The sequence below is a fragment of the Bowmanella yangjiangensis genome, assembly GCF_018531185.1.
Taxonomy (GTDB): domain Bacteria; phylum Pseudomonadota; class Gammaproteobacteria; order Enterobacterales; family Alteromonadaceae; genus Bowmanella; species Bowmanella yangjiangensis.
Genome location: NZ_JAHDJU010000001.1, coordinates 1553398 through 1611068, shown reverse-complemented (window position 1 = coordinate 1611068; position 57671 = coordinate 1553398). Strand labels below are relative to the sequence as shown.

Annotated in this window: 54 protein-coding genes (2 of these 54 only partly in view); 25 read left to right on the top strand and 29 right to left on the bottom strand. The window is 46.9% G+C overall.

What is annotated here, in order from left to right:
- The 4 genes in view from KJY73_RS07230 to KJY73_RS07215 are tightly spaced (at most 1 nt apart) and all read left to right on the top strand, a layout consistent with a single transcriptional unit that may run on beyond the window.
- On the top strand, positions 1-35 hold the 3' portion of the coding sequence (locus KJY73_RS07230) for a UDP-glucose--hexose-1-phosphate uridylyltransferase (protein ID WP_214342078.1). The gene continues 1009 nt to the left of window position 1, outside the view; only the last 35 of its 1044 coding nucleotides appear in the window; the start codon falls outside the window, past its left edge; the stop codon is at positions 33-35.
- Between the two features lies 1 nt (position 36).
- Positions 37-1191, top strand: coding sequence for a galactokinase (gene galK / locus KJY73_RS07225; RefSeq protein WP_214342075.1), 1155 nt, complete (start codon positions 37-39; stop codon positions 1189-1191).
- Positions 1188-2171, top strand: coding sequence for an aldose epimerase family protein (locus KJY73_RS07220; RefSeq protein WP_214342072.1), 984 nt, complete (start codon positions 1188-1190; stop codon positions 2169-2171). The genes galK and KJY73_RS07220 overlap by 4 nt, the downstream gene beginning before the upstream one ends.
- Positions 2083-4260, top strand: coding sequence for a tetratricopeptide repeat protein (locus KJY73_RS07215; protein ID WP_214342069.1), 2178 nt, complete (start codon positions 2083-2085; stop codon positions 4258-4260). The genes KJY73_RS07220 and KJY73_RS07215 overlap by 89 nt, the downstream gene beginning before the upstream one ends.
- A gap of 57 nt (positions 4261-4317) precedes the next feature.
- Here the strand turns inward: KJY73_RS07215 and KJY73_RS07210 are convergent, their stop codons facing one another.
- Positions 4318-6378: a tetratricopeptide repeat protein gene (locus KJY73_RS07210; RefSeq protein ID WP_214342065.1), complete on the bottom strand. Its 2061-nt coding sequence runs from the start codon at positions 6376-6378 to the stop codon at positions 4318-4320.
- 866 nt (positions 6379-7244) lie between these two features.
- Here KJY73_RS07210 and KJY73_RS07205 point away from each other — a divergent pair.
- Positions 7245-14555 (top strand): Ig-like domain-containing protein, encoded by a 7311-nt coding sequence (locus KJY73_RS07205; protein WP_214342063.1) that lies wholly within the window; start codon positions 7245-7247, stop codon positions 14553-14555.
- Positions 14556-14703: 148 nt separating this feature from the next.
- On the opposite strand, the gene KJY73_RS07200 is transcribed toward KJY73_RS07205, so the two are convergent.
- The 4 genes from KJY73_RS07200 to KJY73_RS07185 form a co-directional block, all read right to left on the bottom strand.
- Complete coding sequence (locus KJY73_RS07200) at positions 14704-16983, bottom strand: response regulator (protein WP_214342051.1); 2280 nt, start codon at positions 16981-16983, stop codon at positions 14704-14706.
- A 9-nt stretch (positions 16984-16992) separates the two neighbouring features.
- Positions 16993-18264: an ABC transporter substrate-binding protein gene (locus KJY73_RS07195; protein ID WP_214342048.1), complete on the bottom strand. Its 1272-nt coding sequence runs from the start codon at positions 18262-18264 to the stop codon at positions 16993-16995.
- Positions 18265-18449: 185 nt separating this feature from the next.
- The gene (locus tag KJY73_RS07190; RefSeq protein ID WP_214342045.1) at positions 18450-19337 is read right to left on the bottom strand and encodes a hypothetical protein; all 888 of its coding nucleotides are present in this window, start codon (positions 19335-19337) and stop codon (positions 18450-18452) included.
- Positions 19338-19453: 116 nt separating this feature from the next.
- The gene (locus KJY73_RS07185; RefSeq protein ID WP_214342042.1) at positions 19454-19945 is read right to left on the bottom strand and encodes a DoxX family protein; all 492 of its coding nucleotides are present in this window, start codon (positions 19943-19945) and stop codon (positions 19454-19456) included.
- 202 nt (positions 19946-20147) lie between these two features.
- Here KJY73_RS07185 and KJY73_RS07180 point away from each other — a divergent pair, with 202 nt between their 5' ends.
- A complete protein-coding gene (locus KJY73_RS07180) occupies positions 20148-20444 on the top strand; it encodes a cupin domain-containing protein (protein WP_214342039.1) in 297 nt (98 codons plus the stop codon).
- A 5-nt stretch (positions 20445-20449) separates the two neighbouring features.
- Positions 20450-20704, top strand: a complete 255-nt coding sequence (locus KJY73_RS07175) for a helix-turn-helix domain-containing protein (RefSeq protein WP_214342036.1) — start codon at positions 20450-20452, stop codon at positions 20702-20704.
- A gap of 66 nt (positions 20705-20770) precedes the next feature.
- Here KJY73_RS07175 and KJY73_RS07170 read toward each other — a convergent pair whose 3' ends face one another.
- Positions 20771-21361: a hypothetical protein gene (locus KJY73_RS07170; protein WP_214342033.1), complete on the bottom strand. Its 591-nt coding sequence runs from the start codon at positions 21359-21361 to the stop codon at positions 20771-20773.
- Between the two features lie 261 nt (positions 21362-21622).
- Here KJY73_RS07170 and KJY73_RS07165 point away from each other — a divergent pair, with 261 nt between their 5' ends.
- The 6 genes from KJY73_RS07165 (at position 21623) to KJY73_RS07140 (ending at position 25177) form a co-directional block, all read left to right on the top strand.
- Positions 21623-22120 (top strand): TlpA family protein disulfide reductase, encoded by a 498-nt coding sequence (locus tag KJY73_RS07165; RefSeq protein WP_232848418.1) that lies wholly within the window; start codon positions 21623-21625, stop codon positions 22118-22120.
- A gap of 251 nt (positions 22121-22371) precedes the next feature.
- The gene (locus KJY73_RS07160; RefSeq protein ID WP_206593652.1) at positions 22372-22851 is read left to right on the top strand and encodes a YHS domain-containing (seleno)protein; all 480 of its coding nucleotides are present in this window, start codon (positions 22372-22374) and stop codon (positions 22849-22851) included.
- A gap of 31 nt (positions 22852-22882) precedes the next feature.
- Complete coding sequence (locus tag KJY73_RS07155) at positions 22883-23206, top strand: thioredoxin family protein (RefSeq protein WP_214342030.1); 324 nt, start codon at positions 22883-22885, stop codon at positions 23204-23206.
- A gap of 24 nt (positions 23207-23230) precedes the next feature.
- Positions 23231-23515, top strand: coding sequence for a BufA1 family periplasmic bufferin-type metallophore (locus KJY73_RS07150; protein ID WP_206593654.1), 285 nt, complete (start codon positions 23231-23233; stop codon positions 23513-23515).
- Positions 23516-23541: 26 nt separating this feature from the next.
- Complete coding sequence (locus KJY73_RS07145) at positions 23542-24417, top strand: DUF692 domain-containing protein (protein ID WP_214342027.1); 876 nt, start codon at positions 23542-23544, stop codon at positions 24415-24417.
- Positions 24410-25177: an HvfC/BufC N-terminal domain-containing protein gene (locus KJY73_RS07140; protein WP_214342019.1), complete on the top strand. Its 768-nt coding sequence runs from the start codon at positions 24410-24412 to the stop codon at positions 25175-25177. The genes KJY73_RS07145 and KJY73_RS07140 overlap by 8 nt, the downstream gene beginning before the upstream one ends.
- 77 nt (positions 25178-25254) lie before the next feature.
- Here KJY73_RS07140 and KJY73_RS07135 read toward each other — a convergent pair whose 3' ends face one another.
- The 6 genes from KJY73_RS07135 to KJY73_RS07110 all read right to left on the bottom strand — a co-directional run bounded on the left by KJY73_RS07135 (position 25255) and on the right by KJY73_RS07110 (position 30372).
- Positions 25255-25737: a VOC family protein gene (locus tag KJY73_RS07135; protein ID WP_232848417.1), complete on the bottom strand. Its 483-nt coding sequence runs from the start codon at positions 25735-25737 to the stop codon at positions 25255-25257.
- A gap of 26 nt (positions 25738-25763) precedes the next feature.
- Positions 25764-26297: an acyloxyacyl hydrolase gene (locus tag KJY73_RS07130; RefSeq protein WP_214342016.1), complete on the bottom strand. Its 534-nt coding sequence runs from the start codon at positions 26295-26297 to the stop codon at positions 25764-25766.
- Positions 26298-26465: 168 nt separating this feature from the next.
- A complete protein-coding gene (locus tag KJY73_RS07125; protein ID WP_214342013.1) occupies positions 26466-27290 on the bottom strand; it encodes an AraC family transcriptional regulator in 825 nt (274 codons plus the stop codon).
- 71 nt (positions 27291-27361) lie between these two features.
- Positions 27362-27946 carry a TetR/AcrR family transcriptional regulator gene (locus KJY73_RS07120; protein ID WP_206593659.1) on the bottom strand — a complete coding sequence of 195 codons (585 nt, stop codon included), beginning with the start codon at positions 27944-27946 and terminating at the stop codon, positions 27362-27364.
- Positions 27947-28131: 185 nt separating this feature from the next.
- Entirely contained in the window at positions 28132-28941 is an 810-nt protein-coding gene (locus tag KJY73_RS07115; protein ID WP_214342011.1) for a helix-turn-helix domain-containing protein, read from the bottom strand.
- A gap of 888 nt (positions 28942-29829) precedes the next feature.
- Positions 29830-30372: a carboxymuconolactone decarboxylase family protein gene (locus KJY73_RS07110; protein ID WP_206593661.1), complete on the bottom strand. Its 543-nt coding sequence runs from the start codon at positions 30370-30372 to the stop codon at positions 29830-29832.
- A 111-nt stretch (positions 30373-30483) separates the two neighbouring features.
- Between KJY73_RS07110 and KJY73_RS07105 the strand changes: the two genes are divergently transcribed.
- The gene (locus KJY73_RS07105; protein ID WP_214342008.1) at positions 30484-31383 is read left to right on the top strand and encodes a LysR substrate-binding domain-containing protein; all 900 of its coding nucleotides are present in this window, start codon (positions 30484-30486) and stop codon (positions 31381-31383) included.
- A 28-nt stretch (positions 31384-31411) separates the two neighbouring features.
- Here KJY73_RS07105 and KJY73_RS07100 read toward each other — a convergent pair whose 3' ends face one another.
- The 3 genes from KJY73_RS07100 to KJY73_RS07090 all read right to left on the bottom strand — a co-directional run bounded on the left by KJY73_RS07100 (position 31412) and on the right by KJY73_RS07090 (position 33515).
- A complete protein-coding gene (locus tag KJY73_RS07100; protein ID WP_214342005.1) occupies positions 31412-32398 on the bottom strand; it encodes a pyridoxamine 5'-phosphate oxidase family protein in 987 nt (328 codons plus the stop codon).
- 379 nt (positions 32399-32777) lie between these two features.
- Positions 32778-32984: a helix-turn-helix domain-containing protein gene (locus KJY73_RS07095; RefSeq protein WP_214342002.1), complete on the bottom strand. Its 207-nt coding sequence runs from the start codon at positions 32982-32984 to the stop codon at positions 32778-32780.
- Between the two features lie 9 nt (positions 32985-32993).
- Positions 32994-33515: a DUF2975 domain-containing protein gene (locus KJY73_RS07090; RefSeq protein ID WP_214341999.1), complete on the bottom strand. Its 522-nt coding sequence runs from the start codon at positions 33513-33515 to the stop codon at positions 32994-32996.
- 81 nt (positions 33516-33596) lie between these two features.
- Here KJY73_RS07090 and KJY73_RS07085 point away from each other — a divergent pair, with 81 nt between their 5' ends.
- The 3 genes from KJY73_RS07085 to KJY73_RS07075 all read left to right on the top strand — a co-directional run bounded on the left by KJY73_RS07085 (position 33597) and on the right by KJY73_RS07075 (position 34749).
- Positions 33597-33953, top strand: a complete 357-nt coding sequence (locus KJY73_RS07085) for a hypothetical protein (RefSeq protein WP_214341996.1) — start codon at positions 33597-33599, stop codon at positions 33951-33953.
- Positions 33940-34167 (top strand): hypothetical protein, encoded by a 228-nt coding sequence (locus KJY73_RS07080; protein ID WP_214341993.1) that lies wholly within the window; start codon positions 33940-33942, stop codon positions 34165-34167. The genes KJY73_RS07085 and KJY73_RS07080 overlap by 14 nt, the downstream gene beginning before the upstream one ends.
- A gap of 162 nt (positions 34168-34329) precedes the next feature.
- The gene (locus KJY73_RS07075; RefSeq protein ID WP_214341991.1) at positions 34330-34749 is read left to right on the top strand and encodes a RidA family protein; all 420 of its coding nucleotides are present in this window, start codon (positions 34330-34332) and stop codon (positions 34747-34749) included.
- A gap of 64 nt (positions 34750-34813) precedes the next feature.
- Here the strand turns inward: KJY73_RS07075 and KJY73_RS07070 are convergent, their stop codons facing one another.
- The 4 genes from KJY73_RS07070 to KJY73_RS07055 all read right to left on the bottom strand — a co-directional run bounded on the left by KJY73_RS07070 (position 34814) and on the right by KJY73_RS07055 (position 40360).
- On the bottom strand, positions 34814-35710 hold the full coding sequence (locus tag KJY73_RS07070; RefSeq protein ID WP_214341989.1) for a hypothetical protein: 897 nt from the start codon (positions 35708-35710) through the stop codon (positions 34814-34816).
- A 60-nt stretch (positions 35711-35770) separates the two neighbouring features.
- Positions 35771-38650 (bottom strand): TonB-dependent receptor, encoded by a 2880-nt coding sequence (locus KJY73_RS07065; protein WP_332874164.1) that lies wholly within the window; start codon positions 38648-38650, stop codon positions 35771-35773.
- Positions 38651-38774: 124 nt separating this feature from the next.
- On the bottom strand, positions 38775-39800 hold the full coding sequence (locus tag KJY73_RS07060; RefSeq protein ID WP_214341987.1) for a FecR family protein: 1026 nt from the start codon (positions 39798-39800) through the stop codon (positions 38775-38777).
- Entirely contained in the window at positions 39800-40360 is a 561-nt protein-coding gene (locus KJY73_RS07055; protein ID WP_232848415.1) for a sigma-70 family RNA polymerase sigma factor, read from the bottom strand. The genes KJY73_RS07060 and KJY73_RS07055 overlap by 1 nt, the downstream gene beginning before the upstream one ends.
- Between KJY73_RS07055 and KJY73_RS07050 the strand changes: the two genes are divergently transcribed.
- A complete protein-coding gene (locus KJY73_RS07050; protein ID WP_214343348.1) occupies positions 40355-40507 on the top strand; it encodes a hypothetical protein in 153 nt (50 codons plus the stop codon). The genes KJY73_RS07055 and KJY73_RS07050 overlap by 6 nt on opposite strands.
- A 115-nt stretch (positions 40508-40622) precedes the next feature.
- Positions 40623-41033 carry a VOC family protein gene (locus tag KJY73_RS07045; RefSeq protein WP_214341981.1) on the top strand — a complete coding sequence of 137 codons (411 nt, stop codon included), beginning with the start codon at positions 40623-40625 and terminating at the stop codon, positions 41031-41033.
- A gap of 59 nt (positions 41034-41092) precedes the next feature.
- Here the strand turns inward: KJY73_RS07045 and KJY73_RS07040 are convergent, their stop codons facing one another.
- Together KJY73_RS07040 and KJY73_RS07035 are read right to left on the bottom strand one after the other, a co-directional pair.
- Positions 41093-41479: a DUF6746 family protein gene (locus tag KJY73_RS07040; RefSeq protein WP_214341978.1), complete on the bottom strand. Its 387-nt coding sequence runs from the start codon at positions 41477-41479 to the stop codon at positions 41093-41095.
- 121 nt (positions 41480-41600) lie between these two features.
- Positions 41601-43727 (bottom strand): TonB-dependent receptor, encoded by a 2127-nt coding sequence (locus tag KJY73_RS07035; RefSeq protein WP_214341975.1) that lies wholly within the window; start codon positions 43725-43727, stop codon positions 41601-41603.
- A gap of 207 nt (positions 43728-43934) precedes the next feature.
- On the opposite strand from KJY73_RS07035, the gene KJY73_RS07030 reads away from it, so the two are divergent.
- Positions 43935-44654, top strand: coding sequence for a substrate-binding periplasmic protein (locus KJY73_RS07030; protein ID WP_214341972.1), 720 nt, complete (start codon positions 43935-43937; stop codon positions 44652-44654).
- On the opposite strand, the gene KJY73_RS07025 is transcribed toward KJY73_RS07030, so the two are convergent.
- Positions 44651-46057: a heavy metal sensor histidine kinase gene (locus KJY73_RS07025; protein ID WP_214341970.1), complete on the bottom strand. Its 1407-nt coding sequence runs from the start codon at positions 46055-46057 to the stop codon at positions 44651-44653. The two genes, KJY73_RS07030 and KJY73_RS07025, sit on opposite strands and share 4 nt — an antisense overlap.
- Position 46058: 1 nt before the next feature.
- The gene (locus tag KJY73_RS07020) at positions 46059-46736 is read right to left on the bottom strand and encodes a heavy metal response regulator transcription factor (protein WP_214341961.1); all 678 of its coding nucleotides are present in this window, start codon (positions 46734-46736) and stop codon (positions 46059-46061) included.
- Positions 46737-46929: 193 nt separating this feature from the next.
- Between KJY73_RS07020 and KJY73_RS07015 the strand changes: the two genes are divergently transcribed.
- The 3 genes from KJY73_RS07015 (at position 46930) to KJY73_RS07005 (ending at position 48445) form a co-directional block, all read left to right on the top strand.
- Entirely contained in the window at positions 46930-47226 is a 297-nt protein-coding gene (locus tag KJY73_RS07015; protein WP_214341960.1) for a hypothetical protein, read from the top strand.
- A gap of 129 nt (positions 47227-47355) precedes the next feature.
- Positions 47356-47967, top strand: a complete 612-nt coding sequence (locus KJY73_RS07010) for a DUF1294 domain-containing protein (protein ID WP_214341959.1) — start codon at positions 47356-47358, stop codon at positions 47965-47967.
- A gap of 28 nt (positions 47968-47995) precedes the next feature.
- Positions 47996-48445, top strand: coding sequence for a GNAT family N-acetyltransferase (locus tag KJY73_RS07005; protein ID WP_214341958.1), 450 nt, complete (start codon positions 47996-47998; stop codon positions 48443-48445).
- Positions 48446-48473: 28 nt separating this feature from the next.
- Here the strand turns inward: KJY73_RS07005 and KJY73_RS07000 are convergent, their stop codons facing one another.
- Positions 48474-48842: a cation transporter gene (locus KJY73_RS07000; RefSeq protein ID WP_214341957.1), complete on the bottom strand. Its 369-nt coding sequence runs from the start codon at positions 48840-48842 to the stop codon at positions 48474-48476.
- 108 nt (positions 48843-48950) lie between these two features.
- Positions 48951-51629 carry a TonB-dependent receptor gene (locus KJY73_RS06995; RefSeq protein WP_214341956.1) on the bottom strand — a complete coding sequence of 893 codons (2679 nt, stop codon included), beginning with the start codon at positions 51627-51629 and terminating at the stop codon, positions 48951-48953.
- Between the two features lie 237 nt (positions 51630-51866).
- On the opposite strand from KJY73_RS06995, the gene KJY73_RS06990 reads away from it, so the two are divergent.
- On the top strand, positions 51867-52580 hold the full coding sequence (locus KJY73_RS06990; RefSeq protein ID WP_214341953.1) for a UTRA domain-containing protein: 714 nt from the start codon (positions 51867-51869) through the stop codon (positions 52578-52580).
- Here the strand turns inward: KJY73_RS06990 and KJY73_RS06985 are convergent.
- From KJY73_RS06985 to KJY73_RS06970, 4 genes are all read right to left on the bottom strand, one after another.
- A complete protein-coding gene (locus tag KJY73_RS06985; protein WP_214341952.1) occupies positions 52535-54370 on the bottom strand; it encodes a 2Fe-2S iron-sulfur cluster-binding protein in 1836 nt (611 codons plus the stop codon). The genes KJY73_RS06990 and KJY73_RS06985 overlap by 46 nt on opposite strands.
- Positions 54357-55166: a PepSY domain-containing protein gene (locus KJY73_RS06980; protein ID WP_214341939.1), complete on the bottom strand. Its 810-nt coding sequence runs from the start codon at positions 55164-55166 to the stop codon at positions 54357-54359. The genes KJY73_RS06985 and KJY73_RS06980 overlap by 14 nt, the downstream gene beginning before the upstream one ends.
- Before the next feature lie 61 nt (positions 55167-55227).
- Entirely contained in the window at positions 55228-55701 is a 474-nt protein-coding gene (locus KJY73_RS06975) for a DUF411 domain-containing protein (RefSeq protein WP_214341926.1), read from the bottom strand.
- 328 nt (positions 55702-56029) lie between these two features.
- Positions 56030-57100 carry a patatin-like phospholipase family protein gene (locus tag KJY73_RS06970; protein ID WP_214341923.1) on the bottom strand — a complete coding sequence of 357 codons (1071 nt, stop codon included), beginning with the start codon at positions 57098-57100 and terminating at the stop codon, positions 56030-56032.
- A gap of 323 nt (positions 57101-57423) precedes the next feature.
- Between KJY73_RS06970 and KJY73_RS06965 the strand changes: the two genes are divergently transcribed.
- Positions 57424-57671 carry the 5' portion of an ACT domain-containing protein gene (locus tag KJY73_RS06965; RefSeq protein WP_214341921.1) on the top strand. Its footprint extends 133 nt past the window's final position, so 248 of the gene's 381 nt are visible here — the first part of the coding sequence; its start codon is at positions 57424-57426; its stop codon lies beyond the right edge, outside the window.

Below are 57671 nucleotides of genomic sequence, written 5' to 3'. Positions count from 1 at the left end.
GTCAACAATCTGCTGTACACTACAAGAGCGCCTGACATGTCTGATAAAAAGCATTTAATTGAAGAATTTCAACGACATTTTGGTGCCTCGCCAACGGTTTATGCTAAAGCGCCAGGACGTATCAACCTGATAGGCGAGCATACCGATTACAATAATGGTTTTGTGCTGCCGGCAGGCATCGACTTTTCTACCCAAGTGGTGCTCAGCCAGCGCTCTGATAATAATGTCACAGTGGTTGCTCAGAGTATGGACAGCCATGACAGATTCACTCTGGACAACATCAGCAAACAAACACCAAGGGATCACTGGAGCAACTACGTCCGGGGAATATTTTGGGTGCTGCAGCAACACGGCTTCTCTATCAGCGGTTGTGATTTGCTAATAGTCGGCGATATTCCGATGGGAACAGGGCTTAGCTCGTCGGCCTCCTTGGAAGTCTGTTTGTTACAGGCACTGAGCCTTGCCAACCACCTCGATCTCCCCCCGACAACGATGGCAACACTCGGGCAGCAAGCAGAAAATCAATTTGTTGGTTGCAACTGCGGCATTATGGATCAATTTATCTGTGCCAACGCTCAGCAAGGCCACGCACTGTTAATTGATTGTCAGCATCTGAGTTCCGCATCCGCAGTAGTGCCGGAGCCGCTGGCCATTGTAATTGTCAATTCGCGGGTTAAACGCGGCCTGGTAGATAGCGAGTACAACCTGCGCCGTCAACAATGTGAGCAGGCTTGTCAGATACTGTGCGTTTCTTCTCTGCGCGAGGCCGACCTGGCTATGCTGGAAGCCGCTCAACACAAAATGCCAGAGCTGATTTATCGCCGGGCCCGCCACGTAATCAGCGAAAATGCGCGTACCCTGGCACTTAAAAACGCTCTGGAAACATCGGAGATCAGTCAAATCAGTACACTGATGGCTGAATCACACGCGTCTATGCGTGATGACTTTGAAATTACGCACCCAGCCATAGACACCCTGGTGGACATTATCGCATCCACAATTGGCCAGCACGGTGGCGCACGCATGACGGGAGGTGGATTTGGCGGTTGTGTGGTGGCCTTAGTGCCAACGCCTCTGCTACCCACAGTGAAAAACAAGCTGGCTGAACAGTACTTCCTGCAAACCGGCCTGCATGAAGAAGTCTACCTTTGTCAGCCGAGTCAGGGAGTCCAAGGCGAATTGTTAGCATGAACACTTTGCAATGCTTCAGTATCGGTCATAAACACCTAAAGGCAGAAATACTGGATTATGGTGCGCGCCTGCATCGACTAACCGTCCAACTTGCTCAAGGGCCGCGCGATATACTGCTCAGTTATGCCGATCCCCGCCGACACCTGACGGATCCTTTTTATTTGGGAGCGACAGTTGGGCGTTACGCAAACAGACTGAGCAATGGCCGCATCCACATAGCAGGGCAGGACTATAGGCTGGATAAAAACGATGGCACTCACTGCCTGCATGGCGGGCAGCATAGCTTTTCACAACGTTATTGGCAGTGCCTGGACAGAAGTGCCAGCCATTTGCTGCTTGAACTGGTCTCGGAACATCTTGATATGGGATTTCCTGGCCGCTTGCAGGTACAGCAACGTTTTGAAATTCAGGACAACCAGCTTGCCATCAGCTATCAGGCAACCACCGACAGTCCCACCGTTGTCAGCCTGACCAATCATGCGTACTTCAATTTGTCCGCTGCGAAACAGACATTGGCAGGACACAGATTACAAATTCACGGCCGCTATGTGGAAAACGTTGACCAGCACGGCATCCCTTGTGGCCAACTCATGGATGTGACAGGTAGCCTGTTGGATTTTCAGCAGGAGCAGGATTTGTTCGAACGCCTTCGTCAGCGGGAGAGTATGCCCAGTGTGGCCAGACGTGGTGGATTTGACCATTGTTACCGGTTGGCAACAACCACACCGGCCGATACAATCCGCCCAGTAGCGACCCTAAGTCTGCCACAAGAAACTATCAAGCTAAGTCTGCTTAGCGATCAACGCTGTTTACAACTCTATACGGGTAACTACCTGCACAGTGATTTCGCTCCTTTTAGTGGACTATGTCTTGAACTACAGAACGATCTCGATGGCCCCAATCAACAAGGTGCAAATCCTGGCTTATTATTACCCACAGAAATGTACCAAAAGCAGTTGGTTATTCGCCTGGGCGACTAACCTGTTAATGGTATACAGCTTTTGCTTCGCAACGTCGCTACCGGTCAATGCCAGTGAGGAACAGTGTCAAAACTGCCATCAGGCACAACATAAAGACTGGCAGGCCTCACATCATGCTAAAGCCATGCAAGTAGCCGATCGTACAACCGTTCTAGCGCCTTTCAATGGCGAGATAGCAAACCATCCTGATACCCGCAGCAAATACTTCCAGCAAAATGGTAAGTTTTTTGCGACGCTATATGAAGGCAGCGCCCCTGTAGCTGGTGAAACATACGAGGTTGTGTTTACCTTTGGTTTCACACCGCTCCAGCAATATCTGGTCAAAACTCAGCAAGGAAAACTGCAAGTCCTACCGTTCGCCTGGGATAGCCGAAGCGCATCGCAAGGCGGTCAGCGCTGGTTCCATATGTATCCTCAACAATCCGTCCCGATCGGTGACAGATTGCATTGGCAGTCGTCACTGCAAAACTGGAATGGAATGTGTGCAGACTGCCACTCTGATGGTCTGGTGCGAAACTACCAGGTGCAGACGGACAGCTTTAACAGCCAATATAACAATGTCACCCTGGGCTGTAATAGCTGCCATGACAATCTGGCAGATAACCACGCCTCAAGCCCGGCAAAATCTACCTCCCCCCATGGAAGCGACTACCAGAATTTCGTTCACAGTGAAGCTATAACGCCAGATTTTCCCGGTGCAAATTTCGCCGCCATGCAAAACTGTTTTGCCTGTCACAGCCTGCGCACGCCGCTCACCGATGGCTTTCGCTCTGATGTAGATTTCTACGACCAGTTTCAGCCTGAATTACCCAGCCCCGGCACCTACTACGCCGACGGACAAGTAAAAGAAGAGGTGTATGTATTCGGCTCATTCTTGCAAAGCAAGATGTATCAGGCTGGCGTGACCTGTTTTCACTGCCATGATGCCCATAGCTATCAAGTTAAGCAACAGGACAACGGCTTATGTCTTTCTTGTCACAGTGAAGAGCTGAACAGTCAGCGTCATCACGGTCACCAGGCAGACTCCTCAGGCGCCCAGTGTATTAACTGCCATATGCCGCAAACCCTTTATATGGGAGTGGATAACCGCCGGGATCATAGTTTCAGTATTCCCCGCCCTGAGCTGACAAAGGAATACAACATCCCCAACGCCTGTAATCGCTGCCATGAAGATAAATCCGCCCAATGGGCTTTGCAGCACATACCACAGGGAAATGCGTCAACACGCCCCCTAAGTGCAGATGAGCGCACCTATATCCGGCTAATGTCTGCACAACCTATCGATCAATCCATGTTTCATGCCCTGCTCAGCGCCACTGATTTTCCCGCTATAAAAAAAGCGGCCGTATTAGCGCAGTTACCTATGCTGGTTAATGAGCTACCAGACAGCTTCCTGCCGCTACTCAAACAAGCCGCTAGCAGCCAAGAGCCACTGATGCGTATCGGCGCTGCTAAAGCCTCTGCAGCCGTTCGCCCCAAGCAGCGTGTGGCACTGTTGATGCCCCTGCTTAATGACAGTAAAAAAGCCGTACGTACGGAAGCTGTATTACATCTTGCCGGCCTGCCCTTATCTGATGCACAAATTCCGCGTTTCACTGAGGTTATGGAAGAATTGTTGGCGGTTCGCGAACTATCAGCCTGGCGTGCCGAGGGACGCACTAACCTGGCAAACAGCTACGCCCAAATGGGACAATTTAGCAAAGCCGAAGAGCTTGCACAGCAAACAATATTTATCGATCCGCACTTTGCGCCAGCTTATCTGCAACTGGCGGAAATATATCGCGAGCTTGGTAAAAACGACGATGCCCAGCAACTATTCATCCAGGCGGTCAAAACACTTCCTGACCATGCACCGATGCGTTTTGCTTTTGGTATGCACTATATTCGTCAGCAAAAACCCTTGCTGGCACTGAGCGAATTTGAACAGGCGCTGCGTATTACGCCCCATGACGACTATTACATATACGTCTATTTACTGGCCCTAGAAAAAGCACAAGGCCGCCAGAAAGCCAAAACCAGACTTACCGAATTATTGAGAAACATGCCCAACTCAACCTTGCTTGGTCATTTACTTCAGCAGTGGCAGTAACAGCCTAAAGCATGGGTATTTTTCGCCAGATCCCTAAGAAGGCTCAGCAATATTGCATCAACCATTGAGGTTGGAAACGGTTGGCAAACTAATAACAAATGTTACACCCAGATCACTTGGAACATAGCGAATACGTCCATTTAACGAGTGGAAAACCGAGTTATAAATAACATTCAATCCCAGACCTAACTTTCCTTCGCCTAACCTGGTGGTATTAAAAGGGGTAAATATTTTCTTACTTTGCTCTTCCGAAATACCGCAGCCATTGTCTTTGCATTCAATTTCAACACATTTATCTTGCTGACTAATACTTATAGAAAAGACCGGCTTGGGTTGACTAGCAAATGCATGTTCAACAGCGTTATCCAGCAACATATACAGAACTTTAAGCAGCGTATCAGGATAAGTTTCAAGAGTCGCATCATCTCCGTGTAGTTCGATTGGAATCTTATAATACCCCTCCATTAGCGGCAGTTTACTCTCTAAAAAACTCCTTAAATTAATTGATACAGGTTCTGGATTTCCTACTGAAGAAGAGATCGACTTGAATCTTGTGACCATTTCTGCAACTTTGTCTGCCGATTTCTTAATAACAAAATATATATCGGTTGACTGACTGAGAAAACGCTGCATGTTTTTAACACTTAATTTTTTGTCATCAACGTCGGCTTTTAGCTTATTTAACTCTTCATCGAAGCAGGTAACTGATGTCAAAATATTCCCTATAGGGGTATTGAGCTGATGTGCCATACCAACCACTAAGGTTGAAAGTGCTGATATTTTTTCTGATTCAATAAGGTGATGCTGAGTCTCTCTCAATTCTCTCAAGGTCTGTTTCAACGCTTCTTTTTTACGACGAATACTACCTATAAAGAGCAAAGAGGCCATTAGCAGTACAATACCGGCGACAGCCACAATAGTCACTTGACGACGAAAAGCTGTACTCCGTTCCACCTCCCACTCCGCTTGCTCCCTGAGACGGGTAATCTTCTGCTCTTTCGCTTGCAAGTCTACCTCTGCGACCGCCTTAGCTAAGTTCACCGCGGTTTGTTTCTGCAACTGTTGCAAGCGAAGATCTGCCGCCAGATCAGCGGCACTAAGGGCCTTATTTATATCTCCTTGTTTTTGATAAAACCTGCGCTCAGCCTCATAGAGTTCTGTCAAAAGCTCAACAGGTGTGGAATCCTCAATTAAACTCTCCGCACGTATCCAGTGAGCTTCGGCCATCTCTGCGTTGCCATTCTCGCTTTCGACATTAGCAAGCAGCAGTAATACCTCAATCAAAACATCAACGTAATTCTGCTGCTCGCACAAATGCAGCGCCTCTTGCAGGACCTCATCAATCTTTTCAGTTTGCCCAAGCTGACTGTAAACTTTGGCCAAATTCACTAAGGTTTCCGCAGCGTAGTAGTCAAATCCAGCCTCTCTCAGCATAACAAGGACTTGCTGATAAACTTGTAACGCCTTTTCCCATTGGGAGAGACAAGCCAGTGCATCTCCCTTGGATGTTAAGGCAATAGCGTGGCTTAGTATCTGACGATCCGCTTTCGGGTTTTGCTTCAAATAACCGAGGTAGTCTTCAAAATACTCTAACGCCACATCGCAGCGTTTAAGGGTCAGATAGAGTTGCCCGATATTATTTTCGGTTTGGTGGACAAATCGCTCTCTATTCTCTCTTTTGGCAATTTCATGAGCCTGTTGGAAATACTCCAGTGACTCCTCATAGTTTTGCAGCCGCTTCAGTAAGATGCCCATCAGGTTATAGTAGCCGTACTCGAGAAACCGGCTTTGTGCGCTAGGTAACATTGATTTGAACAGTACCAGATTCTGCGCAGCTTCTTCGAAACGATCGAGCTCGATCAGAGACCAAATTTGATAGTTTTTCAGCACAATCAGTTGATCATGGCTGAATACGTAATTTTTGTTTAAATGGAGACTTTCGATATATTGCAAAGCTGTTTTTGGGGAGTGAGCATATTTACGGCGTATATCATCTTTCAGCGAAGCAAAGGCGTCTGAACTCAACTGTGTTTGAGCCATTCCGACTTCAGAAAACACACTGAAAAACAGAATGAATAACACCCAAACCTGAACACGCCACTTATCCAAACTAGGCATAGTGTACATTCCTACCCATGCAAAGACTCGCAATGCGAGCATGCACTTTTCTGATAAGCCAGCATATCAGCCGTGATTCAAACAACTTAGACAACCTTACAAAAACATGATCTAGATCAAAGAAGACCTAAAATAATCACTAATTTTATTATCACAGATTAAAATTTTAAGATTTTTCAAAAAAAACGTAAATACAATTTACTTAAATTCCGGAGAATCGAAAATTTATCTCATTGAATAATAAGAGCAAAAAAATCAAAACAAAAAACCACTAAAAAATTTCAGAAGAGAATACCACTCCAGCAAGAAACAAACGATAAAAACAGAAAAAACCCACAGAAAAAAATTAAACACATAAAAATCAAAAACATATTTCAATAGAACAAATCAAGCAATAGACAAATCTACCAATCCACTTTGAGATAACTTGACTCGAAAGTTTACATGCATTACCAATAACAAATAAAATTATGCTAGCTAATTCATTACAAAAAAGTCTGTAACACTTAAGTCTTTCATTGAATTTTAGCATTGTCTCAAAATGATTTTTAAAGAGTACTTTAATCCCCCATGACACTTAGGTTTCAGTCGTTTGTGTTATGTGATTGTTGCGAGGTCATTGCGTTTGCGTATAAGCACATAACCACTGGAGGTTTTATGCTTGCTATTGGCTATATCTTTTTCTCAGTTTGGGTTGCTATTACCCCTTATTAACTCCTCAGATGTTTTGTGAGTTAGAAAATGGCAATCTAGAAAATGTTCATCTGCCAGGCTTTACTGAACCTGCGTTCAGATACATCGGGAAACGGCTTCCTCAGCTCTTCCTGTAAATCTGTACCTCTGACTCGAATCAGGGGTAACCAAACATGAACAAGACGTTCAATGGGTTGCCGTTTATTGCAGTGCTGATTCTCCAATTAGTCTTAAATTCAAACCGCCTTTTTGCCTCAACTATTGAGACCGCTCACAGACCGTTTACCTCTGGGGCATTTGCAAGTTCCAGCTTTGGCTCTTCACTAAACGAGCGCGATCACCTCATTAAGCCACTTACTCTTGTGCCTCAACGCCTGCTTACCGAATTGGAGCATAAGCACGCAGAATATTACACCAGCAGCGAGATTATCATTCTGGATCGAGGCGTTCCTGAATTCGAGAAGTTACTAGAGCATGCTTTTCCTTCGGCTCAGGTCCATATGATTTCACCTCACGAAGACGGGGTGTTGCAGCTAAAATCGATACTGTCTAATTATCACAGTCTCAGTGCAGTACATATTCTCTCTCACGGCAGTGAGGGGAAATTATCCCTAGGAAACAGCTACCTTGATGTATCACGGGTTGAGAAGGACCCAGAACTGACAACTCGACTCAACCAGGCACTGGTGCCGGGTGGCGACTTGATGTTGTACGGATGTGATCTGGCGGCAACAGATAATGGTAAGCAACTTTTGCATGTCCTCAAGGCCAAAACCCATGCAGATATCGCTGCATCGGATGATAAAACGGGCCAGCCCCAAAATGGCGGTGATTGGGAATTGGAAGTTCAACTCGGCTTAATCACCACAGATCTACCCTTTGTGGATCTTGCCAGTGCAGATTTTTCAGGCGTATTGGCCGAAACAACCTATGTTTATTATGACTTTTGTGATGCCACCGCCAACCCTGCGGAATGTTCAAGTCCAACATTACAAATGATATCCGATGACGGCAGAATTAGTTTTAGCAGTGCCAGCGGGGTTCGCACGCTGTCCCCCAGAGTACAAGATGATCCTGGTTTTTACATTAATGAGTTTGGTACAGGTGACAGCAGCGGCACCATGTACTTCAATGCCATCAGCGATATTACCTCTTTCGAACTAAAAGCTTTTCGTATTGAGCCACAAACCAGTGGTTACTGCACGAGTGCATCGCTAACGGCCTTCAAGCGCGGCGGAGGCTCAGTTTCGATGACGTTCGGCTTGGGCTCAGGTATTCCTATTACATTGCCGGAAGATGTGAATAGTACCCTGCTAAGCGGCGTGCAAATATCCTCTTTTGAAATTAACGTTAGCGGCTGTAGCGAACCTGCTGGCTTTATTCTGGCTGGCACACGGCTAACCATAGATAAACCTTTGCCCCCCAATAACCCTCCGACCAATATCTATCTGAGTAAGACCACCTTTAACCAAAGCCATGGCAATAATGCCTGGGTAGGGGACTTGTCTTCCCAAGATCCGGATACTGTAGACAACCATGTGTACACCTTGGTTTCAGGCTTTGGTTCTGATGACAACGCGAGTTTTATTATCGACGGCAACAAACTCCAAGCCATTGATGCAGCGGCTATGACACGAGAAAGCTATTCGGTGCGGATTAAGACCGATGACGGCTCGGGTGGACAATATCAGAAGTCTTTTACTATCTATCTCATTGATGATGTGGCGCCCCGCATTAATCAGGTGGCAGTTCCTGGAGCTGGTCTGTATACGCAGGGGCAGCTACTTGAGTTTATTGTGCAAACCAGCGAGACAGTAAACGTACTGACGGGTAGCGGAACCCCATTTTTGCAGCTCAACATCGGCGGAATGTCCAGACAAGCACTCTATATTCAGGCTAATGGCAGTAATCTCACCTTCAGATACAACATTAGCGCCGGTGATTTGGATACAGACGGTATCAGTATTGTAGATTTGCAACTTGGCGGCGGCGCTATTCGTGATATACAGGGCAATTCCCTAGTTCTGACACTGCAAAATGTTGGCGATACCACTTCGGTACGAGTTGATACTGTAGCCCCACCAACACCTCAACAACCCGATCTGACAGATGCATCTGATTCTGGCACCAGCCAGTCAGACAATATCACTCAGGACAATACCCCGACCATCATCGGACAAGCTGAAGCTGGCGCTTTGATTAAACTCGCATCCAGCCAATCTGGTTTGTTGGGTAGTACCACGGCAGATGTATCGGGAGATTGGAGTTTCACCCCCACATCTTCACTTTCGGATGGCGCTTACGACCTGACAGTTACCGCGACAGATGTGGCTGGTAACAACAGTGCGGCAAGCCCTGCCCTGCATATTGTCATTGACACCCTGGGACCTCCCGTTTCAGCGCCCGATCTGGCTGAAGTCTCAGACACCGGCATCAGTCAAACCGACGACATCACCAATGTGCAAGCTCCACAGTTTAACGGCACCAGTGAAAACAGCGCCTTTATTGATCTCAGCTCAGATCTGCAGGGCAGTCTGGGTAGCACATTGACCGATAACTCAGGGACTTGGAGCCTTATACCAGTCAACACCTTATCTGAGGGCCAGCATGCGATTATTGCCACTGCCAGTGATATTGCCGGAAATTCATCCACAAGCTCAGTATTGTTGGTTACCATCGACAGCCAACCACCAGCGTTGTCCGCCCCGGATTTGATACCAGCGGCGGATTCCGGCACTAGTGATAGTGACAATATTACCCAACAGCTGCGACCGACCTTTACTGGTAGCGCAGAAAAACAGGCCAACATTAGTTTGAGCTCAGACCAAGATGGACTCGTTGGCAGTAGTACTGCTGATGCTTCTGGAGTCTGGGTATTGATTCCTGACAACGACCTTTCGCAGGGTTTTCATAATTTGATAGCCCAGGCGATGGACTCAGCAGGCAACACAAGTGCAAACAGTCTGCCACTTGGGGTGACCATAGATAACACGGCGCCAGCTTCGCCATCAACACCAGATCTCGATAGCAGCTCTGATTCTGGTAGCAGCCAAAGCGACAACATAACTAATAATCCGCGCCCGCTACTAACCGGCAGCGCGGAAATCGGCGCCATGGTTACTGTCACTTCAAATCAGAACGGCCTGATTGAAACGGTAAATGTTAGTGCCTCCGGGCTATGGAGCGTGCAGCCCGGTAGCGATCTTTCTGAAGGTCAGCATGAGATTATCGCGCAGGCAACGGATGTTGCAGGCAACCAAAGTGCTGATTCTATGGCGCTTCCCCTGACTATTGACGTTACCGTCCCCACCATCAACGGAGTCAGCTTTGATCAGGGACAAGTCGACAGTAGCAACGCGGAAAATATTAGCTTTACATTAAGCGGTGCAGAAATTTCCACAGAAGCGGAATACCGGATATCCAGCTCAACCGGTGCCGCCGAAGTCACTGGCAACGCGAGCGTCAACATAGCAACGCAACAAATAAGCGGACTGGATGTCAGTAGCCTTAATGACGGCACATTGACACTCAACTTGCAATTGATTGATGTCGCAGGTAATAAATCGCTATCCCAGACCGCCACCATAAGTAAAGATGCTCAGCAGCCTGCCATTACAGGTATCAATATTGCCGCAGGTCACTACCGTCCAGGTACAACCCTACAGATAGCCATACAGCTGAACGAAGACATTAACATTAGCGGCACCAGCTCTACACTTGATTTAGTCATTGGTGAGCAAGGCATATTGGCACACTTCGACTTTGAAGATAACGGTATCCTCTACTATCAACATACTGTTCAAAACGGTCAACAGGACGACGACGGCATTGTCTTACTTGCCAACGGTATTCATTTAAATGGCGACACCGTAACCGATGCGGGTGGTAATCATGGGATATTAAGTTTTGCTCAAATACACTTTCCTGACGTATTAGTTGATAGCCAGTCCCCACAGCATCCCGACAGTATTTCCCTGACAACAGAGCAACTAACCAACCAAGCCATATTTTCCGTAACGGGTAGTCATCAGGAAAATCAAGTTTGGGTGAGATTCTTTGCAGACAACAACAATGATGGACAACCAGACAGTGACCAGGTTGTAGCAAGCTCCTTCGTTTCACAAAACCAATGGAGTGTTCAACTCCCACTTCAGTTAAATTCTATCAACAGATTTGTGTTAAACGTCGCCGATATGGCAGGAAATGTATCGCAAACCTTAGTATTACCTGTTGTTACTCAGGATAATATTGCCCCTGCTCCACCAGTTATTACCTCTCCAATTAGTGCAACTTCAGTAACAAGTGGCACCATTAGCTTTACCGGCAGTCATACTGAAAACGGCGTAACAGTGAGCCTGTTCGTTGATATTGACAATGATGGTGAAGCTGACAAGCCACAGGCAGAATCATTTGTCACGGTAACCAATCAACAATGGGTGCTTAACGCCCCTCTTTACGACGGTGCCAATAACTTTGTCATTGCAGCAAAAGACCCAGCTGGCAATCAATCGACACTGGTGGACACTGTCACTATTACCAGAAACTCGCCGCCCCCAGGCAACAATAAACCATTTATTTTTGGCACTCCGCCGGCCACCGCACAAGTTGGCCAAAGCTACCATTTTCAACCTGTTGCGTATGACCCGGATGACGATGCCCTAACCTTCAGCATCAGTGGCATCCCTCACTGGGCAACCTTTGATAAAACACTGGGTATTCTTACCGGCTCTCCGAGTGAAGAGGATCTCGGTGTCTATGCTGGCATCAGGATATCCGTCAGCGACGGCTTTACCCAGAGCGCCTTACCCGATTTTTTAATCGAAGTTCAAGCCTCGGCAATACCACCAACAGGGCAGGATATAGCCCTAACAACCAATGAGGACAACGCTGTCGAGGTTATGCCAATAATTCAGGGCGATGTTGGAAAGGAATTGTCACTTAACGTTGTCGCACCGCCTTTGCACGGCACACTCAATCCAGCGGGGCTCGGCTGGCATTATCAGCCAAATTCAGACTATTTTGGATTAGACACCTTTAGCTATCAGGTTACTGATGGCACGCTACTATCGAAAGTGTATTTTGTTGTACTGCAAATTAATCCCATCAACGATCCACCTGTGGGTCGCCCGGATAACTTACTGGAACTGTTTAATCCCAGCAACCAATACATCTTAGATGTGCTGCACAATGACATTGACGCAGATAACGATCCGCTGTCTGTCCTTGATGCCAGGATTTCTGTAGGGGAAATCTCCATCCTCAATGGAAACTTACTGCAATGGCGAGCTCCTCAGGGGTTTATCGGCCCAGCCGAATTCGATTATCTGCTTGCCGATCCCAGCGGGGCATTCAGCCAGGCATCAGGCCAAATACAAATACAGAAAGGTACGCATCAAGGGCCGATCTTTGCTGATACACCTGCCCTAAATGTAAATGCCAGAGGTCTGTTTACCCGAATCTCACTTTCTCAACCCAAGGCCTTCGATGCACGAGGCACTGAACTGCCGGTGACCTTGTTGGAAAGCGCAGCCCCTTATTCTCCCGGCCATCATCAGTTGCTTTGGCAAGCCATTGACCAGCAAGGTCTTACAACGACCATTAGCCAGGAATTAAAGGTTTATCCTTTGATCGCCTTAGAGCAGGACAGGCACGTTACAGAAGGCAGCGAAGTCACCTTATATTTCCACTTAAACGGCCCAAGCCCTGAATACCCGTTAGCCATTAGCTATGCGCTGGGCGGCAGTGCGGATGCTAGCGACCACAGCCTACAAGCTGGCACCTTGCAACTCCAATCGGGTACTGAAGTATCCCTGACTTTTCAGATAGTTGAGGACGCTCTGGATGAAGGCGAAGAGACCCTGATTATCAGCCTGACCGGGGAGCAAAACTCTGGTTACCCTTCGTCCACAACCCTATACATTCAGGAGGCACAGCCGCAGGCAACGGCCAGTATCAAGGTGTATCAAAATGGCCATAAGCGGCGCCAGCTTAGTATGTCGGATGGGCCAGTCAAGGCTCTTGCCTTGCTAAGCCGGACAGATAACGTCAGCATTGAATGGCTGGCACCCGACTTGGAAAATCTCAGCAACATCGACAGTGAATTTGTTTTTAATCCCCAACAAATGACAGCGGGAAACTACCAACTCGGATTGCGTGTTATTGACCATAGTTTCTCACCAGCCCAGACAACGGAAGTCAATGTCCCTCTGCAACTGTTTCCCTCTTTACCAGAATTGGGGGATGGCGATACAGATGATGACTTACTGCCGGATAAGGTTGAAGGTTATGTGGATGAAGATAACGACGGTATTCCTGACTATCTCGATAATCTGGCTAGATGCAATGTTATGCCAGCATTGGCAGGCGTACGAGACCAGTTTTTACTCGAATCTTCTCCCGGCGTATGTTTAATGAGAAACACATTGTCCATGCAAAGTAGCGGCGGAGGTTTGCTCCTGGACAATACTTTAATCAAGGCAGATCCCGGCTGGATAAACATTGGCGGTTGGTTTGACTTTACCTTGTATGCATTGGCCAATGTGGGGCAAAGCCACCAAATCGTCATTCCCCTGCTATTGCCGGTTCCTGAGAGGGCACATTTTCGCAAGTGGCATCACAATAGATGGCAGGATTTTGTCGAAGACAGCAGAAACAGCCTGCAAAGTGCTAAAGGTGAGCCAGGTTTTTGTCCGCCTCCCGGCAGTCCTCAATACCAGTCTGGCTTGGCTGCAGGTCACCATTGCTTGCTGCTAACCCTGCAAGACGGCGGCCCCAATGATAATGATGGATTGATTAACGGTATGATTTCAGACCCCGGTGGCATTGCCATTGTCAAAACGGACAATCAGGCGCCTGTTGCCAACGATGACCATGTTGAGTTGAAAATCAATACAACAAAAGACATCCGAGTACTGGATAATGACTCAGACCCGGACGGCGACACATTGCTTATCACCGACGTTCTGGCACAAAACGGTCAGGCGGAGATTATTGGTGATGCACTTCGCTATTCGCCCCCTATTAACTACGTCGGACCAACCCGCATTCATTACTTCATCAGTGATCAAAAAGGGGGCATCGCTGAAGCTTGGGTGAGTATTCAGGTAATCGCCAATCAGCCACCTCTGGCCACGGATGATGAAGTCAGTACCGACAACCAAAGTAAAATTCTTATCCCGGTTTTAAGCAACGATCATGATCCGGACGGCGACACACTCAACATAGTGTCGGCTATGGCAGCCAATGGTGATGCTGAGGTTACGCAAGACAACATGATTAGTTATCGGGCAAAGGCACGCTTTGTTGGAAAAGATATCATCTTTTATAGTATCAAAGACGAAAGCGGCGCCCATGCCCAAGCCATTGTCAGCGTTACAGTTGTGGCGAAACCGGATGAGAAACCCAGTACAGGAGCTGTGATCTTTTACTTACTTGCAATATTAAGTGCAGCATTATGGTTTAAAGATCCGAAACTAACAGACTAAGCATGTCAGCCCACTTTATAGACTCCAAAGTTTCATCAAAGATACATCATATGAAAAGAGAAGATGGGATAGTACGAGGTTACTTCGGCGCACTATTCCTTATCAGATACTTACCCAAGGTTCTGTTATCACACTAGCGCAAGGCGCCTTATCCAGGCATAACAACTAACGATGGTTGAGCACTCAAATGCTTGGTAATAGCAGATTTCAGTAGCTCAATATTGATGGGCTTGGCGACAAAATCGTCCATGCCAGCCTCAAAACAGCTTTGCTGCTCTTCCTTAAGTACGTTGGCCGTCATGGCAATAATAGGCACCGAGCTATAGCGCTCCATCTGCCTCAATTTACTGGTCGCCTGAATACCATCCATCTCGGGCATTTGCACATCCATAAGTATTAAGTCATAACGATTGTCGCTGGCCATATTCAAGGCTACTTGCCCATTTTCCGCGACATCAACCCGTTTAAAGCCAAGCTCTTTAAGCATGGCCTGAGCTATCATCTGGTTAATATCATTGTCTTCCACCAGCAAAATGCGGGTATTACTGTCTTCCTCGGTCACCACGTTTTCTTCAACGGCGTGATCACAACGCTCGCTAACAGCAAGTAAGAGGTCAAAGTAAAAGCAGGACCCAACACCGGGCTGGCTATCTACCTGAATCTCAGAGCCCATCATTAGCACTAGCTTGCTGGAAATAGTCAGCCCAAGGCCGGTACCACCGAAACGCCGGGTAATAGAGGTGTCAGCTTGAGAGAAAGCCTGAAACAGGGTATCCAGACTCTCTTTTGAAATACCGATCCCGGTATCTTTAACAGAGATACGGACTTTTGCATTGCCATTGACAAGTTCAAGCAGTTTTACCTGTAATTCCACCTCACCGGATTCAGTGAACTTAATGGCGTTAGAGATAAGGTTGTTAAGTACCTGTTTTAACCGGGTAACATCGCCAACCAGCCACCTTGGCACGTCAGTCAATGTCTGTGGATAGCGAAAATCAATGCCTTTTTGCTTAGCAACAGAAGCAAAAGAGAATCCCACCTCTTGCAGTACCTGGTTGAAGTCAAAGGGGGCTGCCTCTAATTCCACCTTGTCTGAATCAATCTTACTTAGGTCGAGAATATCGTTGAGAATGGTTAGCAAACTGTCCCCGGCCGAGCTGATGATCTTCAACATATCCCGCTGCTTAGGATCCAGTTCAGTTCTCTCCAATAGGGCTATCATGCCTAAAATGCCGTTCATTGGCGTACGGATTTCATGGCTCATATTAGCCAGGAACTCTGACTTAATGCGAGTCACGTGCTCCGCCTGCTCCTTAGCGGATTTCAGGTCTTTACTCAGTTCTTTAAACTGATTCGCGGCTTTAGCCAAAAAGCCTATTTCATCGCGCCTTTCCATACCCGGCACGGCTGGGGTGAAATCATCCGCAAGAAAACGCTGGAAAGCGCGGGTCAGACGTCGAATGGCAATTGAGAAATGCAAGTGATAGAAAACCGCCAGTGTGAAAAATAACAACAGAGAGACCCAAATGGCCGCTTTGAGGATGGTTTCCGCGTCTTCCACTCGGCCTCGGCCCTGGTCTTTAATGTCTGCCAGTAAAGACAAAGATTCGGCTTTAAGCTGATTAGACAATGTAGTGAACTCCACCGCATCTCCCGCCATCACCACATTCACCAAGGACAAATAGATTCGGTTGGCTTGCACCCCTTGCTCAAATACTTCCAGATACTCGTCACTAAACAGGCTGATGCGCTGTATTTTTTGCTTTTGCGAGGCCAAAAACTCAGCGCTATACGCTAGTTCGAGCTTCTTTATTTCGGCCAGCTCTCTTTTAACCTCTTCTCGCAGTGAATATTTGCGTGTCTCCAGAAAGGCTTTCGAATTCAGATGGGCTTCTAACCAGCGGGATAGTTGCTGCGCTGCCACAAACCGGTCGGCATCATTTCCCGCACTTTTGATTAGTTCTTCAGATATGGCTTTACCTTGGGTAAAAATGGCGGGAAGTTGCCGTTGAGTCAGGTCATTTTTGTACTGCAAACGGCTTTTTAAAGCCGATATGTTCTCGCCATAGCGTTTGACTACTGACTGCATATTGGCAATCAAGGTGAGCAATGCTGCTCGCTGGGTGTTTAGCCTGACTTCCTCCAAACGATTTTCGATACTGTGATAGGTATCGATCATTTTAGTGAAAACACTTTCACTGGTAGTTAAACTATATATCGAAGCATTTCGCTGCAGTTCAACAATATCTTTATTAATTTCCAGCACGGATGTGGAGTTACTGGAGATCCTCAGCAGGCTGTCGACAGAGCTCTCTATTTCCCATACCTTAGAAAGTAAGAACAAGTAAATACCTGAAAACAGCGCCAATGCCAGGAAGAATCCGAGGCCAATCTTCAGCCCAATAGAGTATTTGGAGAACTGTTCCATCTATGCTGCTCAGGAGTTTAAGAACTCATACCATTTATCGAGACTATAGTCATAGTTTTTCATCACCGTATTCCAAACCGCAATGTTGGAAAAACGCGTTTGATAGCTCCCCCCGTCACGACGCTCTCCGGCTTTAACCGAATCTCGTCCATCGGTTCCTTTTAACGCGCTAGTGGCTTCCTTACCCTCATACCAATAATCCCACTCTTGATTGGTCATCAATGGCCGTGAACGTTCCGGATTGGAAATGTAGTATCCCTGACGGGCAATAAAAGCACCGGGATAACCAGACAACCACCAATTCATATAGTCATAGGCGGCATCTTGCACATAGCCTGTTGTTTTGGATGAAAGACACATAACCCCGTGCCAGGCTCGATAGCCCTCCTTAGGAGACGCATAAATTACCGGCACACCCTGCCCCTTGCATGAGCTGACACCAGGTGAAAACATACTTTGAATCGAGACGCGCTTGCTGACCATAAATTCAACCGATTGCGGCACGGAAGTCCAGTAACCTGCAAAATGCCCTTGACGCTTTTTCTCCATCAGAATGTCAAACAAGGTATCCAGCTCTTGTACGCTCATATCGCCAATATCATTGAACGTCATTAAGCTTTTAGCCTGCGCGGCAAGCGCGGCATCAAAAATACCAATAGTCGGGGCATTTACCAACGCCACACGCCCTCGGTTACTATCATCCAGTAACCAACCCCAAGACTCAGTATCATAAGGCACGCCGGCGGGGATCAGATTGCTGTTGTAACCGAAGGAGTCCACATTGTGCACATAAGGCATAAAACTGATTCGGTTGCTCGGCTGACTGCCCAAATGGTTATTGGGTTGCACAAACAAGATCTTGTTCGGGGCATCCCCGGCCCCCTCTCTTGCTTGCGAGGTTAGCTTGCCGGTTTTGGTCAGGGCGTTTATTTCAGACCAATAGTTAAGTCGCTCAATCTCAATAGGTTGAATGGCACGGGCATGCCACAACACATTAATTGAATCAGACCATTGTTCGTAAAGGTCAAAAGAGCCAGGATTGGAAGCAGCCTTTTGCAGCACTGCTGCACTGCCATTGGGCTCATAGGTGATATTAAAACCGAGCTCTTTCATGGCTCGCTGGCGTAACTCTTCCTGCAAAGTGACATGCGTGCCCATTACCCGAAGGGTGATATTTTTCTTGGCAAAGACAAAGGGTGCTTTAGTCACTGCCGCACCCACGGCCCCAACCGAAGCCAATTGTTTGATAAATTGCCGTCTTGAAGTTAACTTGCTGTCCACTGCCAAAAATCCGAAATATCTTTTTGTTCAGTATAGTTAAGCTTGTTTTTGCGACAACCGGAACAAAAAACCATTGTTGAGACTGCGTTTAACTCAATGCGAGAGCCGGTCAACGAATACCTTCACAGTGTTGCGCCCGTGAGCACCAAGAACTCAATGAATTTGGCAGTGTCAACTCAATGCAGTTAAAAGTCTAACTGCGGCAAGATGCCTTCTAGTTCACCGAAGCTGGATAGATGTTGGACAACATACTTGGCATAATCACTATTCCCCAGACAGGGTATTCTAGTTTTGTCATTTGCATAATTTGCAGCGTTAAGCACATGTAAAAACTGCGCATCTTTAATATGGCTTTTATCCCTTGTATCTAAAGAGAGCTCCGCAACGGCATGTATACAAGTATCACGACTAAAACGTCGGTATCCTTTATACGCAAACAGTTCCTCTACGTAGCGATCACTTCTTTGTATAAATTTGTTCATAAGCTCGTGAAATAAAATGTTGATATCTGCCTGTTCTAACACCAGTAAAAAGGAAGTCTCCGTATTTTCAGGTAACTGGCTTACCCCGCGACAAACTAACCTACCATCGATAAGAACCTGACCGGATGAACGTTTTTCAATACACACAAAGCGAATGTCATGACCGTCAAAACAGAGTCTATCCGACAGCGCCGTGGCAGATTTTGAAAAGACTGAGATACTTTGTTGTTGATATTTTCTCTGCAACCTTTCAGCATGCCTGGACATTAATGGTAAGTCCTGGTGGCTACTTAACGGTGTTGCGGTTTTTCCGTTAACGCTCAGTTTAAATAACTCACGAACTTCATGTTCGCGTGCCTTTTTTATGGCCAAAAATACTGTTTGAACTAATTCCGAGGTTGGAATATTTCTTTCAATTCGCCACTTTCTTCCGTAAACAATTTTCCTTTTACTTTGTATTGAAACCGTCCCGTAATTATCATATCCCACTATCCCAACCTGTACGTATAATTCACCATTTTCTTCACCGATAAATATTGGGAAACGAGGATCAAAGGTACAATCTGCTGCAACTTTTTGAATAGTTTCCAAACTATGTTCATAGTGAAGGTAATGTTGAGGAATGCAGCAATCCCCTGTTTTAAGTTGTACAACCGGGGCTTACTGCATTGGCTTTTCCCCATCATTAAGAACGTACAGCATTGGAATTAATGAGTCTCACAGGCAAGAACATTCACCTGACAGCTATTTTTAGCTATTCGTGCCATCAACAGTCTGTCAATAGAGAGCTTACCTGCTCCCCATACAACAACTTGAAGTAACAGCAGCCCCCAGATGATATGGCCATTCAATGCTGCCGGGGCAATTTCTTCCAAACTAATGACAGCAACGACATTAACTATGCTCAATCCTATTGCACTAAAACGAGTAGCTAAGCCCACAAATAGCAGTACAGGTAAAATGATTTCGCCCACGGTTGCCAGATACGCGGCAATAACAAAGTTTAAAACTGGAACCTGATATTCGTATTCAAATAAAAAAAGAGTCGATTCCCAATCGTCCAGCTTAGTTAAACCAGAAGAAAAAAAGACCCACCCAACATACAACCTAGAAAATGCTAAAAACACACTTTGCAGCACATTTAAATGTTTTGATATTGAGCCGTAGCCAATTAAAAACCTGCTTAAATAACTGTTCATTTATACCCCCTATGGTTTACCAAAATTACTAGCATTCAGTGAAATACATCACCAGACATACCTTACCAACGACGGGTAAACCCAGGCCTGCCAATCGTACATATATTGCAACAAAGCGTCTAAATGGTGAGAATTTAAGGTGGTAACCTAAGGTGCCTATATTCATATAGGCTCAGAATTTTTTTACGACTTTGTAGTTAAGATGGATAAGAGTTTGACCTTCTCCCCAAATTTTATCCACCTTGGTCGTCCTAACAATGCGATCGAGAAGAGGCTCAGCAGCTCCATTGACATGATCAGGTACGAAGCTCAACAACTTTATGCAGGAAGTGAATCTATCATCATCCGTTTGGCTGAAATAATGTTGATTCAAAGCATCAGGCATTGGTTAGCTTGTGCCGATGAAGCTAACGAAGGATGGTTTGCCGCAATGCGAAGTAAAAGAATTGGAGCAGCACTGCAAGCCATTCACCAGCATCCTGAAAAAAATGGTCGGTAGCATCTTTGGCAAATGTTGCTTTGATGCCCCGTTCCGCGTTCTCTTCAAAGTTCACGGAACTGCTTGGCGTCAGTGTCAAAAACTATCTTAAGGAATGGCGCATTACTCGTGCCTGCCATCAGCTTAAAAAGGGAAAAATTCCACTTTATGAATTAGCCGTTAATTCGGGTTATGACTCAGAAGAAGCCTTTTCCCGAGCATTTAAGTGCGTAACCGGCTTATCACCCAGACAGATAGTCAGTGTTGCCAAAGACAATTAATACATAAAGCAACCAGCGCAGTGGTTGCTTTACAATCAGGTTAACGTCTCCTTAAACTACCTAGGCTTATTGCAGAGGTGCGAATTCATGTCCACCCTTGTCACTATCCCAGGTTACTGAGATCACACACCAACGGTAACCATCATTGACGAGCTGAAATGAGTTTATACCTTTCGAATAGGGTGCCGACTCTGGCGACGTCCTAGATTCATATGCACTAATAACGGTCGCTGAATGCCCTACTCTATAAACCTTCGACTCGGTTTCAGTTTCAAAGAAACCAACATCAGAGAACAGCGTCATGTTTAGCTCAATGAACTTGTCTACCGTCAAATCAACAACTTGATGGCCGTTTTGGTTGTGGAAAACAGGTTTTATCATGGCTCCGGGTGCGAAAAGCTCTCGCATTAATTGCCAATTTCTAGTGTCATCAGGATAGCCAGACACAATTTGATAAAGCACTTGGGCAAACTGCTCTGGTTCATAATGCACATCGGTTCGGGCACAATAAGGTTCGGATGAAATAGCCATTGGCTCTGCGATTATCTTCCCTGGCAGCACGAAAACTATCAGGCAGCTTATACGCCCCATAACAGTCCCCACTCGACACATTTTGTCATACATAAAAAAACAATCTAATACGCTTGAATTTCTCATAAATCAGCCTTTAAAAAACACAAGGAATTAAGACAGCATTTCAAAAAATAAAACTATTTAAAAAACCAAAAATCCATATTTTTTACCCACACGTCCAAAAACACATCTAATTCATTCGTACAAAACAATTTAAAAGTAATGCATTGACAAAACAGAATGAGAGAAATTAGATTTAATTAATGAAAGATGCTCAGATGATTAAAAGGAACATTTTTCTAAAACCTAACCGTTAGACAAACGCTCCTATTTGGAACATAAATTATGAAGAAAAAACTTCTCTTTCTACTTTACGCCATGATGGGATTTCAGGTCTTGGCACAGCAACCTTCGTTACCAAAGACAATGCCAAAGTGGGAACTCTACACACAAGATGGAAAGCTTGTGTCTTCAGAGCAATTTGCAGGCAAGCCCCTCATACTGCATTTCTGGGCAACATGGTGTCCTTACTGCAAGCGGTTGCAGCCTGGGCTTGATAGGTTAGCAGAGTTATATGCAGATAAAGGATTGCAAATTGTTGCGGTAAGCTTGTCTGAAAAAACCGGGGCCATGCCCCAAACCGTTCTTATAGAGAGAGGTCTGAAACTAGAAACCCTAGTTAATGGCGATGAACTGGGATTAAACAAACTCTCCATAACAGGAACACCAACTACGGTTTTTATTTCCCCAGATGGAAAGATACTCGGCGCAACAATGCAATCTGATCCTGAAGATCCCCAATGGAATACAGTAGCAGAATACTTAACCCATCTCCCTCGGTAATATATCCCAAAGGTGAGTCAACCATTCCATTAAAACTCACCATTTCCTAATCATTAGCATACCAATCTACTCTTCTTTATTTCTTTTACTAAACACAAAAAACGCAAAGCCATTATTTAATAATGGACGATAGGTTTTAATAAAAAGACTATTGAGTAATTTCATTCATAAAAAGCAAAGTAAATTAACACTCAATGCTGCAACACTCGTTGGTCAGCAGAATAAATGGTTAAAATACTGAGGAACGAAAAATGAAACTGACGAATATCACAAAAGCTCTTTTCCTGGCCGCTGGCATGGCTACATCAACATTATCCTTCGCTGCGGACATTGGTATGAATGCTGACGCTAATGACATTGCCATCAAGGGGTATGACACCGTTGCATATTTCACAAAGGGTAAGGCAGTACAAGGCTCCAACAAATTTACCGCAACACATAAAGGCGCTATCTATCACTTTTCATCGGCAGAAAACCGTGATCTATTCCGCAGTGCGCCAGAACGTTACGCTCCGCAGTTTGGTGGTTATTGTGCAATGGGTGTTGCCCTGGAGAAAAAGCTGGATACCGATCCGACCGCATTCAAGGTTGTTGATGGAAAACTGTACTTGAATCTCAACAAAACAGTTCAGCAGAAGTGGATGACTGACATTCCTGGATACATTAATTCAGCAGAAAACATTTGGGTCGACATAAAGCGCAAAGATGCTGAAGTGTTAAACGCAGATTAATCTTGTCAACCAACGACTTAGGAGCAAAAGAATGCGAGAGATCACAAGTTACGAAGAGTTTAAGACTCTATCTGCTGAGCGCAATCAGCTACTGGTCTATTTAACAGCAAGCTGGTGCGGCCCATGCAAGAGCTTTTCCCCCGTGATGGAAAAAGTATCGGATGCATTTGCCAGTATTTTAACGGCGGTCAAAGTAGACGTAGATAAGATACCGGAAGTGTCCGCGGACTTTAAAGTGCGTTCTGTTCCAACCTTACTTATGGTGGAAAAAGGTAACGCCGTTGAAGGTATGGTTGGAAATCAATCCTATGAAACAGTCAGTCGTTGGTTGATGGGCAACGTTCTTGTTTACTAACCATAGTTATTTGGAGTGAATCGTATGAATAACAAACTATTAGTCGGGGCGGCGTTAACAGCAGTTTTAGCTGCTGGATTTACTGCCCCAGCTCAGGCATCAGGTAAAGAAAAATGCTACGGCATTTCCAAAGCCGGTCAAAATGACTGTGGCAACTTGGCAGGTACGCATTCTTGTGCCGGTCAGTCAACCATCGACAATGATCCGGGGGAATGGAAATTGGTCGCCAAAGGCACCTGTAAAGATCTGGGTGGCATGTTAAAGGATGAAGCGAAGCAAAAGTATAAGGCCTCGCAAAAAAACTCGTAGCTGTTGGGATATAAAGGAGTGTCCAAATGAATTCGCATAAATTACCCGCACAGCAACCGCTGATTGGTGTTGGTTTGCGACATCCTCACTTAAAGGAGGCACTGGACACTCCTTCTCAATTGGATTTTGTCGAGGTTCACTCTGAAAATTACTTTGCTCAGGGTGGCCCTCTACACGCTCAACTTGAACACATTGCTCATCATTATCCACTGAGTTTGCACAGCACAGCAATGGGTGTTGGTTCAGCAACACCGATGCACGACGATTACCTGAATAAACTCAGTCGTTTGATTGAGTTAACAAATCCTATCTTAGTATCTGATCATGCCGCTTTCAGTTGGGGAAGTATTAATGGTGCCCCTGTACATAGTGGTGACTTATTACCCTTGGTATACAACCAGGAAAATTTGCAAATAATGGTTCGCAATCTGGATCGTATACAGCAACAGCTGGGACGGGCCGTACACATCGAAAACCTGTCTGCATACCTGGCCTTGCCAGGTTCAACGATGAAAGAACTTGAGTTTCTATTGTGTTTACATGAGCGTACTCAATGTGGTTTGCTCGTGGATCTTAATAACATATTGGTTAACGCATTCAATGCAAAAGACGAGTCCCCTCTCGAAACAGGCATACGTTGGATAAAGTCCATTCCCCATAATGTCATCAAAGAAATTCATCTTGCAGGATTCAGCTCGCCTATCCTGGGAAACATGGCCGTTGATGACCATGCTTGCGCCGTATCTGAAACCTGTTGGTCGCTGTATGCTGCCACCATTGCTCATCACGGTGCCATTCCCACACTTATAGAATGGGACAACTCACTGCCTGAATGGCAGGTTCTGGTAAACCAAGCAATGCAAGCAAGAACCATTGCTTATGAGGTTTTAAACCATGGATAACCTGAATCAACTGCAACATCAATTACTTACTGATATTTTCAAGCCTCAATCAAACAGCATCTTTGATGCGAACGGATTGGCCATATACCAGGCAAACTTACGTGCCACAGCAAAACGCGCTCTTAGTATTACTTTTCCCACGGTCAATCAGCTAATTGGCTCAGAGTTACTGGACCATTTTGCTGATAGGCTGCTGGCTTCAGAGTTACCTTATCATGGTGACTGGGCACTTTGGGGGAAAACACTACCTACAATAATGAACGGCCATCCCGCTCTTGCAAATTACCCATTCGTTGTGGATTGCGCCGAACTTGATTACCAATGTCATCAATTGTTAAGACAGCAAGACGTTAGCTTTATGCATAGCACGCTATCGCTACTGCACGAATACTCACCTGAGACATTGTTTTTACGCCTTAACCCGACTCTTTACTTAATGACGTCAAAGTACCCTATTGTCGACATTCGCAGCGCACATATGCTGTCTTCCAGTAAACAGCGACAAACTGCACTCCGTCAGATTGTCGAAAATACACAACATTCTATGCAGTACCATGTCATGGCTTATAAGAATGGCAGAAATTTACAAGTTTCTTCTATTTCAAAGCTCCATTTTGACTGGCTCACACTGATCCGAGAACATTCAATCGATACGGCTTTGAATAAAATATCCAATACTGAATTTTCTTTTCAAAATTGGTTACTGACCGCCCTGCAAGAAAACATAATACTTGAAGTTAATCATTCAGCATCAAAATAATAATAAAAAGGATAAATTAAAAAAAATCGCCTCACCTTGAAACGCCAAAATCAATAGTAAACATTTAAAAAATAAAACTAGGGAGTAAACTTAAATTCAATTCGATTACCACTTGGCTCTCTCACCATCATATGTTTAGCCGGACCACCATATGCAATCTCAGGTGAAAATTCAATCACAACACCAGGCACTAATTTCAATTTCTGATAAAGATTATCTAAAGCTTCAAAACTTGTAACTGATATGGCCAAATGGTGTAAACCGACATTGTTTTTTCTATCAAAGCGTTGTGCAGTTAAAGGGTTATTCACTTGCCATAGTGAGATCATAATATGACCATCACTAACGAAAGTTGATGGATACGTGGTATTTTCCCCCACAAACGACCAACCTAAGGCCTCAGTAAAAAAACGTGTTGAAGCGCCAAGATCTGTCACTGACAAACCTAGATGATCTAACCCTTGAGTTTGCACCCTGGAATTACTATCTTTCGCAATTAAATCAACTGAAGATAACATAGTCGCAGAGATAAAAAACACAATAAAAAATTTATTCCTCATAGTATTAACCTTATAATTTGCAATTATTAAAATTTCTTAGCGATAGATACTGCGATAAAATCCAGACCAGGGTTTGGTTTTTTAAATCCAGCATTGGAATAGTGGAAATACCTGACAGAAAAGGTATATTCATGTTGAGAGCCATACTTGTATACAATACCTACCCGATCCTCAAACTGATAATGCGTGCTCACGTTTTTGCCTGCGAATTGCGTATCATTGAGCAAAGAAACCCCGACTCCAACTTCAAATAGAACAGGGCTATTATTAATCACGCCCATTTCGTAACGAAAAACAGGAGATAAAGATAGGACAAAATTTTTGTCATGTTTATTTTGTTCACCATACTCCCAAAAGTTAACGCTAGACTCAAAATACACATCGAATAAAGATGTATACTCATCAAGGAAATCCCCGTGAATTTGATAGGCAACCTTTATTCCTTCAACATTTCCCTCACCGCGAATATAGTCAATGGAAAAATATTTACCCGAAAGCTGATTTGCGGGCAAATAAGAAGAAATAAAAAGCAGAGAGATTAAAAAAGCATTTTTGAACATTAAACTCAACCAAAAAATTTATTAAGTTGAGTTTACCATCTAGAGAAAAAACAAATTATCCAGCCGTATTACTTTTCTAACCATTAATCCAAAACGGATGATATGAATGAAAATTTATTCAAAAGGAAGTTTAAATTATTAATCAAAAGAATTGAGGGGAAAATTAAGCTAGGAGCCTCGGATATTTTTAAGCCACTCTTTGGGAGATAAACCTAATTTCTTTCTAAATATTCTTGCCAGAGCCGAGCCATGTTCATAGCCGACTTCATTGGCCACAATACTAATTGGTTTGTCATTCTTCAGAAGATTTTGCGCCAAAGCCAGACGAACATCAGTGATATAGTCCAATGGTGTCTGACCAACTGTTAACTTAAAGCTCTCAGCAAACTTAGATCGCGACATTGCTGCAATATCGGCCAATGACTCTAGCGTCCAGTTTTCGGTTGGATGCGCATGAATGGCATCAATTACCTTAGACAGTTTTGGATGAACATGCGCAGATAAAATGCCCTGGTACAATACGCCACTTTCCATGACGCTTCTTAATACCTGCAGTAGAAACACGTCACTTAACTTGTCCAGCAAAGCCTGTCGTCCAATTTTATTATTAAATGCCTCCTCAAAGAGCCATTCAGCAGTGCCACCAATTTTTTCAAACTTCTTCAATGGGAAATAAATAAATTGTGGAAGTGAACTAACAATGGATTGATAATTCGCCGAATCAAATCTTACCGTTGCGCACACCAATTGGGCACTATGGGATTCATCTGATATGACTCTATGCACTGTTGGGCCTGGCAGAAAAATAACAGAGGGCTTGTCCATCACTACCTTATGTCCTTCATTTGTCATGATGGTCAGGGTACCAGCCTGCAACAAATGGAGATGACCACTGTCTTTGCCACCTAAGGTTTGAATACCACACATATTACCACTGAAAAAAACCTCAGTTTTGAAAGATACCCTACTTAAAATCTCACTTAGATTATCCACTGACAATTCAAACCTTTAAACACATCTAACAATAATGAGTAAGCTCTGGACAAACCCTCATTGGTTCACCTTCAAGTTCGATAAGCATTCAAAACTAGCATGGCGGTTGTTTTTGCAATTTCTGCCGCATTAAGCATATTAGTGGTATGCGCACAGACAATGGCACCATCAGATAACAAGCTAAGCTGCAATGCCACTTCATCAGGTTCACGAAGTTTAATTTCAGAAATCAACTCTGATATATATTGAAGAACCAAGCGTTTATGATTTTCACAAACAACATGAATTGGATCTGTTTTTCTCGGATATTCAGCGGAGGCATTAATGAACATACAACCGTTAAACTTGTCCGAGTTAAACCACTCAGACAGCGCATCAAAATACGCTAATATTCTTGCGTACTTCGGATCACCCTCTTGCTGTTTTTCAAATTTGGCGACATATTTCTTAATCATCGCCATAAACTCAAGGTCTCGTTTATTCAATGCAGCGACGACCAATTCGTCTTTTGATTTAAAATGATTATACAAGGTTCGCTTCGCGACACCGGAATGTTCCAAGATGGTGTCAATACCAGTAATTCTGAAGCCATGCTGATAAAATAACTTTTGCGCAACTTCAACCAACTCATCCCGTTTACTTTTCTTTACTGCCATCTCCTTTTCCTTATCACTTGAAAGTACACTGAACAGTATACACAAGAATAACCTTGACGAATGAGGTTAAGCAAATATCCAGGCTTTTATTTGCTAACTAGAGTTGCAGATCCAGTTATTTCCACAGGAACATTAAGCACAAACCTGTCTATTGTTATCTGAGCAGCCTAAGGGCTTTTCTCTCCTCAACGTAACGTTTGAAGCCACTCCCTGGGAGACATCCCCAGTTTCTTGCGAAAAACCCTCGCCAACGCAGAACCATGTTCATAACCGACTTCGCCAGCTACAAATCCAATTGGTTTGTTCTTCTTCAACAACTTTTGCGCCAACCCCAGCCGAATATCGGTTATATAGTCATTCGGGGTTTGCCCAATTACACGCCGAAAACTTGCTGCGAATTTAGACCGGGACATGGCTGCAATACTTGCAAGGGACTCCACTGTCCAGTTTTCGGCTGGCTTGCCATGTATGACTTCGATTACTTTTGACAACTGCGGATGGGTCGCCGCTGACAGCACGCCTTGCAAAATAACACCGTTTTGTGTGGCCTCGCGCAACACCTGCAGAATGAAAATATCGCTAAGTCTCTCGATCATCGTTTGACGACCAAATCGCTCTTCGAATACCTCATTAAATAGCCATTGAATTGTGTTGGTGACAGTGTTGTTTTGACATAACTCGAAATAAACAAAACTCGGCATAGTATTGACCAATGCAGCCCCCATTGAATCAAGCTTAATTGCAGCACTAACCAACTTAGCCGGGCCTGCGTCCTGACTGACCAATGTGTGAATACAACTAGAAGGAAAGAACAACACACAAGGCTTACAGACTTTTAATTCCCGGCGCCCATGACATATCAAACTAAGCGAGCCAGACTCGATTAAATGGACAAATCCACTTCCATCAAAATGTTTAGCCCCATGCAACTCTCCAGCAAAAACCACATCAGCTTGCAGAGAAATCTGGCTCAAGATTTCATTTAATGTATCCATATCCGCAACCTCAATTAACTCCAACGATAAGCAACATGACGCCTCTCATCATGTTCCCTTTCCGGGGGTTATTAAAAAAGTCTGCCTGGCAACTTCAAATGTTTGATATGTCAATAAACACTTATATCAAGCTCATAAACCAACATTGAAAGTATACCAACTTGTCTACATAAATAAAGATCAGAGATAAATATTTAAACACCTATATATCAACATCTTATTTATCCACCTGATAGAAAATCAAGATCACATGCCATATTTGTAAACAGATTTGTCTACAAACACTATTGAAAAGAAAATGATGAGCGAACGATTAGTGGTGAGCCAGTTAACCTATTGGTTACCAGCACAGTCGCAACATGGAGTACAACAGTATCTCCACTACCTATTCATTGTGTTGGTGGTTGGCCCAGAGGGATATGGCCTTGAAAAATGGCAAGAACATCCGCGCCTATCTGTTTTGAACGGAGTATTCGACTACCTTTACGGTTCGAACTGCAATAAAGCCCTGCATTTGAGGTAAGCATTATTTAATTGATCATGCCTTGGTTGTTTATGCGATTCATAACCTTGACCACTGTGACGGTCCGCACCGTATGAATTGGCATGAACTTGTTTCGACATGCCACCATTATTTGTTTTACAGGTAAAAAAGCAGGCCAAGACAATCCATTCTCAACCAGCCAACAGGAGTTAAATAACAAATACAAATCTGTATACCAAAATCAATAAGACAAATGAAAACCCAAGAAAGATAAACCCTATCTCATTGTTTTAATTGTTATTAATTTAACCGCAACATCTCAAAAAACAAACAAGCATTGAATACAATTTGGTACAGAATACGCCAAACAAAGTGAAATCCCCCGCCAAAGACGGGGGTAAGTATTAGTTTGGATTAACAACTGGGAAGTCTATATCCGTTTTCATTACTTCATTGATGTAGTTTGTCCAGGTATTGAGAGCAACATGTTGAACAATTTCAATGAGTTGATCTTCGCTATAACCAGCGGAGCGTACAGCTTCAAGATCATCCGCACTCACTTGTCCTCGGTTTCGAGCGACTTTAGCAGCGAAATTAACTGCAGCATCGGCAATGGTGTCTTGTGAACCTCCTTTGCGGTTTAACAATATTTCAGCATCAGACAACTTGGCCAAATTTTTGGCTAAGTAAGTATGTGCAGACAGGCAATAGGAACAACCGTTAATTTCCGCAACAACAAGGGCAATCCTCTCACGGGTTGCAGCCGATAGATTGCCTTTAGACAATGCACCGGACATAGCAAGATACCCCTCCAACGCCACAGGGCTTTTAGATACCAGGCGGAACAAATTAGGTACGACGCCTAACTGTTGGTTGACAGCTTCAAGCATGGCTTGGGATTGTTCGGGTGCTTCGGCAATAGATTTAGGAATAGTAATACGTGACATGATTGGCTCCTCTTTGGTTAAACATTCGTGTCGACCTTATAGTAGTAGTGCTTATAATGATTAAATAGAGGGCTTTTATAGCTAGCACTTAGCCAATTTATGGGGAAATAAATGGACCGTATCAATGCAATGATGGTGTTCAACGCTGTGGTAGAAGCCGGGAGCTTTTCTGCAGCCGGCCGCAAACTGGGTAAACCTCAAACCACTATTAGTCGGCAAGTTAAAGAGTTAGAAGACCATCTGGGTACACAACTTATCATTCGTTCAACTCGCAGTCTGAGTCTTACCGAATCAGGTCAGGACTATTTGGAGTCTAGTCGGCAAGTTCTTGCACTGGTGGGCGAAATGGAACGCGCAGCGTCAGGTGAATACGTTCAACCCAAAGGCAATCTAACTATCACCGCGCCTGTTGTATTTGGTCAACGACATGTACTGCCATTGGTTACCGAATTCTTGAAGCATTATCCAGAAGTAAACTTGAGATTGATGCTGGCCGATCAACATATGCATCTCTATGAAGATTTCGTAGACATAGCAGTCCGTATAGGGAAACTGCCGGATAGCAACCTTATTGCCAAACGAGTTGGCGAAGTTAGTAAGGTGGTTTGTGCAAGCCCTGGTTATATTCAAAGCCACGGGACACCACATAAGCCAGAAGATCTTATTATGCATCAGTGCATTTGTTTTGAGGGATTAGACTCTCCGAATGAGTGGATATTTTCCAGAAACGATAAGGCTTTCGGGGTCAGAGTGAATCCCAGAATCCGTCTCAATTCAATAGACGCCGCTATTACTATGGCCAAGGAAGGGCTTGGGATTACGCGTCTGCTCTCCTACCAGGTATCTTCCAGCTTTAATGATGGTAGTCTGCAGCCATTACTAACTTCTTATTGCCCAACATCTTGGCCAGTGAGTGTGGTGTTTATTCGTCAAGGCGCCATACCAATGAAGGTCCGACGTTTTGTTGATTTCATTGTCCCCAGACTAAAACAAGTATTAGCGGACATGTAATCATTCCTCATCACTAGCCATTGACTGGCTACCATTTGCCCATTTTCGTTGAATAGGGAGAAATACCAGCGAAACGGAATCGACTGGAGATTGCAAATCGCCGATGTATTACAGATGTTACGTCAAACTTCCAAACTAACTGAGTCCCGGACGGCCAATTTCCGATCTTATCCTCCCATAAGATTTGTGCGCTTCCTGTCAAATGGACCAGTTCTCCCGTTGAAAAATTAGCAAACAAGAGTCCTACCTTGGGATTTACCTGAATATTACCTAACGTATTGAAATAGTTATTACCTGGCCAGTCGGGGATGTATAAGCTGTTTTCATGAACCTTAATGAAGCCCGGTAGCCCGCCTCGATAAGATACGTCTACGGCTTTTGTAGACGCAGGACAAATTGACTCGAATGCATAGCTAACCACAAAAAAAGTGTGTGCCTGTTTAACCAATGCCAGTGTATGTGAGTCCAGGCTTTGCATTTCCCTGAACTCTGCAGTTGACTGAATGGCGGGTAAATCCAACAATTGCTGCTGTATATACTTGGGACAGTTTCCAAAAGCCTGAACCACTTTAATTCGGTGCGAGCCATTATTACTCGCCAGAATCTGACCATTCATTCGATTACGACGTCGAGTCTGCAAATCAATGCCAAGTATCCCAACGCCAGCTCCTTGTTTGAATCCGCGCAGCACTGGATCATCGATGGCAATACTCGCATTAATGTCCAAATGCTTAGGATCGGGGGTCGATAAGAAGCCCCGCTCACCTTCGACTATACTACCCCACGGATTTCCCTGCTGATCGACGGTTCCCACTACAAGAAAGGGCAAGGCTGCATAAAATTCCTGATGTTGAGGCGTTAAATAATCCTGAATTACACGTCTACCATGTAGCTCCATATGCTCAAGCACACCAGCTCTTTTGTGCATATAACGCTCACCTGCGTGCCATACAGCACCCTCAACATAACCAGCGCCAGGCTCCTTAGGATGCCATTTATCCAGATCTTTGCTCACTACACTTACCTTTGGCCGTTTCCTACCTGCTCTTCTGCTTCGCTGAGTAGCCATATAAGCAAATAAAAACCGGCAAAACTGAAATCTTAGTCAGGTATATTAAATCACTCCGTAATAGGGAGATAAGACGTCAAATATTGTTAGCTGCTATTCATGTGGCGGTTAGCCGTATTTTAAATAGACAGGCCAATTGAATGATGACGAACTAGGAAGTTTTAAGCTTGCTCTCGCTAAAGGTGCACATCTTTCGGGGGTTAGCCCCCCTCACCGGGAGCAATTAGATGTTTTTATTTCTTACCTGAATACACTATTCGCCTCGCAATCAGCTTGAAGTTCCACTTAGCCTATTCAACATGTGATCAGAAAATCATTAGCTGCCTTACTCTTTCACATACTCAAAGAGATCTCCCGGCTGACAATCCAGCTCTTGGCAGATACGTTCCAGCGTAGAAAACCTTACCCCTTTGACCTTGCCCGTCCGCAGCAGCGACAGATTCTGCTCAGTGATCCCCACAGCTTCGGCTAAGTCTTTGCCTCGCACCTTGCGTTTGGCCAGCATTACATCCAGATTCACCACAATCGCCATGCCGGCTCCTTACACAAACTGCTTATTTTCATCGTCTAACTGACAACCTTTTACCAATAAATCACTCATCACCCAAAGGATCATGGCCAGCACCAGCACTTTCACCTCCGTACTTCCGAGCGCGATCGACAGGACTTTTTGTCCAGGTGGATGATTCCAAGACAGCAAAAGACTCGCCAGCGCAAAATGCAGCGGCTTAAGTACCGCTTGAGTCAACAGAAGAACGGCGAACACACGTAGATAACGGCTATTGTCGAGAGTAAACAGTTCTCCTCTGGCAAAGTTACTGAATGCGCGGCGCAAATAGTGTAATCCGACCAGCCCAACCCCAAGGTACAGCACGGTAATGCCCCACAAACCATACCATTGCCAGGATACGACACTCTGCCACTGAATGGGCAAATTCAGACTTTGTGTGGCCAAATGAGCAAAAGAACCCAAGTCAAACAGATAGTAAATCGACGCGGCCGGTGCAATAACCAGCAATAGCATACAGCCCCAGGCTATCAGCATTGAACAATAACGACTCATTAATTTCCCCAAATTTATTTGATTGTTTAGAGATGATAAATTATCGTTTTACTTTAATTTTTGTCAAGAAAGTAAAAATCCATGTTCAAGCCATTACTGACGACCAGTGTATTAACCATGCTGATGTTTACGGCTTCTCCAAGTCAGGCACTCACCATGGCCCAGTTTGCCAGCATCTGCGAATCCGCACCGGGTAAGTGCCGCGAGCATCCGACTGTGCAAGCCTACGTAGGAGGTGCACTGGATCTACTGGCGACCTTAAATGAGCAAACCCATTATCTAAGCGCGTTGTATTGCAAAGATCCCAAAACCCTCTTCAACGTGCCGGTGATTATTGATTTTATGCAGACGAATGCTGATAGAAGCTCCAATCAGAATGCTATGTTGCTGGTAGTTAGGTACTTTGAAGCCCATGGAGGTTGTAGTGAAAATTCGTGACCTGATAAGTGCAAGTCTGTTGCTGACACTGTGTGCCTGCAGCAATAAAGGGCTGTATGACAATCTGCGTCTGCAACAACGTCACGAGTGCATGAAGCAACCGCCAACCACTAACGACAAATGTCTTGAAGACGCCAATAAGTCTTATGAAGAATATCAGCGTGAACGTGAGGAAGCCTTAAAAACGCCTCAAGAGAAGAGCAAACCTGACTAACCTGGCAGAAACGCTAATAGGCTGTTTGAAACCAAACTCACCAATAGCCTGGCAATACGTCTGCGATGCTTTGTATTTAGCCCTCTTTTAAGGTCTTTTTAAGCTATTCAACACTAGCCTTCCTTTACACTGCTGGCAGACTTGATGATCAGGAACATATATATGCGTTTGCTTCTAACTGGCTTATTACTGCTTGGCAGCCTGTTTACCCATGCGAGCGAACTTCAGCGCTCTTATGCCTTCCCCGGACAGCAAGACTTAGGGTACGCCCAGGTAGTGCGCGTTGGTGACACCTTGCATTTATCGGGAATCGCAACCCAGGGCAAGGACATGGCTGAACAAGTCACGAATGTGTACCGAATAATTCAACGTACTTTGGAAAATCATGGTTCCAACATGGGACTAGTAATTAGTGAGCGGGTTAGCGTAACAGACATGGATGCGCTGATTGCGGCGGCCGAAAAGCGCAAGGCTTTCTATCCAAAGAACCAGTATCCAGCCAGCAGTTGGTATCAAATCAGCCGTTTATATACTCCCTCCGCCATGATTGAAGTGGAAATCATCGCGAAAGTACAAGAGTAAGCCTTAAGCGGCAAAAAGTAATAAAGACAGGCTAGCCGGCCAGAATAGCCTGTCCAAATTATCTCTACTGCCGGTTAAACTGCCCAGCGGTTCTAATAGGCTGGGTCACCTTAGCCGGCACAGGTGTCACTGCTGGTATTTGCATTTTCAATACCTTGCGGTCTTTTTTACGTATACCCCACAAAACCCGCTCTTGTCCGATGCGCTCCCAGGCAATGCCTTGACCATGCATACCGGGCGCAGCAATAGTGGTCAACCAGCGTAGCTCACTGCCATAGTCGGGTAAGGTCATCACATAAATTTCCTCATGATCATGACCCGTTAAGTACAACAGTCCATCCGGTCCCCAGCTCCCCCCTGAGTTGCTCATGGGGGAAATGCGTTTGAGAATACCGGCCGGTAACTGCCATTTTTCCAGGATCTGGAACTGATCATTCATTTTTACCACCTGGGTATTGGCGGTCAGGCCATAGGCCTGAGTCTGGCCTTTTTGTACTTTGTCATAATTGGCAAAAGCCCCCCACCAATACCCCGCATGCCGGTCAAGCCAGGTAAACGAACCAAGCTCATGGCCAAAACTATAGGTAGCCACATGCGCCATGCTGGCGGTATCCCACACTTCCACAGAACTTGTCATTGGCCACTTAGGGTAATTGGAATGCGAGGCATACAATTTGCCCTGCCACACCATGCCACTGTCCAAATGAATCAATGGCCCATGCTGGTCCGACTCGCCGTCCCATTGCAACAGTGGTTCGCCATCTGACTTGCGATGCTTGGTAATACGAAAGCTGTTGACCGCATAAAAATATTGCTCATCCACCGCCACTCCCTGGCGTGCATCGAAGGTTTGGTATTCGGCTAAGGTATTTGTAGTCAACTCGGATGGAACATTCGCCAGTGCCATAAGATTGAGACCAAGTCCTCCCAGCAGCAAACAGGTCTTTACTAAATATTTCATTTTTCTGCTCTATTGAATCGCCCCCTGCGTACAGGGGGCTTGATGTGCTTATGGGAGACCTTACAGGCTGTAGGTCAGACCGAAGTAATAGGTGGTACCCACATACTCGTATTCAGTGTTCCAGGTTTCATTTCCGCCTTGAAACTCTGTGGTCGGCTCGTCGTTGATGTTATTCGCATCAAAGTAGAGTGTCAGGCTTTCACTCAGGTTGTACGACATACGCAGATCCCAACGGCCAAACTCACCTTGTTCGATATCATCTTCCACCGCGTTAAGGTCGTTGGAGTCAGTCAGGAATGACGCGTTGTAGTTGTAGGTCAGCCCTACATACAGGTTGTCGTTTTCATAAAACAGAGTGAAGCTTTGAATCTCCTCGGGTTGCCCTTCCAGCTTACGGTTTTGGCCGATATTGCTGTCGAAGAATTCCGCGTCAATATTGGTGTAGGAATACATGGCGCCTAACCCATCAAAGGGCTGCGGCAGGTTACTGAACTGATGTTGGAGATTAAATTCAACACCGCGCACCTCTGCCGTATCGGCGTTACGCTTTGTACGCACAATTAACTCTTCCACACCGTAATCTATGCCCTGATAGCTGCCGCCGTTAAGGGTTTTCTCATCATTAATAATGATGTTGTCGATGTCCTTTTGAAACCAGGCAACTGACAACAAACTGCTGTCAGTAGGGTACCATTCCAGCGCCAGGTCAAAGTTATCTGCGGTATAAGGTTCTAAATCCGGGTTACCAATGTTCAGTACGCCATCGCCGTTTTCATCGATGCCAAAGCTGGATGTTGCACTAATGTCGCCGTAATTCGGCCGCCCCAGCGCCGTCGTATAAGAGGCTCTGCCAATCAGCTTGTCGGTGAAATGGTAATTTGCAATCAAAGACGGCAAGACCACATTGTTGTCACCTTCAATGCTGACAGGTTCAAATTTATCATCAATGCGCTGATTGGCGTTTGAGGTTACTTCGGTTTGTTCAAAGCGCAGCCCGGCGACCAGTTCCAGTTTGTCGATTTGCAGGCTGTTCATCATATACACCGCACTTACCTGTTCTTCGACACTGCGATCTGACGCCAGATTAGCCACACCGTTATCTTCCACCCGCTTGAATAGCTCAGGGTTGGTGCGAAGTAAGGCGTTAAGCGCATCCAGGTTGAACCATAAGTTGGCGCGCGCCTGACCATCCACATCGTTTAAGAAGGCACCATCGGTAACATTGAAACCCGCCAGGTTGTTACGCTCAACGTCGTAAGACAGATTGTTGTAGTCAAACGACTTTTTGCTGCGACTGTATTTACCGCCAAATTTTACCGCACCAGCATAGCCACTCAGGGTGTAGGTATATTCACTGTCGAATTTGGCAGAAAATACGTCCTGTTCGGCTGAATCATTCTGATAAGAGACGCTGTGGAAGCGCAGATTAGAAGCCAGATTATGCTGCAACCCACCCTCGCTGATTTCCAACACACCGTTTTCGTTCAATGTCCAGCTGTCAGGCCCCAGCGGTTGCGGTGTGTTCTGACGGAACCCCCAGTCGGCATTGGGCTCACTTATTTCATTGTGGCCAAAATTGATACCGTATTGGTGTAGCCAGCTACCGCTTAAGGTTTCCCCGCTCAAACTCAGATTCAGCAGTTTTTTGCTGATATCCTCGCGGCGCAGGTCGGCACGGATAAAAGACCCGCCAGCTGACATAGTGACGGTATCACCATTAACTCCGGTAATCAGATCGGGATCCTGTTCAATGCCTTGACGGAAACGGTTACGATGCTGGAACTCTTCAAACTGACTGTAGAATCCTTGTAACATCAAGGTAGTGGTATCAGATGCTTTATATTGCAGTCCTGCCACGGCGGTATCCCGATCACGCCCTACAACATAGTAGTTATTCTTGGTTTGCTCAGGGTAAAAAACGCCGCTGACCTCAGCCCAGTCGTCCTGATAGATTCCCTGCGCCAGATATTGGCGGTGGGATGTCGATGCCCCCAGATTCCAGCCGAGTTTTTCATTTATACGCCCGGAGGCTGCCACATCGAAATTGTACGGATCATCACTTTCGTAGTAAGGGTTGTCCTGATCAGCACTTTCAAAGCCATAACGCAGGTTAGTGGTAACCTGTAACTCATCGGTGTCCAGCGGCCGTTTCGTCACTATGTTGACCGTACCACCAATACCCTCGCCATCCATATCGGCCGTTTTGGCTTTATATACCTCAACGCTTTGCAGCAGCTCACCGCCTAATATATCCAACGGCATAGAGCGACCACTGCCGTCTTTTTCCGGTGAACCGGTTTCAAAACCATTTACCGTTACTCGATTCCAGTCAGGGCGGATGCCACGAATGGAGGCAAAACGCCCCTCACCTTTCTCAATCAGTATAGATACACCAGGCAAACGGTTTAATGACTCGGCGGCATTTTTATCCGGCAGACGACCAAGGTTATCCGTGGACAGCGCTTCCATTAGCATTGACGCATTACGTTTGGTATCCAGGGCGCGCAAGCGTGACAGCTTTTGCCCGGTTACCACAATTTCTTCCACCGTACCGTCTTCTGACATCTGTGCGGTAACATTCGGGGCAATAAACAAAGACGATAAGAAAGCCGCAATGGCTGACAATTTGTATTGTTTCACGTTTGGTTCCTCTACAGGCTGAGTGCGTAGTTGCGCTATTTTTAGGCGTCCATCGGCCAGATAAGATGGCTGAAGGCGCGTGCCTTGCAGAAGCAGGTAGGCCGCCTGCGATACGGTCATATCGCCGGTGATGGCATTGGCCTGAGTTTCCCGCGCGATTTCGTAAGGGAATATCAAGGTCAAATCCGCCTGTTCTGCAAACAAGGTGAGCGCTTTGTCTGCCTGCAATTGAGGAATATTGAATTGAATCCTGTCCGGCTCAGCGGCATACCCCCTGCCTACCAACAGCGGATAGCTCACTATCAGTATGCCAAGGACTAACCTGCCTAAGCCCGGTTTCCCGTCAATCGCAGCGACATTGCACCACCGCCTGATTGACGAGACAGCGCGGAAAATCCGCCAAAAGTATTTGATGAAGTTTTTGTTACCAGCTGCGCGCACTGAGCAAGATCCTGTCGTCACCGATCCGCTGGTAGTGAATATTGAAATTGTCTTGCAGCGCCACCAGCAGCCCATCCACATCACCCAGTTTAAAGCGTCCCGCCACCTGTACATTGCGGGCCTGTTCGTCGATAAACTCAAATTGGACACGGGTATGACGGCTGACTTCGGCTATCGCATCTTCCAGGCGATCGCCGGTAAAAATAATATTGCCTTGTCGCCAGGAAAGACGCTTTTCCAGTTCCTTCGCCACTATGGGTGCGGTACTGTCCTGCAAAGGGAGATATTCACCGCGGGTGCCGGCCTGCATCAGTTGTCCATCGGGCAGCAAGGTTTCAGCCAACAACGCGGTATCTTCGTCAGCCTTATTCACGCTGACAATGCCTTCTTGGACGATAAGTGCCACTTTTTGTTTATCAATCTGAACGCTGAAGGCCGTACCTACCGCCTGAAACACCCTGTCATTTGCCCACACATTAAATGGCCGTTCAGGCTCATGGGCCACCTCAAAGAAAGCTTCTCCCCTTTCAAGATAAATCTGTCGAACCTTGGCGGTAAAGCTGACTCGCAGTCGCGAATCACTGTTTAAAGACACCTGCGTACCATCAAGCAAAACAATACGCCGGTACTCTCCCACTTCGGTTTGATAAAGCTGGATAGTTTGCTGCGCTGTCGCTACGGGAAGTGATTGATGGACCGGAAATAAAAACAATGCACTTACAGCCAGCAAAAGCGCAGCGGCCATAGATAACGACACTTGCCAGCTAAAATGGCGCGAGGGTTTGGCCATGGCGGTTGGCGGCATAAGATCAACCAGTTTTGCCAGTACATCCATTTTGTCCCAAAGCTGGGCCAGCTCTTCAAGCGTGGCTCTGGCCTGGGGATGTTGCATAAACTCCACAAATGCCCGCTGTTCAGCGCGGTTTAGTCCCCTATCTAACTTAGCCAGCCATAGACTGGCCTGCTCCAGCAGGTCTTCGGGTTTGTGATATTGAATGACCTTACTCATCACAGCCCTCCCACGACTTTGTCTGTGCCATTTGCAACAGGTTCAGCGACGGGCTTGGCTGATTTACGTAAAGACAAATAGCTACGCTTAAGCCCCAGTGCAATGTGCTTCTCCACGGTACTGACGGATAAGTTCATCGATTTGGCAATTTCCTTTTGCGAAAAGCCGTAGACCTTACGCAGTACAAACACGCGTCGACACTGCTCAGGCAATTCGCCGACGGCATCGCAGAAGCGCGAAAACTCCTGCTCACTGGCAAACTGCTTGAATACAACATCTTCACCGCTTTGACTGTGTTCAATCAGATCGATGTCTTCCACATGGAATGACAAATTATGCTGCGCACTTTTGAGGTAATCTTTGGCCAGATTCACAGCGGTTTTATACAGGTAAGACTCAGGGCGCTTAATACAATCGAGTTGCTCTGATTGCAGAATTCGCACGTAGGTATCTTGTACCACGTCTTCTATTTCTCTGGCAGGAACAAAGCGTCCTACTACCCGTTCAAGGCTTGATCTCATAGCCACAAAGGCAGTGCTAATGGCATGCTTCTTTTGCAAAAATTCACTCATCCAGAACAAGACGATTGGCAGACCAATTTCCGCCAGTCATTAGCTAAATGGCGTGAATTTTATTGCACTACTGTGACAGATTTATGTATGACAGCAGGTGAAAGCCACCAGCAAAACTGGTGGGAAATTGAATGATTAAATGCTTGAGGTGTGTTTCACAAAAAAATCAGCGCTGTTGTCGATTGCGCGACATGGTTTACGACTATAAGACGCAAACCCTATCTAATCTGAATGTAACAAGGAGCATACTATGTCGAAGATGATTTTTGTGAACCTGCCGGTCAGTGATCTCAGTGCCTCAATGGCGTTTTACACCGCGCTGGGCTTTACCAACAATCCCCAGTTTACTGACGAAACTGCCGCTTGCATGGTGTGGAGTGAGAGTATTTATCTGATGCTGCTGACCCATGCCAAGTGGGCCAGCTTTACCAGTCGGCCTTTGCCGGCAAAAGGGGCGAGCGAAGTGATGCTGGCCATCACCTGTGAAAGTCATGCCAGTGTTGATGCCATGAACCTGGCGGCTGGCAAACATGGCGGCACGGCCGATGTGAATCCGATGCAAGATATGGGGTTTATGTACAGCAGAGCGCTAGCCGACCTAGATGGGCATATTTGGGAAGCATTCTGGATGGATCCTGCTGCGGTAGCAGGCGCAGCCTAAATAAGTTAAAGGCCGGCATTCCTATCAGGAATCCGGCCATTTCCCTATCAAAACAGTACTTAACGCCCTGATTGCAGTAACGTTTCTGCGTGTTTCAGGTACTTCTCTCCTTGAGTTTTTACCTGTTCACCATGGGCTTTTTCCGAACTGAGGTGTACCTCTTCCAGCGTTGCCGCCAGACTGTCCAGTTCCACATCCACCCGCTGCAACGCATTTTCCAAACTGTATGTCAGTTCATGGATATGCGCCATATCCTGCAAAGACAGCTCTGATTTTTCCAGCACGGTTTTTAGCTTGGCATTGTAGGTGGTCAGGTTGGCAAGTGCCTGTTCCAGGCTTTCGGCTGTCTGCCCCTGATAGTGGTCTGGACGCTCACTGGCAAAAACAGTGGTGCTGCAGGCTAGCATCACGACGATAGCCAGTGGCTTAACGCATTTCTTACCCATAACTCTTCCTTATTTGGTTGAAAAAGTACTTCGCTAAGTACCAACAGTGAAGGCGAAGAGGTTTACAGCATCAGGCGTAAACCTCAGGCTGCGGATGGTTGCCCTTCCGCAACTCGCCAGTCTAGAAACGGTAACTGGCACCGATATTAAGGGTAGTGCCAAGGCCTTTAACCGCATAGCCGCTGCCATAACGGAAAGCTTGTGAACGTGCCGGGAAATAGTCTTCATTCAGCAGGTTTTCGACTCCGCCAAACAACTGCCAGTTACCAAGTTGATAACTCGCCGACAGATTTAACACGTCATAAGCATTAATTGGCCCTTGGTCGCCCGTGTATAAGCCATCCGCATTAGGGGAGAAACGATCACGAGAGAAGACATGCAACCAATACAGGCTAACCGACAACGCTTGCTGAGGCTGATAACGCACGGCCGTACTTAACTTGGGTGCGCTGATCTGCCTGCCCCCCAAATACACATCATTCTGGGTGTCCTTACCTTCGGTATAGCCATAGGCCGCATTGATGCGCCAAGCATCATCGATACGATACTCGGCGGTCATCTCATAGCCCCAGATCTTTTGTGGTGCGCGCACTGGCCGATAGATACCTGTTGCAGCGTCTAACTGGCTGCCAGTGCCAAGCTCTGAGGTACTGCGATATACCGCCATATTCAGATAAAGTTTGTCCAATTGGCTGGAGAAGCCCACCTCATAGTTTTTCACTACTGAGGCTTCACTTTGAATACGGTTAATATCATCAACAGTGGCAGTGCGAAGTAACAAGCCCAGATCCGGCACTTCATAACCTTCTGAGTAGCTGACAAAAGGTGAGAAGGCGGCATCAGCATTGTATCTGACCCCCAGATTATAGGTGGTTGCGTTGTAGCTCAGTTCACCGCCTGCCACCTCTTTAGGTACTGAACAGGTGGTCGCATTGCGACATAGCCTTAAGGTCTGATAATCATCCACTTCTACGTCTATAGACTCGCGACGAGCCCCGGCTTTGACCACCCAATCGTCACCCAATTCCCACTTACTTTGCAGGAACAGGCCGCGAGAGCCCATGTCCATTTCCGGCACCCAAATACGACCATCCAAAAACGGCTGCGACGTGACATCTTCCAATACGTCCGCCCCGTAGATCAAGGTGACATCCACGCCATCAAAGCCTAAACGACTGGTCAGTACCGAGCGCAGTCCACGCTTTTCCGACAAAATAGCTGACTGACCTCCGTCAAATCCCTGTTCTGGATTGGCTAATGTCGCAGACCAGAAAAACACGTTATCAATTTTCTGTTGATAGGCATCCACAACTAACGCGGTATTGGCGAACACTTCATCATGTTCGTACTTAAACATCAGGTTGTGATTACCATTGGGACCTTGCGCTTCGCCAAGCGGCCTCACCCCATCAGCAAGCGCTACTGCATAGGTTTTTGTTCCTAGGTCAATATTGCCCGGCACATCCAGGTAATCTGCATCCTGGTCGGAGTCGTAATAGTTATAGGTCAGTTGCACCCGGCTTAGTGCATCTAATTCATAGTTCAGCTTGATAAACAGATCTCGCTGCTCGCTGTCAGACAATCCGTATTGCAGGCCTAAAATGTCGCCATCGGCATCACGTTGCACGCCGTAGCTCTCCTGTGAGGCTTTAACCACGTAGCCCAACCCTTCAAGCTGGCCATCGGCAGATAGCACAGTGCGGTAACCCAAGCTGTCTTCCAACTTGACCAAGCTGGTACGTGCAGATTGACTCAAGGTAACATTGGCCTTGTCTTTGCCGGGCTTTTTGGTGATGTAGTTAATCACCCCGCCAGCCGCACCGTTACCCCAAATTGAGGTCGCGCCATTAACCACTTCAATACGTTCAATGCTGGCCGCATCCAGGGTGCGGATACCCAAACCGCCATTACGCAACGGCGTGTCCTGAGGGACGCCATCAATCATGACCAACACATTACGGCCACGTAGAGTTTGGCCAAAGTTGCTGGTACTGCCGGTACTGGCAGCCATACCGGGCACAGCCAGTGCCAACAGGTTTTGTAGCTCAGCGCTGACATTCAGGTTTTCAACCAGCGTTTGCTGATCGATAAGTGTTACGCTGGCTGGCACTTCATCCAGACTTTCAACAATACGGCTGCCTGTTACCGTTAGCCTTTCAAGCTGGTTATCCTGTGCCACCGTCTGATGAGCAGAGAGAGCGGCCAGTACGGCTAAACTTACGGGCGTAACGCGCTTTATTAAGGTCATAGGTATTCCTGAGTGTTAAGTGCAAGTTGTTATTTGCCGCGGATTTTAAGCAACCAGAAACCAAATGACAATCACTATCATTTGCAAATGTATTTATTTGCTGAGCCTGATATTGGGTTAAGTTAAGAATCTCTGAGGTAAATCAAAGTCTTGTGGCTCAAAGTTGGTTATTGTGGTTAGATTAGGGCTCTCAGGGAGAAGGATTTCATGCGTTTAATTTTGTTCAGCGTGCTGTTGTTAGCCACAAAATTGAGCTTTGCGAAAGAGCCGTTCATTCTGGCTGCCGAGAGCAGCTGGCCACCTTATGCCAAAGAGGATGGACAAGGTATTTCACGCGAGATCATCGAGAAAGCCTATGCGCTGGTTGGCATGAAAGTCACTTTTGTTATCGTCCCCTACGCGCGAGCCTTGCATTTAACCAAGCAAGGCGATGTAGACGGTGCCTTTAACGTGACCCGCCAGCAGTCCACCGAACGTGACTTTCTGTTTGGTGAAGAGCCATTATTGCAAGCCGCGGCGTCTTTCTATTTTCCCCCTGACTCGAATCTCAATTTTGATTCTATATTGGATGCGCCCAATAGAATGAGTGTGGCGATTATCATCGGCTATGAATACGGCGACCTTTACGACAAACAGCGCTACCGTTTTAGTGAAGTGGCGGTGACCAGCCAAAAACAGATTATTCAGCTACTCAGACGCAACAGAGTACAGTCCGCCATTATGTTCGATAGGGTGGCGGAGTATCACCTTGAACAGTTGAAACTGCCTAAAGATAGTATTCGCAAAGGCCCTCTCAACCACATCAGCAATATCCATGTGGCTTTCAGCCGCAACCGACCTTCGGCACGAGACGCCATGACAAAACTCGATGAAGGCTTACGCTTATTGCGCCTGTCACATCCGCGGGTCAATGAGTTAGCGCTTTAAGCAGCAAGCAACCTGGCGGCAGGCAACACTATCTTAAAGCTGATAGCACCCTGCTCCGATGCCACACTGATTTTCCCCTGATGCAGTTCCACAATAGACTTGACCAACGCCAACCCCAGACCGGTACCTTCGGTGCGGCGACTGCGAACATCGTTGGCACGATAAAAACGTTCAAACAAATGTGACTGTTGTTCTTCGGTCAGGCTATCACCTAAATTAATCACTTCAATCTGAACCTGTGACGACGTTTGTGACAGAAGTACCGAGACCTCTGTCCCCTCCCGGGCATGGCGTATAGCGTTACTCAGCAGATTACTCAACGCACGTTGAATTAACCCCCGGTCAGCCTGTAAAAAACACTGTCCGCTGCGGCTAATGCGGATATCCCTGTCCTCAGACAACATGCCCATGTATTCAGCCAGCTTGTCCACTTCATCGGCCAGTTCAAAGGACTCAAGTTCCAATGCCACTAAACCGTTGTCCGTTTTGGCCAGCCACAGCATATCTTTTACCATGGCGGTAAGGCGCTCGTATTCTTCTAGATTGGAATACAATACCTCCCGGTATTCATCGGAATTTCTGGCCTGATTCAACGCCACCTGCGTTTGCATAGCCAACACCGTCAGCGGCGTTCTGAGTTCATGAGCGATATCGGCAGAGAAATGTTTAAGGCGTTCAAAACCCAGCTCAACTTCGCTGATCATTTGATTAAAGGAAACCACCAGCTCGGACAATTCCCGTGATACCTGTTTAGGATCCAGCCGTAAATCCAATCGCTCCGTGGTAATGCCGCTTATTTGCCGGCTCAGCCGATGCAAAGGCCCTAAACCCAGGCGGATAGCCATCGCCCCCATCAGCAAAGTAATGACCCAAATCATCAACAAAGTCAGCCACAGGGTTCTATGAAAGCCGCCGAGGAAGGTTTGATGAAAATCGATATTGCGTGAAACGGCCATCTCGCCAGGCTCACCGCCAGGTAAGCTAAGGGTCAATAAAATACCGCGTAGATGCTCTGATTGCTCATTCCAGACAACAGGTTGCGCGTCTTCCACCTTGTCCACGGCCCGGGTTCTGAGCACTGGGATTTGCGTGAGTGCGCTGTTACTGTAAATCTCCTGCCCTCTCTTATCATACAAACTAAAATACATACCATGGAATCCGGATTCTGCACCGGAAAGCGCTTGCGCCAATTGCGCGGTTGATGGCATCTGTTCAAAGGACGCAAGTCGCTCTCGCACCGCCTGACTCACTATCGCCAGTTCGGCCACATCCTGTTCGGTAAAGTGCTGTTTAACCTGGCGGTCGACCAAAACCCCTACCAACACAAAACAGAGGATGAGGGTTCCGCCCACCAATAACAGCATGCGTGAGCGCAGAGACAGAATTTTATCGGCCAAACGCACGCTATTCCTCGGTATCCAGTTTATAGCCCATGCCGCGCACAGTGTGAATCAGCTTCAAAGCGAAAGGGTCGTCCACCTTGGCGCGCAGTCGACGAATGGCCACATCGATGACGTTGGTATCACTATCAAAGTTCATATCCCATACCTGCGAGGCAATCAATGAACGTGTTAACACCTCACCGCGATGGCGCACCAACAGCTCCAGTAAGGCAAACTCTTTTTGGGTCAGGTGCAGTCTTTTTTGCTGACGACTGGCGCGGCGACGGGGTAAATCCAATTTCAAATCATCGACCATCAAGGTATCTGACATCACTTGTTTGCTGCCACGGCGAAGCAATGTTCTGACCCTGGCCAATAACTCCGCAAATGCAAATGGCTTAACCAGGTAATCATCAGCACCGGACTCCAGGCCATGGATTTTGTCTTCCAGGCTGTCTTTGGCGGTCAGGAACATGACCGGCACTTGCAATTCCTTATCACGCAAACGTTTAAGCACCTGCCAGCCATCCGCATCCGGCAACATCACATCTAAGATAACCAAATCAAACGGCTCACTCACGGCAGCGTGATAGCCATCCAGTCCGGTTCGGCAAAGTTGCACGGAGAATCCTGCCTCTTCTAAGCCTTTTCGCAGGTAATCACCGATTTTTACTTCATCTTCAATAATAAGTATGCGCATATGCGGCTACACCTCTTTGCCCCTAATATGCATGTTACCTAACTTCTCCACTATCACCATTACAGCTTTGTAATGCGATGGTCATTGGCAGGTCAGACCTAGCCAATATGCTTAGCTCATCAATTTCTTCGCCTGGCGGCAGTTTTATTTGTAAACAAGCTGCGCGCGAACCTCTGATAGTAAGGAAATTTCCATGAAAAATCTGTTCTCAACCCTACTGATGCTGTCTGGTCTAACCTTGGCGCTGCCTGGTGTAGCCCATGACCATAAAGAAAAAGCACATAAGGGTGATGCCCAAAGTCACGAAAAAATGAACTGCGAAGCGACGCAACATGACAAGGTGCAACACGACAAAATGGATGACGCCGCGAAGCAGGCCATGATGAAAAATTGTGCTAAACAACAGAGCACAGAAAAAGCTAAGGGTAACACTGAGCATCAAGGCCACGAGGGCCATAGCAACAAGAATAAGCAAAAGCATCAGCATTAATCAGCACTGCCATGAAAAGTGGCAAGTTAGACTAGGAAAGGAATCCTTCCCGTGTTAAACAGAAACTGGTCTAGGTTTGCACAAGGCAAACCTAGACCAGTTTCTGAACTTTCAGGCAGGGAAGACATTTTGAAATATCAAGGAAAGCTGACTAACTGGAATGATGAGAAAGGCTTTGGTTTTGTTGAACCCAACGGTGGGGGAAATCGTGCTTTTGTGCATATCAAAGCCTTTGTTCGAACTTCCAGAAGACCAATGGAAGGCGATCTGATCGTTTATGAGCCGGTGCTGGAATCACCGGGTAAATACAAAGCCACCAACATCAGTCTGGCCATTGATCGCAAGGCAAAAAAGCATTCTGCTCTAGGAATGCGGAAGCTGGGAACTATGGTAGTGCTAGCTTTCTGTGCACTTTTAACCGCCTTTACCCTGCTGAAAATACTGCCTGTCCAAGTATTACTGCTTTATCTCGGGGCCAGCCTGATAGCCTTTGTGATGTATGCCCTGGATAAATCCGCTGCCCAACATAACCGTTGGCGTACGCCTGAAAGTTCCCTGCATATGTGTGCGCTGCTTGGTGGCTGGCCTGGCGCTTTTTATGCACAAAACAAACTCAGGCATAAGTCTAGCAAAGCGTCCTTTAAGCGTATGTACTGGGCCACAGTAGTGGTCAATCTGGCTGCATTTTTTTGGCTATTGAGCGAATCAGGAAAGCAGTTTTTAGCATTGCTCCCCATCTGAACAATCCCTCACTGCTCTATTCACAAATATGAAGATTGAACATTATTGCCACCCCATCAACGATGCGATGATAAACCTGTTGTTGGAAGCAGACCCCAACATAAAGGCGATACATGCCTATCTGCCGACAGCAAAGGTGCTTGTAGCGTCCAGTCAGGATGAAATTATCGGCATTGCAGCTTTAACAGTCAGCAACGGCCTGGCCGAGCTTAAAAATATTGCTGTTTGCCTGGATTACCGGGGACAGGGCATAGCTAAATGCTTAATTGAAGAGGTAAAAATAATGGCCAGACAAGGTGGCCATGGTTGCCTGTATGTAGGTACGGGCAACTCGAGCTTGTCACAACTGGCCCTTTATCAAAAGTGCGGCTTTCGATTGGACCATATCAAGCATGACTTCTTTGCTGACTATCCGCAGGAAATTTACGAAAACGGTATACGCTGCCTGGACTTGGTTGTGCTTTGTGCCAGGTTGTAAATGGCGTTATGCCAAGTTAACGGAGAAGCTACTTTCGCCTTTGATTGCCTGGCGGTAATTTATGGCAGCAGTGAGGCTGGTGTTTAGCGTTATCCCTGACATTTTGGTCAACAAAACGATAATAGCCAGTTTTCACTCTGTTCCACCAGTTGGCCGCAATTTCGGCACCATGGCGCTGCACAACCCCTTCAATATCATCCAGATCCACATGGGTAGGATCATAAGCTATGCTCAGTTTTTCTGATTGCTGTTCAAAGGATACCTCATCAATGCCCAGGAGCTGCGCTATCTCCTCGCACATAGGCGTCCTTTCATGTTCTTGAAGCCCTGTCAGTGCCAGGGTTCGCTTAACCAGATTAGCTTCCTTTACGCCAACCTTGTGATCTAAGTCACTCATAAATCCTCCTAGTCTATATAGGTATAGCGTCTACTGTCCGCTTGTATAAAAAAACCGGCCATCTATTCAATAAATGGCCGGTCTGCACCTCAGGTCGGGAGACTGAGTCTAGAACTGATAGTTCACGCTGACATAGCCACGACGGCCCAGCAGGTCATAGGTCATCACATCGGTGTTAGCATCATTCCAGGAAGTCAGATAAGGGGCTTTTTTGTCAAACAAGTTATCCACCCCGGCAGAAATTTTTATCTGCGGCGTCACCAGGTAACTGGCCTGAATATCCGAATAACTGACACTGCCTACCGCCATCCCTAAAGGGTCAGCATCGGTGGCATTGACATCATCTGCCGGGCCGATATAACGCAGCGAATACGTGCCTGACCAATCACCTTTACGTAGTGAGAAGCTCAGATTACCGCGCCATTCGGTATAGCTTCCCTGGTCTTCGGTGATATAACCAAGCAAGTCAATAGTCGGCTGACCGGCAAACGGGATACGCTGATGTTCAAGCAGGCGTGTGGCCTCTAAGTTGGTGCGCGCCTGCCAGCCCATCAGATCAAAACCGTACATCAGGTTAAGATCCACCCCTCTGACTGACTCCACGGCGGCATTTACCGGACGCTGTTCAATAGTTACCACCTGCTTGCTCACTGGATGACGCGTGAAGGTATCGCAGAAGCGGGCGTTACCAACCGGGTCTTCATAACAGAGCTTTAGCTGATCTGAGCCATTTACTGAGGTAATGGAATCGTCCAGTTGAATATCAAAGTAATCCAACGTTGCCGAGAGGTTTTCAACGAACTGAGGTTCCCACACCACACCTAAAGTAAAGGTATCAGCAGTTTCAGCCCCGAGATTGGGGTTGCCGCCTACATTAGTCAGTATGGTATTACCATCTTGAACAAAGTTGGCAGGCACGCCGTCGGCGAGGCAGTTTTGCAGAATCGTACCTGTGGCATTTTCACAAGGATCGATGGTGCGCAAGTTTTCACCATTAGTACCGCCAAACAGCTCGGTAATCACAGGGGCACGGAATGCAGTGGAGCGCACACCGCGCAGCATCAAGCTTTCATCTACCCGCCAGGTCAAGCCAAACTTGTAGGTGGACTTACCACCCACTGTGTCATAGTCAGAATAGCGAGCCGCAATTTCGGCGGTAAGCTCTTCAACCAGAGGCACACCCGCCAGCAATGGCACAGACAACTCCACATAGGCTTCAGACACTTTATAGCTGCCAGCAATGGCCTCTTCGGCACCATTACGCAGTACAGTGGAATCTGGGTCACGCCAGCCTTTTTCCGCCCTGCGCTCCACCCCGGCGGCAAAGGCCAGTGGACCTGCCGGCAGTTCCATCAGATCACCGTACAAGTTAGCCGTCCAGGAGCGCATTTGGTTACCTCCGGTTCCTTCACGGCGGTACTTCACAAAGTCAATCACCTCAGGGGTCAGCTCATTTACCCCAAACCAGTCACCGCAGGGAATGCCGTTACTGTTGTCATAAGTACAGATACTGTCATCCAGGGTTTGTGCCACTTTGGCGTTATCCAGATCAAAGGTCCACCCATCGGTGGCAGTATTGCGACCAAAGTTAAAGGCCAGATCCCAGCTCCAATTGTTGGACAACTCACCTTCAATCCCTAATACCGCGCGAACGGTGTCAGTTTCCTGAAAGAAATAGGGAGCACCCAGTTCGCTATTCCGGCGGCGGGTAATTTCCAGGTCCTGCCCTGTGGGGTTATAACGAAAATCTGCATCAACCATCACCGGCCTGATAGCCCTGGGCGTGACAATCTGTTCGCCTTTACGCTTGGTGTAGATGGCCTCCAGAAACAGACTACTGCTGTCAGTCACTTCATAACGGGTGAAGTTACTGATATTAAAACGCTCAATGGGGCTTACCGCATTTAGGTAGCTAATGTACTTAAAACCATGTTCCGCGGCATTGTAAGGGCCATAATCATCACCATGATTAGCCGTATCTGGGTTCTGATTAAACTGCACACTAGTGCCATCTGCCAATAACGCTCTGCCGCCTTCGGTCGTGGCACTGCCGAAGCATTCAAACTTCCCATCAGGCGTACCATATTTAGAACACTCGATCCGGTCTGACTGCCTTACTGCCTCTGTGTTGGAGTAGTTAATGCTGGTCACGGACGAGCCACGATCGAAGCTGCCCCCGAGGGTTAAAGACATATCCTGGTTTTCACCATCGCCATCATCGGCCATACCGGCCTTGAGATTAAACTCCGCCCCTTGGAACTCCTGCTTAGTGATGATGTTGACGACGCCCGCTACCGCGTCGGCGCCATACACAGCAGACGAGCCGTCTTTTAACACTTCGATACGTTCGATAATTGAGGTCGGGATCATATTTAAGTCAACGCTGCTATTAGCACCGGTTCCCCCACCCACGACGCGACGACCATTTAGCAGTACCAGAGTGCGTTTTATTCCCAGGCCGCGCAGGTTGACCTGAGCGGTACCGTAGCCGCCGCTGGTCCAGTAAGCATTCGTTGCATTACCCGCCACACCGGCCGAGAAGGACATCTCTTGCAACAAGTTTTCCACATTGCTGATACCGGATACGGCGATTTGCTCAGCGCTGAGCACAGTCACCGGACTGGCCGTTTCCAGATCAGCCCGTTTAATACGTGAGCCTGTAATAGATATTTTCTCTACGCGCTCGTCGGCTTGCGCCTGATTGTCGACTTGCTGGGCTAAGGACACACCACTTAATGGCAAAACACCCGTTAGTATCAGCGCCTGATAAATAGCAGAACGTTTCATGTTGACCCCTTCTTTTGTTGCATTTACACCGCGTGTTTTTTTACTGCGAATCGTGCGGTTTGTGTTTTATGTACCTGTATATACAGGGGTGCTTAATACCCAATTTAGGCCTTGATAGCATGTATTTACAAACTCGTACCAAAGGCGTAAGTTGATGTTTTTAAGCAATTTGCCGATAAAATCGGCAGTTCCTGAGCCGTGTCAGACTCGGCGGCTTCCGGCATTGGATAAACGCAGATGGTGTTACCCAAGTACAAAGCCATTGCCAGTTTCATCGCTGAACGAATCGACAGCGGTGAGTGGCAAGAGGGGCATCCCGTACCCTCAGAGAGTGAACTGGCCGCACGCTTTGCTGCCAGTCGCATGACTGCCCGCAAAGCAGTCGATACCTTGGTTGCCGAGCAAAAAGTAACCCGTATTGCCGGGGTCGGCAGTTTTGTCAACTCACCCATTTATCGCGGCTCGCTTTTGCAAATCCACAATATTGCCGATGAGATTCGCCATCGCGGCCATCAACATTCGGCAAAACTCATTAGCCGTATGCGTTTATTTCCCAATCCCAATCTTTCTGCTGCTCTGGCAGCTGACGGCGGTACCCTGTTTAAAGTGGTGATCCTGCATTTTGAAGATGGCCGGCCCATCCAACTGGAGGAGCGCTTCGTAAATGCCGAGCACTTTCCAGACTTTTTACAGCAGGACTTTAGCCGCATCACCACACATGCTTACCTCAGCTCGCTCGCTCCACTTACTGAATCACAACTGACATTGGAAGCCATCAACCCCAGTGCGACTCTCAAAGACACTCTGGCGATTCAAGATGACTCACCTTGCCTGAAGCTCACTCGGCACACCCGCTCCAGAGGCGTGCCGGTGAGTATTGCCATTTTGTATTACCCGGCTGACCGCTACCGTTTAACCTCATCGTTCCCTGTTACTAAAGAGGGAAGCTGACCAAAACTGTCAAACCGAATGGCCTCATCCGCCACGCCAGCAGCCTTAAGCATAGCGATGGTCTGCTGCATCATTTCCACTGGGCCACAAAGGTAATATTCCATCTCTTTGAGCTCGCCCAGCAGTTGCTGATTGAGCATCAGCGTATCCTGTACATAGCCCGTGGCACCGGTCCACTGCTCGCTTGGTTGTGATAACACAGGGTAATAGGACAAACGACTGTGCAAGCTGCTTAGGCGCATCATCTCGTCGTAGTACAACAAGTCACCTTCTGCGCGGGCACCATAAAAGAAATACAGCGGCCTATCAGCATCGTCTCGCCTCAAAAGCTCAAGCAAGATGGCTCTAAGTGGTGCCATACCTGAACCGGCACCCAGCAGTACAACCGGCTTCTGGCTACCCTCTATCAGCTTAAATTCACTGAACGGCCCGAATGCTGTCACTTTGTCACCCGGTTGCAAATGGCATAAATAGTTCGAGCCCATGCCCGGCGGTACTTGTTGACTGGGCGCACAGTGCAGGCGCACGTTAAATACCAGCTCTCGCTCGCCTTCGGGTGCCGCCAGGGAATAGTTACGTTGGCAGGCTTGTCGCTCAAAACATGGATTATCTTCGGCCAGGCTTAGCTGCTCTGGTTGCACAGAAGGCTGACTGCCGGCTGGTATATCAAAACGCATATAGGCACCAGCCTGGTATGCCAGCGGCACCCCAGCAAGACTTCGGAAGGTCAGCTCTTTGATATTGCCGGTGACAAAGCGGGCAGCGGTTAATTGCAGTTCGTGCTTGTCTACTTTGGTGCACGTCTCGGGTAAGCATATGTCAGTGAAATCTTTCACCTGATGTTGGCACGCCAATCGCCAGCCCTGAGCCAGTTCCTGTTCAGTCAGCACCTCTGCATCGGCTGATGTAAATGTCGGCGCATCAAGGCATTGCACTTTGCACAAGCCGCAGGTTCCCCCGCCTCCGCAGCTAGATGGCAGCAATTGACCGGCTTTGGCCAAACCGTCGTACAGGTTCACATTGGCATCCATTTCAAGCCTTCCTGCGGATACTCCTTGGGCATTGGTTAGCTGTAAAGCATGGACTTGGTCACCAAAAGCCGGACGATATTGGCCGTCTTTCACCAAGGCGACTATCCAGATTACGCCCGTCACAGCCAGCCACAGGCTAAGCACCGCCATAATCATAATTTGGATATTGTTAAAGCTGCCCTCGCTGGCGTAATCCATGAAATGCAGGGTAAAGAACACATCCCTCAAACGCCGGTGGGTATCCACGTGACCCGCTATCTCTCCGCTTTGCTGACGTACGTAAACGGCAGTCTGAATGTCATCGTCAAAGGCTACACGCCACATCGCGTTGCGCTCTTTGGGCAAATCAGCAATTGGCGGCTGCAATAAACTCACGTCGGCCAGCAGCCCCGGCCCGGAATATGATGCTCTGGCAAGCTGCTCGGCCATGACACTGTCTACCTGGTGAGGCGTGCCTGTGAGCGCATCCACTAGTTCATAATGGCCCAACCAGTAGGCGTAAAGAGGACGCTGTTTTACCAGCAGGTAATAGGGTTTTTCCAATAGCTGTACCAGCCGGACTTCTTCCACCCCTTGCATAACGGGCAGTGGCACCAGTGATGAAAAAGTGGCTGGCGCGGGGGCATCGGCCAGATATGTGCTACCCGCGGCTTTGTGGTGATCCATAAAATTAAAATACACACCGCTTATCAGCCACAGCATAAATTGCAGCCCCACGAACAGCGATACCCACTTATGCAGTTGTTTAATGAGCTTCATGGGGACCTCCTTTACGCGAGGTTGGCTGGGCAAAACGCAGGATGGTCAAAATCAGGCCGGTCAATGCAGCCAATACACCGACAATGGCCAGAATACGCAGTAGCCAGTTGTCAATATCTTCGCCATCATCGTAATCCATGATGTGTAGCTTCCACATAAGGTCAAACACTCGCCAGAAGTCGTGTCGTCTGGTAACTAACTCCCCCTGTTGCTGGGTAATATATAAGGTTGGACTAACCATCCCGGCAAACTCTATCCGCCATACGGGCAAGTGCCGGGGTGACAGTTCAGGCGGCGCATGTTCAGTGAGAAGCTGACTGGACACTATTTGTGAGCTGCCACTGTATAGATCCTTCGCCAAGCGGATAGCCTGACTTTCAGACAAAGGGGGTAATGCAGCGCCATTGGTCGCATCCACCATTAGCTTTTCGCCATCTACCTGTAAACGCCATACAGGTAAGCTACCAAGCAAACTGAGTTTTATATTTTCTGCTTTTGGGTAATGGGCCAGTATGTGGGTAATATCCACTTGTACTTCAGCCATATTGAGCTTGGCATCGGTTTGCTTGGCCAAATGATCGCCATGAATAAAGTCGATATCCACCAACACCATGTAGGCACCGCTGATTGACCAAATCAAAAACTGAATACCGATAATGCCCATCAGCCACTTATGGTACTTACGAGCCTTAGCCATGATAGACACAGCACCTTGTGGGCGGCTGCGCAGGTAGAAAAGCCAGCCTAACAACGAGGCCAGAGCCACAATCAATAAAATAGCGGTGACAGTTAGCATAGCCAATCTCCGCTATCAGGCCTTTGGCTGCAAAGGATGAATAACAACGCTGCTGTACGCACTAGAACTGCTCCTCATAATGCGTGACCTTGGCATAAACCTGGGCCTGTCCGTCCTTTAACAACAGTAATACCTGATAAGGGGTGAAACGGTCGCCCATCTCCATTCCGGGGCTGCCCAAAGGCATAGCAGGAACGGCTAAACCTATGGCATCGGCTGGTGCCTCGGCTAAAAACTGTTTAATAAACTTGGCCGGGACATGGCCCTCAAACACAAAACCCTGTGGTGATACTGTGGTGTGGCAAGATTGGTGACGCGGTGCAATACCCTGTTGCGCTTTTATAAAGCTGATGTCGTCATGCACCTGGGACTGCAACTGCAAACCTTGCAGCTCGGCATGCGTCTCCCAGGTTTTGCAGCAACCGCACAGCGGCGCGCGATACACTGAAAAAATGTCGCTGGAATGCCCTATCGCCGCCTTGCTTCCTGCGCCTAACAGCAGGGTCAGCACTAGCCCCCTCAAAGGTCTATTCATGTCACCTCTCCAAACAGACTCGTCCAGGGTGATGGCTACGCAACACACCTGAGGAATTCAAGAAAATAGTGTTAAAACAGTGCCATGTGATCAATACCCCATTAGGGGGCAATAAATGGGTAGGACTCTCAAGGAGAAATACCGGTATCCCAAATTGCCACTCAGCGCGGGGGACCACTTCTGATGTAAAAAGAATCACTGGCCTGTCCAATTATTCTGTTCACTGGCACCTTAGAGACGACAAGATGGGATGTAAACATTCCTTACAGAAATGTAATCTAATTGTAGTTTGGCTGTCAGACTCGTCTTACAAGTCCACTCTATACCACTAGCGGGTAAAGCCTATTGGGCGGATCTGGCTGGCGATATCCCGCTTGCACAGCAACTGCGAAAAGGCCTCGCCCAAACGGTCGGATTCACTTAACACTTTCTGCCAGTAGGGAATGCGCTGCTCAGCAGGCATTTGTTCAAAATCTTTGCGATCCGGGATTTTGCCAAAGGGGAGCGACGCAATAAACTCGGCGGAAGGCACAACCATTAACACCTTGTCATAGCTCGAGTGGGCAGGACGGCGATAAGCAAGGGACTTATCAAACCAGCCCGGGACTGCACGACGATTAAAGTGTGGATAAAGCACCAAGCCCGGCATCGGGCCAAAAGACAGGTCAAAATGATAGTCGATGATACCGCCATCCCTATACATACCAGGGGGAGCGCCGGGGATATCCTGAACCCCTTCCAGTATCAGCGGAATAGAGCCAGAAGCCATCAACGCGGCTTTGAGGTTGACATCACTGAGCGGCACCTGATAACTGGCCATTCCCATTGGGTCCTGAATGTGCAATTCACTGCCTGGCGTACCAAAACTATAACGCTGATAAAAGCCTGACAACCAGCGACGCCTTAGTAGATTGGCACCGGCACTGGCCAGCAACCCGCTCATTTGCAAAGGTTTGCTCTCACGCGCTAACCAGCCACGACACCGGGCCACGATAAAGTGCGCTTTAACGATCGGGTTAGCCAGTATCTCGCTGATTCCCGATTCGCCAAGTACATAATCAAGCAATTCCCAGCCTTTCAGACTGATCTCTCTTGCATCAGGTTTAGCCGAATAGACAGTGTGGGAATAACGCTCAGCCAGTCTGTTTATTGCCGCCAGCGAGTCGTTTTGAGCAAAACAGGCAAAGCGAAATGCACCAGCCGACGAGCCAATAGCATGGATGGGTCTGTCACGCCCAGCAAATAACTGTGGAAAAATCACCCTGTCCAGTCCGGCCAACACAAACCACTTTGGTCCGCCCGACGCGCCGAGCATGTAATCAAACAGATCCGCATGCAGTCCTTCATCTTGTATTTGCCGATAGGCCGCAGGCCCGGCATAGAGTTCCAATACCGACATCAAGGTACCTGTTGGGTGTTATTCACAGACCGCCTCTTTTACGTATGCCAAGCCCCTTCGTCAAGGCTTTAAAATCACTAATTTAAGGTTGACTTTAGTAAAAAACAGCCATAATCGTTGATTTTATCGCCACTGTAGAAAAACCGAGCAGGATAACTTTTCACTTTAATATCAATTAGATAATTAGATTATAACGAGAACTCAACAAGGTTATCCACAGATATCGTGGATAACCTTGTCGGAATAGCCAGATCTACTAACTTGCACCCACTCAAGCCGTTGCGCACAATAACGATCCGGTCTCTGGCCACAAAGGAAGCGCCATGTCTAAACAAACCCTCGCCGTGTTACCTGAAAGTTTCAGCATTCATAGTTTTCCCCAGGACGCCGAGTTACCCGCAGAAGTATTAACGCAACCTTTATATTTTATCGGCCGAACCCGCGACGAGTTATCCATTGTGGTGCCTGATACCTTGTCACTGACATCTGAAAGCTGTGATGCAGGTTGGCGGATACTGGAGGTTTTAGGCCCGCTGCAGCTTTCTATGGTGGGCATCATGGCCAGTATAGG

What these genes read in the sequence shown, in the direction of transcription:
- galK (WP_214342075.1), top strand. Translation starts at nt 37, where the DNA reads ATGTCTGATAAAAAGCATTTAATTGAAGAATTTCAACGACATTTTGGT.
- KJY73_RS07220 (WP_214342072.1), top strand. Translation starts at nt 1,188, where the DNA reads ATGAACACTTTGCAATGCTTCAGTATCGGTCATAAACACCTAAAGGCA.
- KJY73_RS07215 (WP_214342069.1), top strand. Translation starts at nt 2,083, where the DNA reads ATGGCCCCAATCAACAAGGTGCAAATCCTGGCTTATTATTACCCACAG.
- KJY73_RS07210 (WP_214342065.1), bottom strand. Translation starts at nt 6,378, where the DNA reads ATGCCTAGTTTGGATAAGTGGCGTGTTCAGGTTTGGGTGTTATTCATT.
- KJY73_RS07205 (WP_214342063.1), top strand. Translation starts at nt 7,245, where the DNA reads ATGAACAAGACGTTCAATGGGTTGCCGTTTATTGCAGTGCTGATTCTC.
- KJY73_RS07200 (WP_214342051.1), bottom strand. Translation starts at nt 16,983, where the DNA reads ATGGAACAGTTCTCCAAATACTCTATTGGGCTGAAGATTGGCCTCGGA.
- KJY73_RS07185 (WP_214342042.1), bottom strand. Translation starts at nt 19,945, where the DNA reads ATGAACAGTTATTTAAGCAGGTTTTTAATTGGCTACGGCTCAATATCA.
- KJY73_RS07180 (WP_214342039.1), top strand. Translation starts at nt 20,148, where the DNA reads ATGGATAAGAGTTTGACCTTCTCCCCAAATTTTATCCACCTTGGTCGT.
- KJY73_RS07170 (WP_214342033.1), bottom strand. Translation starts at nt 21,361, where the DNA reads ATGAGAAATTCAAGCGTATTAGATTGTTTTTTTATGTATGACAAAATG.
- KJY73_RS07165 (WP_232848418.1), top strand. Translation starts at nt 21,623, where the DNA reads ATGAAGAAAAAACTTCTCTTTCTACTTTACGCCATGATGGGATTTCAG.
- KJY73_RS07160 (WP_206593652.1), top strand. Translation starts at nt 22,372, where the DNA reads ATGAAACTGACGAATATCACAAAAGCTCTTTTCCTGGCCGCTGGCATG.
- KJY73_RS07155 (WP_214342030.1), top strand. Translation starts at nt 22,883, where the DNA reads ATGCGAGAGATCACAAGTTACGAAGAGTTTAAGACTCTATCTGCTGAG.
- KJY73_RS07150 (WP_206593654.1), top strand. Translation starts at nt 23,231, where the DNA reads ATGAATAACAAACTATTAGTCGGGGCGGCGTTAACAGCAGTTTTAGCT.
- KJY73_RS07145 (WP_214342027.1), top strand. Translation starts at nt 23,542, where the DNA reads ATGAATTCGCATAAATTACCCGCACAGCAACCGCTGATTGGTGTTGGT.
- KJY73_RS07140 (WP_214342019.1), top strand. Translation starts at nt 24,410, where the DNA reads ATGGATAACCTGAATCAACTGCAACATCAATTACTTACTGATATTTTC.
- KJY73_RS07135 (WP_232848417.1), bottom strand. Translation starts at nt 25,737, where the DNA reads ATGAGGAATAAATTTTTTATTGTGTTTTTTATCTCTGCGACTATGTTA.
- KJY73_RS07130 (WP_214342016.1), bottom strand. Translation starts at nt 26,297, where the DNA reads ATGTTCAAAAATGCTTTTTTAATCTCTCTGCTTTTTATTTCTTCTTAT.
- KJY73_RS07120 (WP_206593659.1), bottom strand. Translation starts at nt 27,946, where the DNA reads ATGGCAGTAAAGAAAAGTAAACGGGATGAGTTGGTTGAAGTTGCGCAA.
- KJY73_RS07115 (WP_214342011.1), bottom strand. Translation starts at nt 28,941, where the DNA reads ATGGATACATTAAATGAAATCTTGAGCCAGATTTCTCTGCAAGCTGAT.
- KJY73_RS07110 (WP_206593661.1), bottom strand. Translation starts at nt 30,372, where the DNA reads ATGTCACGTATTACTATTCCTAAATCTATTGCCGAAGCACCCGAACAA.
- KJY73_RS07105 (WP_214342008.1), top strand. Translation starts at nt 30,484, where the DNA reads ATGGACCGTATCAATGCAATGATGGTGTTCAACGCTGTGGTAGAAGCC.
- KJY73_RS07095 (WP_214342002.1), bottom strand. Translation starts at nt 32,984, where the DNA reads ATGGCGATTGTGGTGAATCTGGATGTAATGCTGGCCAAACGCAAGGTG.
- KJY73_RS07090 (WP_214341999.1), bottom strand. Translation starts at nt 33,515, where the DNA reads ATGAGTCGTTATTGTTCAATGCTGATAGCCTGGGGCTGTATGCTATTG.
- KJY73_RS07085 (WP_214341996.1), top strand. Translation starts at nt 33,597, where the DNA reads ATGTTCAAGCCATTACTGACGACCAGTGTATTAACCATGCTGATGTTT.
- KJY73_RS07075 (WP_214341991.1), top strand. Translation starts at nt 34,330, where the DNA reads ATGCGTTTGCTTCTAACTGGCTTATTACTGCTTGGCAGCCTGTTTACC.
- KJY73_RS07070 (WP_214341989.1), bottom strand. Translation starts at nt 35,710, where the DNA reads ATGAAATATTTAGTAAAGACCTGTTTGCTGCTGGGAGGACTTGGTCTC.
- KJY73_RS07060 (WP_214341987.1), bottom strand. Translation starts at nt 39,800, where the DNA reads ATGAGTAAGGTCATTCAATATCACAAACCCGAAGACCTGCTGGAGCAG.
- KJY73_RS07045 (WP_214341981.1), top strand. Translation starts at nt 40,623, where the DNA reads ATGTCGAAGATGATTTTTGTGAACCTGCCGGTCAGTGATCTCAGTGCC.
- KJY73_RS07040 (WP_214341978.1), bottom strand. Translation starts at nt 41,479, where the DNA reads ATGGGTAAGAAATGCGTTAAGCCACTGGCTATCGTCGTGATGCTAGCC.
- KJY73_RS07035 (WP_214341975.1), bottom strand. Translation starts at nt 43,727, where the DNA reads ATGACCTTAATAAAGCGCGTTACGCCCGTAAGTTTAGCCGTACTGGCC.
- KJY73_RS07030 (WP_214341972.1), top strand. Translation starts at nt 43,935, where the DNA reads ATGCGTTTAATTTTGTTCAGCGTGCTGTTGTTAGCCACAAAATTGAGC.
- KJY73_RS07020 (WP_214341961.1), bottom strand. Translation starts at nt 46,736, where the DNA reads ATGCGCATACTTATTATTGAAGATGAAGTAAAAATCGGTGATTACCTG.
- KJY73_RS07015 (WP_214341960.1), top strand. Translation starts at nt 46,930, where the DNA reads ATGAAAAATCTGTTCTCAACCCTACTGATGCTGTCTGGTCTAACCTTG.
- KJY73_RS07005 (WP_214341958.1), top strand. Translation starts at nt 47,996, where the DNA reads ATGAAGATTGAACATTATTGCCACCCCATCAACGATGCGATGATAAAC.
- KJY73_RS07000 (WP_214341957.1), bottom strand. Translation starts at nt 48,842, where the DNA reads ATGAGTGACTTAGATCACAAGGTTGGCGTAAAGGAAGCTAATCTGGTT.
- KJY73_RS06995 (WP_214341956.1), bottom strand. Translation starts at nt 51,629, where the DNA reads ATGAAACGTTCTGCTATTTATCAGGCGCTGATACTAACGGGTGTTTTG.
- KJY73_RS06990 (WP_214341953.1), top strand. Translation starts at nt 51,867, where the DNA reads ATGGTGTTACCCAAGTACAAAGCCATTGCCAGTTTCATCGCTGAACGA.
- KJY73_RS06985 (WP_214341952.1), bottom strand. Translation starts at nt 54,370, where the DNA reads ATGAAGCTCATTAAACAACTGCATAAGTGGGTATCGCTGTTCGTGGGG.
- KJY73_RS06980 (WP_214341939.1), bottom strand. Translation starts at nt 55,166, where the DNA reads ATGCTAACTGTCACCGCTATTTTATTGATTGTGGCTCTGGCCTCGTTG.
- KJY73_RS06975 (WP_214341926.1), bottom strand. Translation starts at nt 55,701, where the DNA reads ATGAATAGACCTTTGAGGGGGCTAGTGCTGACCCTGCTGTTAGGCGCA.
- KJY73_RS06970 (WP_214341923.1), bottom strand. Translation starts at nt 57,100, where the DNA reads ATGTCGGTATTGGAACTCTATGCCGGGCCTGCGGCCTATCGGCAAATA.